This is a genomic window from Streptomyces sp. P5F9 (genome assembly GCF_057961495.1).
This window is the reverse complement of record NZ_JBXVPZ010000023.1, coordinates 1-48762: the sequence shown is the minus strand read 5'-3', so window position 1 is coordinate 48762 and position 48762 is coordinate 1. Positions and strand designations below refer to the sequence as shown.

Below are 48762 nucleotides of genomic sequence, written 5' to 3'. Positions count from 1 at the left end.
CTCCGGGGTCGAGCGGCGGCTGGGTACATTCGACGGCGTCCTGGCCGTCAGCAGTCCCGCGGGCGGTCCCACCATGGTGACCATGGAGATTCCGTGCGTGTTGTCCTAGCCGAAGACCTGTTCCTGCTGCGGGACGGGCTGGTGCGGCTGTTGGAGGCCTACGACTTCGAGATCGTCGCGGCGGTGGAGAGCGGGCCCGAACTCACCAAGGCGCTGGCCGAGTCGGCGCCCGACGTCGCCGTGGTCGACGTACGGCTGCCGCCCACGCACACCGACGAGGGGCTGCAGTGCGCGTTGCGGGCGCGACGGGAGCGGCCGGGGCTGCCGGTGCTCGTGCTGTCGCAGCACGTGGAGCAGTTGTACGCGCGGGAGTTGCTCGCCGACGGGACCGGAGGGGTGGGCTATCTGCTGAAGGACCGGGTGTTCGACGCCGAGCAGTTCGTGGATGCCGTGCGGAGGGTGGCAGGGGGTGGGACGGTGATGGATCCGCAGGTCATCCAGCAGTTGCTGGCGCGGCGGGCCGCCGACGACCGGCCGCTGGGGCGGTTGACGCCGCGGGAGGTCGAGGTGCTGGAACTGATGGCGCAGGGGCGGTCGAACGCGGCGATCGCGGGGCAACTCGTCGTCACGGAACGGGCGATCGGGAAGCACACGTCCAATATTTTCGCCAAACTGGGACTGGAAGTCTCGGACGATGACAATCGACGCGTGCTGGCGGTATTGGCCTATTTGGACCAGGGACGCTGAGCACTACCTGTGAGTCGATCACAACTGCTGGTGTTTAAAGGGCAGTTGGGAGGGGACTTACCCAAGAATCTCTCATCAGTTTCTGAGACGGCTGAACACTCCTGGGACTCCCTGCGTATCAAAGGGCGCCGCTTCACTCCTGTCGGGCGCCTCGCTGCCCCGCAAGGAAGTTCAGAGGAGTTCCATGGGACGCAATGATCGTAAACGCCGTACGCCGCTGGCCACCAAGGCCATTGCCGCATCGGCTGCCCTAGCGCTCGGTGGGGGCGGGCTGCTCTGGGCACAGATGAACGCTTCGGCGCACGAGTCCAACTCATCGGGGCAGAACCAGACCAAGGCCGCCAACGCCGCGGCGCAGGTCGCGACGATCGCCTGCCCGGACGTCGGCCAGCAGCTGACGAACGTGCCTCAGAAAGCTCGTCAGGGGGTCGCCACCGAGCTGGCGAACCTCGACAAGCAGATCACCGAGGCCTACGCCCGGCTCGCCTCGACGCGTCAGGCCCAGACGAATGACGCGAGCTTCGTGCAGAACGCGATCGTCGGCCCCCTCAAGGAGAAGCGGGCCGCGACGATCGACCGCATTCGCATCGACATCCAGCGAGTGGGCGGCACCGTCAACGCCACCGCGCTGGCGCAGCTCGCCGCCTGCACGACGCAGAACGCCACCAACACGACCACCGCGGGGGGTCAGAACAACAACGGTGGCCAGAACAACAACGGCGGCCAGAACAACAACGGCGGTCAGAACAACGGTGGCCAGAACAACGGCAACACCGCCGCGCCGAGTGCGAGCGCCAGTGCCTCCGCGCCCGCCGCCAACAATGGTGGTCAGGCCGGCAACGGCCCGACGGCCGCGGACTTCGTGGACATCACGAAGGTCGCGAACAACGTCCAGGCGAAGCCGCAGAAAAGCGGCCAGGCTTCGACCGGTTCGTTCACCACCAGGTGCGGCGTCAACGCCAACAAGAACCACAACACCGACAACGTCATCGTGGCGCCCGGCGTGACCAACGGCGCGCACCACGAGCACGACTACGTCGGCAACCAGAAGGTCAACGCGTTCTCCACGAACGACTCGCTGCTGGCCGCCCCCTCCAGCTGCCAGAACCAGAGTGACCTCTCGGCGTACTACTGGCCGGTCGTGCGTGTGCAGGACGGCTCGCAGGAGTTCGACGCGAACGCGGACGGCGGTGGCAAGGAAGGCAACGTCGGCAAGATCCTGACCCCGCAGTCGGCGCAGATCAAGTACGTCGGTTCGCCGGCCAGCAAGGTCGTCGCGATGCCGCAGTTCCTGCGCATCATCACCGGTGACGCCAAGACCCTCACCAACGGTCTGGCGAACGCCAACGCGCACTGGAGCTGCACCGGCTTCGAGAACAAGGTCCAGCTGACGGAGCAGTACCCGATCTGCCCGCAGGGCAGCAACGTGGTCCGCACCTTCGCGTTCCAGAGCTGCTGGGACGGCGTGAACATCGACAGCGCCAACCACCGTACGCACGTGGCCTTCGCGGACCCGGCGAGCGGTGTCTGCGGGAACGGCTTCAAGGCCATCCCGCAGCTGACGATGCGCCTGGTCTACAAGATCACGCCCCCCACCCTCCAGGCGGACGGCACCGTGAAGAACGCCTACGCGGTGGACGGATTCCCGGAGCAGCTGCACAAGGCGTCGACCGACCACGACGACTTCATCAGCGTCACCAAGAACAACCTGGCGGCGAAGATCGCCAACTGCGTGAACTCCGGCCAGAAGTGCCAGTGAGCGCGAGTAGCGACCGGTAGGACCCGGTAGCACGAAAGCGGGCGGTGGGATTCTCCCACCGCCCGCTTTCGTTTGTCCGTACGGGAGTTCAGCTGGTGTGCTTCGAGTGGTCGGTGCCGATCTCCTCGTCGCCGCCGAGCGTCAGTTGGAGCTTCTTGACGATCGTGTCGGTGCCCACGGCGACCCACTTGCGGCCGACGAGGTAGAAACCGCCGTAGTCCTTCGCGTCGTTGATCCACTCGCGCTGGCCGCGGTCGGTGGCGAAGGTCGCGAGGACGAACTTGCCGTAGCTCATCTTGCAGATGGCCTGGCGGAGTTCGTCGGCGTCGGTCTGGATGTCGGGCGTGCACTTCACCTTGGCGGCCAGGCTCTCCAGGCTGCCGGTGGCCTCCGTCGGCACGGTCGCGGCCTTGGTGTCGGCGCCGCAGCCCACCAGCGCCAGCGCCGCCGCGGCGCCGGCCATCGCGAGCATCGGTCGGGTCAGCCTCATCTGTCGTTCCTCCGGTCGTCCGGTCAACAAAAGCATGCCGCGGCGAACCCCGGCGAGGGGCCGTCCCATCCGATACGTCCCGGAGGGGCCCCGCGCTCAAATCCATGGTCATCGGCTGGACGCGTGTGCGAAGGTGACGCCCATGGACCGAGATGTGGATCAGGGCTGGGAAGAGCGTGTGACCGCCGCCTGGGCGACCTTCGACGACTATCCCGAGGAGAGGGCGGCCGAGTTCCGTGCCCTGATCGACGCGCTCGTCGCCGAGCTGCCGGACGGCAGTCCGCTACGGCCGTTCGAACAGGCCTGCGCCTGGGACTCCACCGGACATTCCGACAAGGCCGCTCCGCTGTACCGGGAGGCGCTCGCGCGCGGGCTGGACGGCTACAAGGGGCGCCGGGCGAAGATCCAACTCTCCAGCTCCCTGCGGAACATCGGGCAGGCGGAGGAGGGCGTCAAGCTGCTCACCCCCGAACTCGACGGCCCCTCGGACGAGTTGGACGACGCGGTCCGCGCGTGCCTCGCCCTGTGCCTGTCCAGCCTGGGCCGCGACCGCGAGGGCCTGTCCCTCGCGCTGGGCGCCCTCGCGCCCCATCTCCCGCGCTACCAGCGGTCGATGGCGAACTACGCGCGGGCCCTGGTGGAGCCCGAGGCCTGAGTCGCCCGGGCGGCGGTGACCAACTCACCATTCGCTCGTTTTGCTGAACGTGCAGTCACAGGATGTCGCCAAGCGCCCCGCAGCTTCACCCACCGACCCGGTCGTCGATGTCGAACAGGCCGAGGCCGCGCTCGTCGAGCACTATCCACGGCTCGTCCGGCTCGCCTATCTGGTGCTCCCCCCGAGCCTCGGCCGCAACCGGCGCGTCCTGACCGCGCACGCCCTCACCCAGCGCGCCCTGCCCAGACGCCGCGCGTCCGCGTCCGTGATCCCGGCCCAGTCGACCGGCCGCGACGGCGACCCCGGCTACGCCTTCGTCCGCCTCCAGGTCGTCCGTACGGCACTGGAGGCGGGCCTCCCGCTGTCGTTCCGCGCGTGGCCCAAGCGGTCCCAGCTCCCGCCGCTGCTCCCCCAGGTGCGGGGTCTACGGCTCTTCCCGCGCTCGGGCGGCGCCGACGAACTCGCCCTGGACCAGCGGCTGTCGGCGCTGTCCGGCCCGGCCCGCGCGGTGTACGTGCTGCGCGGCCTGGAGAAGCTGCCCGACGGCGACGTACGCAGGGTGCTCGCGGCGGCCGGAGTCGACGACGTGGACGCGGCGCTGAGCGAGGCGGACGAGACGCCCGCGCAGTACGAACTCCTCAACTCCCCTGAGTTCGACCCCTGTTCGCTGCACGCGCGGCCCACCGACCTGATGCGCCGCCGCCAGCACGGCAAGGCCGCGCTCGCCGCCGCGGCGGCCGTCGCCGTGTGCGGCGCGCTGCTCGCCATGCCCGGCGGCGGCTGGGGCCCGGACGGCGCCGCCGCACCCGCGTACGCGCAGAACCCGGCGTCCCAAGCCGCCCTGGATCCAGGCAAGTTGATCAGGATCGCGCCCACCGCGTGGCAGTCCTCCGCACGCGAGGACTTCTCCGTCTGGCCCGCCCGCGGCGACCTCACCGAGGACACCGCGCTGCTGCGCCGCGCCCTCGCCGTCTGGGCCCGCCCCGGCGAGTCCGTCCAGGTCTCGGCCACCCCCGGCACCCCCTCCGGCGGCCCGGCGGGCCCGCCCCAGCTCCTCTACGCCGGCACCGTCGACAACGCGCGCGTGGTGATCCTCTACGACGGTCTGCGCATCGCCCGTTACGCCGAACCGAAGGACGGCACCAAGGGGGCGGCGCTGGACTTCGCGCGGGTCGACGGCGCGACCGGGTCCGAGGCGGACGCGGTGGTCCTGGACCGCGCCGACGGCAACGTCCGCTATCTGACGGCGCCTTGGGTGAAGAAGGCGGCCGAGCGCGACCTGCAGAAGCCGAACGCCGGCGCGCTGCCCATGACCGTCACCGACGGGATCACCTCGCCGCTGGCCAGCCCCGCGCAGGCGACCGGCGCGTGCACGTCGTGGAACGTGCTCCAGCTGACCGACGACACCGGCACCACCCGCCTGATGAGCGACCTCGGCGAACTGGTCCCGGCGCACCTCACCGCCGGCCGCCCCGGCTCGGTCCACGAGGTGTCCGGCGCGGCGGCCCAGCACGCCTGGGCACCCTTCGCCTGCTCCCTCGGCGCGATGCGCTCGCTCGGCGTACGGACCGTGAACGCCTGGCAGTTCGCCCAGCAGCCGCTGCCCGACGCGAGCGGCGCGGCGGACTGGGTGTGCACCCGGGCCGAGACCTGGCAGGGCGGCGGCGAGCGGGTGCTGGCCCAGTTCCGTACACCGGGCGGGACGTACGGCGCGGTCGCCGCGAAGGCGCAGGGGGTGCCGGCGTGCGGGGCGCGTGACCCTCATGTGCTGGCCGGGGTGCTGTGGAAGTCGGCGGCGGGGCACTGGTTCCTGCTGGCGGCGGGAAGTAAGGGCACGGAGGCGGTGAGTGCGACGGGTGGGGTCAATGGCTCGGCTCGGGGTGCACTGCTCGCTGTGAAGACCAAGCAGGGGGTTCAGGCCGAGTTGAAGGGGACTCTGGACGACGGCACGACGATCGCTGGCCTGCGCTAAGCGCTCCGCGGGGGCAGGTGCGTCGTCGTCTGCGGGTCCGTTGTGGCTGGGCGCGCAGTTCCCCGCGCCCCTAGGGTGCTGACCTCAGCCGGCACTCGATCGCCAGCTCGCTGACATTCGCGTCAACAAGTCTCCGCACAAGGCTTCCCCGCGGACTTACCCGTCAGTACATTGACGCCATGTCTAACACGCCGCTCAAGGCCCGAAAGGTGTCCTTCTCCTGGGAGGGCACCCCGCTGCACTGGGTGCCCGGCGATCCGTTCACCACGCACACGATCAACGTGCTGCATCTGCTGCTGCCCGCCGGTGAGCGGTGGTTCGTGCACGTCTACAAGCAGGTGCTGCCCCTGATCCGGGACGAACAACTCCGCGCGGACGTCATCGGGTTCATCGGCCAGGAGGCGATGCACTCCCAGGCGCATGACGAAGTCCTCCCGCACCTCAAGGAGTTGGGGCTCGACCCGACGCCGTACACCGCGCAGGTCGACTGGTTCTTCGAGAAGCTGCTCGGCGACCGCACGCTGCCGCCGGGCAAGGCCCGGAGGTGGTGGCTGCTGGAGCGGGTCGCGATCATCGCGGCGATCGAGCACTACACCGCGTTCCTCGGCAACTGGGTGCTGAACGCCGAGGAGTTGGACCGGCGCGGCGCCGATCCGACCATGCTGGACCTGCTGCGCTGGCACGGCGCCGAGGAGGTCGAGCACCGGTCCGTCGCCTTCGACCTCTTCACCCACGTCGACGGTAGCTACCGGCGACGCGCCCGGACCTGGGCGACCGCGTTCGCCGCCCTGGTGTTCCTGTGGCAGCGCGGGTCCCGCTTCTTCATGGCGAACGACCCGACCCTCGTGGACGCCCACGCGAGCTTCAAGGATTTCTACGTCGCCGGGAAGCGCGGCACCCTGCCCGCCACCGGGGACATGCTCAGGTCCATACCCCGCTACCTGAGCCGCGCCTACCACCCCTCGCAGGAGGGCAGCACCGAGCAGGCCGTCGCCTACCTCGCGTCCTCGCCCGCCGCGGTGGCCGCCGAGAAGAGGGCGGAGTAGTGCCGAAGCCCCTCACCGTCGCCGTCCTGGCCGGCGCCGCGCTCCTGACCCGCCGTGCGCTACGGCGCCGGGTGCGGGCCTCGCCCCTGTGGCCGCTGCCCGCACTGGACCCGCCGATCTCCGGCCGGCCGCGCACACGGGCGCTGAGGCTGACGGTCGCCGCGCGGGAGACGGTGGCCGAGGGTGTCGTACAACTGCGCCTGGAGGGAAGGGACTTGCCGCGCTGGGAGCCCGGGGCACACATCGACCTGGTGCTGCCCTCGGGGCTGGTGCGGCAGTACTCGCTGTGCGGGGACCCGGCGGACACCTCGTCCTACACGGTCGCGACCCGGCTGGTCGAGGACGGGCGGGGCGGGTCGCGCGAGGTGCACGAACAGGTGCGGGTGGGCGCGGAGTTGGAGGTGCGGGGGCCGCGCAATCGCTTCCCGCTCGTCGAGGCGCCCGGGTACGTCTTCGTCGTCGGCGGGATCGGGATCACCCCGGTGCTGCCGATGCTGCGGGCGCTGCCGGAAGGCACCGACTGGCGTCTCCTGTATGCCGGTCGGTCACGGGAGTCGATGCCGTTCCTCGACGAGTTGGCGGCGTTCGCAGCGGACCGGGTCACCGTGGTGAGCGGGCGGCGGCCCGAACTCGACGCGCTGCTGTCGGAGTTGCCCGAGGGTGCCGCCGTCTACTGCTGCGGGCCCGAGGGGTTGATGGCGACCGTGGAGGAACGGTTTCCGGATGTGCGCCTCGAACGCTTCGCGCCCCAGGCACCGTTGGGCGGGAACGCCGCCTTCGAGGTCGAACTCCGGCGCAGCGGGCGGACGTTGACCGTGCCCGCCGACTCCACCGTGCTCGCGGCCGTCCGCGCGGAGCTGCCGAGCACCCTCTACTCCTGCGAACAGGGATTCTGCGGGACCTGCCAACAACGGGTGCTGGAAGGGGAAGTGGAGCATCGGGACGAGTTGCTGACCGACGCCGAGCGGGCCGACTCGATGTTGATCTGCGTGTCACGGGCCCGAAGTGAGCGTCTGGTGCTGGATTTGTGATGAGGTGATGTGAACAACCCTGTCGGTCCGGTCCGTTCGGGGCCGGAACGGATCGGTAAGGTGTTCGCATGACTACCGGGGTTCGCCGCAGGATGGGAGTCGAGGAACGGCGACAGCAGTTGATCGGCGTCGCTCTCGACCTGTTCAGCCATCGCTCGCCCGACGAGGTCTCCATCGACGAGATAGCCGCGGCCGCGGGCATTTCCCGGCCGCTGGTCTACCACTACTTTCCCGGCAAACTCAGCCTGTACGAGGCCGCGTTGCAGCGCGCCTCGGACGATCTCGCCGGGCGGTTCGTGGTCGCCCGGGAGGGCTCGCTGGGGGGACGGCTGCTGCGGGTGATGGGCCGGTTCTTCGACTTCGTCGACGACCACGGGCCCGGTTTCGCGGCCCTGATGCGCGGCGGTCCGGCGGTCGGCTCGTCCACCACCAACGCGCTGGTCGACGGGGTGCGGCAGGCCGCCTATCTCCAGATCCTGTCCCACATGAAGGTCGAACAGCCGCCCGCCCGGCTGGAGTTGATGATCCGCTCCTGGATCTCGCTGGTCGAGTCGACGGCCCTGATCTGGCTGGACGGCCGTCGCATCCCGCGCGCCGATCTGGAACGCCAACTCGTGCACGACTTCGGGGCGTTGGCGGCGGTGAGCGCGGCGTACGACGACGAACTGGCCGCGCTGCTGCGCGAGTCCCTCCGCAACGAGCCGGGCGACGGGCCGTTCACCGACCTCGTCGTCCGACTCGCCGCGCTGGCGTCCTAGCAGCCGTACAACAAGCCCTAGGACCTGTCCGGCGGAGCATGCCGCAGACGCGGGGCCTGGCACGCACACCGGCACTGATCAGATACCGTCGGTCTCCTGCGACCTGATCCGCCGGACAAGCCCTAGCGCTCGAACTTCCGGTAGGAAGCGTCCAGTTCGCGCACCTCGGCCGAGGCGTGCAGGACGGAGCCGTCCTCGTCGATGTACTCGCGGAGGAGGTCCAGGACCTTCTCGGTCAGCTTCGCCTTGGTCTCCTCGGTGCGGCCGGCGAGCAGGCCGAGGGTGACGTGGACGACGGTGTGTCCCAGCTCGTCGAGACCCTCGTACCCGAAGGCCGTGTACTCGCTCGGGCGGAACTGGGTCTTGCAGGCCTCCGGCTTCGCGGCCGCGATCTCGACGACCGCCTCGTGCAGCGCACGGGCGAAACCGTCCTGGTCGAAGGAGATCGTGTGGGAGTGGTCGACGGTGATCTGCGGCATCAGGCGCTCCTGTTTCTCAGCCAACAACGGGCTCACCCTAGCTCCCCACGGGCTCACCCCAGCCGTAGCGCCAGCATCGCGATGTCGTCGTCCCGGTCGACACCGAAGCAGTCGAGCAGGGTGTCGCACAGGGCGTCCAGACCCGGCAGCGCGCCGGAGGCGGCCGCGCGGAGGTGTTCCATCGACACGGAGATGTCCGTGCCCCGGGTCTCGATGAGGCCGTCGGTGATCATGAGGAGCCGGTCGGTGGGTTCGAGGAACAGTTCCGTGGGCGGCGGATGGGACAGGCCCACGCCGAGCAGCGGGCCGGCCGCCTTGGCATAGTCCGCGCTGCCGTTGTCCCGGACGATCAGCGGCGGGATGTGGCCCGCGTTGGCGATGAGGGTGCGCCCGGTGTCCGGGTCGACGAGGGCCAGGCAGACGGTGACCGTGGTCTCCGGGTGGTAGTGCTGGAGCATCCGGTCCAGCCGCTCGGCGAGGACGCTCGGGTCGCTCTCGTCGACGCAGTACGCGCGCAGGGCGTGCCGTATCTCCACCATGACGGTGGCCGCCTCCAGCGAGTGCCCGACGACGTCGCCGACGGCGAACAGCACTCCCCCGGTGACCTTGAGGACGGCGTAGAAGTCGCCGCCGATCTCGGTGTCCTGGGACGCGGGCACATACCGTACGACCGCGTCGACGCCCGGGATCTCGGGCAGCCTGTCCGGCGTGGGCAGGAAACTGCGCTGGAGCGTGAGGGCGACATGCCGCTCGACCTGGTACATGAGGAGCGGTTCGGCGGCGAGCGCGGTGGCCTGGGCGAGCTGGGCCAGCAGGGCGCCGGCCTCGGGGCCCACCCGGCGCAGGCCGCGGGTGGGGGCGGCGAGGCAGACCGGGGCCCGGCCCTCCTGGGTGAGGACCAGCGCGAGGCGGGCGTCGTGTTCCACGCCGGGCCGGAAGAACCCGGTGGGCCACAGCGGCGCGGGCACGGTGGTGATCTGCACCCCGGACTGCCCCTGGGAGAGCCGCCGCAGCAGCCGGGCCACGGTCCGGTCGGCGTCCTCGCCCGGCAGCGCCACCGCGGTGCGCTCCCGGGGCAGGCCGCGGTACAGCTGGTCGTCCCGGTCGAGGACGAACACGGCGGCGGGGGTGCCGGTGAGCCGCGCGGTGCCGTCGGCGGCGACGTCGACGAGTTCCTGGAGGGAGCGCGCCGCCTGGATGGTGACGATCATCTCCGACAGCAGCGTCAGCCGCCGTACGAGCGCCTGGTCGTCCGCGCGCAGCCGGGCGGCGCGGACCGCGGACCGGACCGCCGCCTCGATCTCCTCGGGCTCCGCGGGCACCGTCAGAAAGGCCTCGTCGCCCGCGTCGAGCGCCTGGCAGCGGTCGCTCGGGGGCGCGGCGAGGGCCGAGACGTGCACGACCGGCAGGCCCGCCATGCGCGGCCGCTCCTTGAGCAGCCGGCACAGTTCGAACCCGCTCATGTCCGGCAGGTTCACGTCGATCAGGGCTACGTCGGGCAGGTTCCCCTTGCGCAGCCGCACATCGAGTTCGTCGAGCGCCTCGGCACCGCTGCCGACCGCGAGGACCCGATGCCCCGCGCGGCTCAGCACACTTTCGACCGCGAACCGGCTCGCCGGCTCATCGTCCACGACCAGTACGGTCGCGTGCGTCAGTTTGCCGTTGACGTCCATTTCTCAGACCTGGCCCTTTGACACACCGGTGGGGCAGGCCGGTGTCCACAGCCTGCCCCACTACGGTAATGCGCTTTCAGGGTGTCCGGGTGAATACCGCCACAGTGCGCCCCGGAACGGCGAAGGTGCCCGAACCCTTCGCGTACGTGGCCGACTTCACGGTGGTGTCGGCACCCGCCGCCTGCACCGGGTGCAGCCGGTAACCGGTACCGGCCAACTCCCCGACCCGCTGGTCCTGTTCGCTCGGCGTCGCGTTGAACACCACGACGAGATCACCGAGTTCCATGGTGATCACCCCGGGTGTCTCGTCCTTCCCGGACAGCGGGAAGGCCAGCTTCGCCTGCACCTGTCCGGCCGAGCCGAGCGAGAACACGGGCTCGGTCGTACGGATCTTCAGCAGACCCTGGTACGCGGCCGAGGCCCCGTCGATCTGCCCGCAGCCCACCTTCACCGACGTCAACAGGCCTTTCGCGTACGGCCACTTGGACGCGTTGTCGGCCGCCATCGGCAGGCCCCGCCCGAAGCCGTTGCCGTCAGCGCAGTTCCAGTGGATCGCGTTGAACCAGTCACCGCTGTCGAACGAGTTGCGGTCCAGGGACTTGGAGCGCAGCAGGTCGGTACCGGCCTGGGACAGGGACGGCCCCTGCGAGAGGGTCGCCGTGGCCATCGCGAGGACCTGCATCCGGGCCCGGTCGGTGGCGCTCGTCGTGGCGGGCAGCTTGTACGTCAGCGCGTCGAACAGCGACTCGTTGTCGTGCGCGTCGACATAGGCGAGGGCGTCGCCGGGCGCGTCCGCGTATCCGGCGGCCGTGCCGTTGTAGTCGACCTCGGCGCCGGTGACCTCCTTGCCGTCCGTGTCGGTGAAACGGTACTTGGCGAGGTTGCCGCTCAAGCCGACCTTGATGAGGTCCTGGTAGTGCAGGAGGCGGGCCTTCTGCTCGGCCGAAGTGCCGTTTGCCGTAGAGGAGTTGGGGTCGGTGTAGAGCCCGGAGGCGAAGCCCTGCACCCCCGGGTCGTCGTCGAAGGGGCTGCCGCCGCGTACGGCGTCACGGGCCCGGTCGGAGAAGGTCGCGATGCCCGTGCCGGCCATGTTCTTCTGCGTGGCCTGCACGAAACGGGCGTCGTCGGCGACCTCGCCGAAGTTCCAGCCCTCGCCGTACATGATGATCTTCTTGCCGTCGACGCCGTCCTTGGCGAGGGTGAGCGCGTCCAACGCCTTGCGCACGGCGAGGATGTTGGCCTTCGGCTGGTGCCCCATGAGGTCGAAGCGGAAGCCGTCGACCTTGTACTCCTTGGCCCAGGTGACCACCGAGTCGACGACGAGCTTGCCCATCATGGCGTTCTCGGTGGCCGTGTTGGCACAGCAGGTGGAGTTCGCCACGCTGCCGTCGGCCAACAGCCGCTGGTAGTAACCCGGCACGATCTTGTCCAGCACCGAGGTGTCCGCCTGCCCGCTGGCCGCCGTGTGGTTGTAGACCACGTCCATGACGACCCGGAGCCCGTCCTCGTTCAGCGACTTGACCATCTCGCGGAACTCGACGGTACGACCGGTGCCGTCCGGGTCGGTCGCGTACGAACCCTCGGGAACCGTGAAGTGGTACGGGTCGTAGCCCCAGTTGTAGGCGTCCTTCGCGGCGACGGCCGCCACGCACGCCTGCTGCTGCTCCGAGTCGGCGGCGTAGGAGGCGAGATCGCAGTCGGTGGCCGCCTGCTCGGACTTCTTCTCGGGGATGGTGGCGATGTCGAAGGCGGGCAGCAGATGCACGTACGACGTCCCGGACTCGGCCAGCTCCCGCAGATGCTTCGAGCCGTCGCTGTTCTTGTCCGTGAAGGCGAGGTAGGTCCCCTGGTCCTTCGCGGGAACCGTCTTGTCCGCGACGGAGAAGTCGCGGATGTGCAGCTCCTGGATCTCCGCGTCCTTCAGCGCCACCGCCTTCGGCTTCTTCAGGGTCGACCAGCCGCTCGGGGCAAGGGACTTGTCGGCGAGGTCGACGACGAGGCTGCGCTTCGAGTCGGTGGTGAGGGCGACCGAGTAGGGGTCGGTGACCTCGTTGGTGACGACCTTCTGGACGGTCGGTGCCCACACCTTCACGACGTACCGGTACGGCTTGTTCTTCCAGGAGGCGGGACCGGTGACGGACCAGACGCCGGTGCCGGCGTCACGGCTCATCTTCTTCAGCGAGCCGTCGAGTTCGAGCTGGACGGACTGCGCGGTCGGCGCCCAAACGGCCAGCGTGGGACGGCCGTTGTGGAAGGCCGGGCCGAGGTCGGCCTTGGTCGCGGCGCCGTACAGGTCGTCGAGCACTCCGGCGATCTGCACGCCAGTGGCCGCCAACACCGCACCGTTCACGGCCCGTTGGGAGGCGACGAGTTGACCTCGCAATGCCTCTCGTACGCGGCCCCGATCACGCGGATCGACGGACCAGGCCGAATAGTCCTTCAGGTAGGGGAACTTGGCCTTCTGGGCGTCGGTGAGCGTGGTCTTGGACAGCCGGAGCCACCGCTCGTCGTCGCTCGTGAGCGTGCCGTCCTTCACGGCGATCGAACCGTCGTGGGAGTACACGAGTTGGGTGGAGGCGGCCGCGTCCGAGCCGTTCCAGGCGATCGTGTCCCGGTCGATCCAGACCGCCTTGGAGGTGGTCAGGTCGAGGGCGGCCGCGCTCCCGGCGGGCTGCGGCAGGAGGTACTTCTCCTGGCCGTTCAAGAGCCAGACCTCGTTGCCGTTGGTCTTGAGGTCCAGCGACTGGTCGGCCGAGAGGTCCTTCTCGTCACCCTTGTGGATGATGTAACTGAGGCTGGTGGCACCGGAGTTCAGCGGTACCTCGAAGACAGCGCCATACGCGTCGGTCTTCACCGGCTGCAGCGGGCTCGACCAGTCCGTGGGGCTCGCGGCACCCGTCCAGACGTGCAGACCCCAGCCGGTGTAGTCGCCGTCGGCGCGGTGGTAGTGGATGACGGCCTTGGTGGTGTCCTGCGCCGGGTAGTCGGGCCGCTGTGTCTGTACGGCCTCCTTGCCCTGCTCGATCCACACCTCGCCGGTCCGCGTGACGTCGATCGAACGGTCCGCGGAGACGTCCTTGCTGCCGTCCTTGTCGATCACCAGGAAGCTGACGTTCGTCGCGCCGGGCTTCAACTTGACGTACGCGAAGGCACCGTAGGCGTCCCGGCCGACGAAGGGGTGACTGGCCGGCCAGGTCGTCGCCTCGCCGTCGGCGAGGTCGCCCCAGGCGTAGAGGCCCCAGTTGTCGTAGTCGCCGTCGGTGCGCTTGTAGTGGACGATCGCGTAGTCGCGCGAGGAGGCGGTGGGGATCTCTTCGGCGGGCGGGGTGCCGGTGGTGGAGACGGCCGTCGCGCTCGCCGTGCGGCCGGTCGAGTCGACGACAACTGCCTTGTAGCGGAGGGCGGTTCCGGCCGGCACGTCCTTCCCGATGGCCTGCGTGACCTTGTACGGGGCGTGGTCGGCGGAGCCCAGCGTCTGCCACTTGCCGTTGCCGGTCTGGGCGGCGAAGACGACCCGGTCGAGCTGACCGCCGGTGACGTCGGCGCTCAACTCGACGGTGCCGGTGGCTCCGGCGTCCGGGGCCTTGAGGGTGACCGTGGGGTTGCTCACCGGGCGGGCGAGAGCGCCGGCCGCCTTGAGGACGATCGCGGCACCGGCCGGGACGGTGACGGTGACCTTGTTGTCGGCGCCGCTCGTCGCGGTGGCCGAAGTGCCGTAGATCCCCCGGTACTTCATGTCCGGCGAACCGGTCGCGAAGGTCACCGTCTTCGCCGTGTCGGCGTTGTTGAGGGCGACGACGTACTCGGCCTTCTTAGCGGTGCGGGTGAAGGCGTAGACACCGGCGCCGTCGGCAGCGTAGCGCTCGGTCTGTACGCCGTCGGTGAGGGCGGGGTTGTCCGTGCGCAGCTTGGAAAGTGCCGCAATCTGCTTGTAGAACGGGGCAGTTGAGTCGTACGAGTCACTCGCGGCCGTACGGTCGGTGCCGATCTCGTCGTCATCGAGATAGTCGGCGACCTTCGACGCGAACATCGTCTGGCGGGCGTCCTTGTCGCCGCCGGAGCCGGTGAAGCCCTGTTCGTCGCCGTAGTAGACGACGGGGTTGCCGCGGCTGAGGAACATCAGCTCGTTGGCAAGCTTGTCCTTGGCGAGGAGCTGGGCATCGGTGGCCTTCGGGTTGTCCTGGCCGAGGAAGTAGCCGATGCGGCCCATGTCGTGGTTGCCGAGGAAGGTGACCTGCTCGTACGCGTTCGCCTTGTCGGTCGTGTACTTGTAGTCGTCACCGAAGACACTCGCGAGCTTCTGCGCGCTGCCGCCCTGGGAGGCGTAGGCGCGGGCCGCGTCCTGGAAGGGGAAGTCGAGCGTGGCGTCCAGGCGGCCCTGGGTGACGTACGGCGAAGTGACCGACGTGTCGGCGGAGTAGACCTCGCCGAACATGAAGAAGTTCCTACGGCCGTGCCGCGCCGCGTAGGTGTCGAGCGCGGTGGCCCACTGGGTCCAGAAGTCCATGTCGACGTGCTTGACGGTGTCGATACGGAAGCCGTCGACGTCGAAGTCGCGGACCCACTTCTCGTAGATCTTCTCCATGCCGCTGACGACCTCGGGGCGTTCCGTCCACAGGTCGTCGAGGCCGGAGAAGTCGCCGTAGGTGGCGTTCTCGCCGACGTAGGTCGAGTCACCCCGGTTGTGGTACATCGTCGGGTCGTTGAGCCAGGACGGGACCTTGGCGTCCGTCTTGCCGCCGGGGACGGTCGGGGTCTTCGGGAAGGAGGAGGTGGAGACGGCGGGGAATGCCTTCGTGCCGTCCGCGTAGTCGGCGTCGTCGAAGGGCTGCCCGTCCTTGGTCAGGTACGGGAACGCGCCCTTGGAGAGGTAGTCGTAGGACTTGCCCTCGTAGTCGACGACGTCGGCGGTGTGGTTGGTGATGACGTCGAAGAAGACCTTCATGCCCTTGGCGTGCGCCTTGGAGATGAGGGTCGCCAGGTCCTTGTTGGTGCCGAAGTGCGGGTCGACCTGGGTGAAGTCCGTTATCCAGTAACCGTGGTAGCCGGCGGAGGCGTCGTTCCCCGTGCCCTGTACCGGCTGGTTCTTGAAGATCGGGGCCATCCAGATGGCGGTGGTGCCGAGGCCCTTGATGTAGTCGAGCTTCTTTGTCAGGCCCTTGAGGTCGCCGCCCTGGTAGAAGCCCTTGTCGGTGGGGTCGTAGCCGGTGCTGAGACGTGAACCGGTCAGCCAGCCTTGGTCGTTGGAGGTGTCGCCGTTGGCGAACCGGTCGGGCATCACGAAGTAGAACTGCTCGCGGGTGTCGTCGTGCCGGGCGGGTGTGGCGGCCAGCTTGGCGTCCGACGGGGGTGCGGGCGGGGCTGCGGCGTGGGCGGCGAGGGGTTGGACGAACGCCGCGAGGAGTGCGGCGACGATGACGCCCGTGGCCCTTCTCCGTCGCTCGGTGCGGCGCGTGCGGGGCGCCGGCCATCTCGGTATCACAGGCGTGAACTCCTTGCGATTACGGCTCAGTTCGGGTCCGACCCCGGCGAGACCGTATCGCCGACGCAAGGGTTGCAGCAAGAGTCGTGAAAGGTGGAGAAAGAACTTTCAGCTACTCACTCGTCGGCGCTTGAGTCACGCACCCGGCGAACAATGGGGTGGGCCGACATCACGAGGCGCCGCGGGGTGACGCCCGGCGCCGTCGGCAACCCGGCGGAGTCGTACGACAACCACCCGGTCAGGCCGTTCCCGCGAGCCGTAGGGCACAAGCGGGGCGCGGCGGCCGTAGCCGAGTGGTCCCTCTGGTACGACACCGAGCGGCCGGGGTACGCGGCGCGCGTACGGACGTATCCCGGAAGTCGTCGCCCGGCTGGAGTCGGCGTTGGCCGGTCCGGAGGACCTGACCACGACGAGGTTCGCCCGTGAACTGGGCGTCGCCCGCAACGCCATCGCGGATCTGCTGGAACAGTCCGGCCACCACGGGACGGCCGAGCAGCGGCGCAAGCACATCACAGTCGGCGGCACGGACAACTACACGAGGGCCGCGATCGACCGTCTTCTGTCACTGCCGCGCGACCGCTGACTCCGGAACCAGGTTTTTCCAGGATCTCCCGCGATCTCCGCGAACAAATCCGCGATGCCGCGCATCGAACCTTGTGTACGGCACCAGAACGACGGTGCGGGCCGCGGACCACGGCCCGTGAAGCAGGAGTGGGGACCATGACCGTGAACGAAGTCCAGAACACCACCGACCAGGCCGGCACCGCCAAGCACCGGCGCCGCTCGGACCGCAAGGTCGGGCGCACGGTGATCGGCCTGGGCGCCGTCGTCGGCCTGGGGCTCGCAGCCTGGGCGGGGACCGCGAACGCCGCGACCTCCAGCGGTACGGCCACGGCGAAGGCTACGCCGACCTGCTCCGCCGCCGCGCTGAAGGCGACCTACGGCCAGCAGCTCGCCGGTGGCATGAACCACGAGGGTGTCGTTATCCGGCTGCGCAACCTCAGCGGCAGGACCTGTGCGCTGCGCGGCTACCCCGGCCTGGGCCTGGAGAACTCCGCCCACAAGAAGCTCACTTCCCACACCACCTGGGGCAACACCTGGTACGCGCACGACCCCGGGAAGAAGACCCTCACTCTCAAGGACGGCGAGAGCGCCGAGGCCGTCGTCGCCTGGACCCACGCCAACACCGGCACGTCGGGCGCGGTGCACGCCGCCTACCTGGAGATCACCCCGCCCGCCTCCACCCGGCACAAGACCCTGGCCCTCCCCCAGTGGGTCGACCACGGCGACCTCTCGGTCACCGCGCTGGCGAAGCACATCACCGTCAGCTCCTGACCCCCACGGGCCGAACGGCGGCGACGTCCACCCTCACGCCGCCGCCGTCCAACACCGGGATCAGCAGCTCGACTTGCCCGAGTAGATCGCCAGCGCCGTGTTCGAACCCAGGGTCGCCGTGAACTGGCCGCTGGAGTTGACGGTCACCGACGTGTTGTTCTGGACGTTGCAGTACGTGCCCGCGGCCATCGACGTCTGGTACGTCTGGGTCACCGACGACGACTCGTGGTTGATGGCGACATAGCCCTTGCTGCCGCGGCCGAAGGCGATCGCGTCGTTGCCGTCGTCCCACCAGTTGGTGAGGGACTGGCCGCTCGTGGCGTTGCGGAAGGCGACCATGGACTTGATCTCCGGCCAGGCGTGCTGGCACTTCCAGCCGTCCTGCCAACAGGCCGTCACCGAACCGCCGTTGGGCGGGCCGGCGTCCGCGTCCGACCATTCGTAGCCGGAGTTGATGTCCGGGGCGCCGTAGGGGTAGGCGAGCATGAAGACGTTGGCCAGGGTGTAGTTGGCGCCGTCCTTGTAGTTCAACGTGCTGCCGTTGCGCTCCGTGTCGTGGTTGTCGACGAAGACCGCCGCCACCGAACTGCTCATGTAGCCCCAGCCCTCGCCGTAGTTCTTCAGGTAGGCGAGGTTCTCGTTGTTGAAGACCCGCTTGAGATCGTAGGCGTAGCGGAACTCCTGGACGTCGCCGTTGCCGGTGTACTCGGTGGGCTGGACGGCCTCGCCGGCACCGTAGATGACTTCCTGCTTCCAGTACGCGGAGGGGTTCGTCAGGCGGGACTTGATGTTCGCGAGGTCGGTCGCCGGGATGTGCTTGGCCGCGTCGATGCGGAAGCCGTCGGCGCCGTAGCCGAGGAGGGTGTTCATGTAGCCGGCGATCGTGGCGCGGACGTACTCCTCGCCGGTGTCCAGGTCGGCCAGGCCGACGAGTTCGCAGTTCTGGACGTTGGCGCGGTTGGTGTAGTCGCTGACGGTCGACGTGCAGTCGTCCATGTCGTACGAGGAGTACAGGCCAGGGTAGTTGTACTTCGTGTACGACGAACCGCCCGTGCCGGTGCCGCTGCCCGCCGACATGTGGTTGATGACCGTGTCGACGACGACCTTCACACCCGCCGCGTGACACGTGTTGATCATGTTCTGGAAGGCCGTGGCATCGCCGAGCCGGCCCGCGATCTTGTAGCTCACCGGCTGGTACGACGTCCACCACTGCGAGCCCTGTATGTGCTCGGCGGGCGGGGAGACCTGGACGTAGCCGTAACCGGCCGGGCCGAGGGTGTTGGTGCACTCCTTGGCGACCGAGGCGAAGTTCCACTCGAAGAGGACGGCGGTGACGTCCTTGGTGCCGGGCGGGGAGGCGTGTGCGGTACCGGGCACCAGGAAGGCCGTCGCGGCGGCGAGGGCGCAAGCTCCTGCAAGTGATCTGCTGTTGGCCATGTGGGGTCCCTTCTCCGTTGAAGGTTCTTGACAGTTCTTGCTGAAACACCGTGGAAACCTTGCAGTCGCCCAGATGTTAGAGGCCCGCCGCCCAAAAGGGCAGCGGGCCGTGTGAAGTTGATGCAAGAACTTCCTGTGGCGGAGGGGGAGTTGAGGGGTGGTTACGGTGTGGTTGTCCACCATGTCGTCGTATCGGCGGGCAGCTTCGCCTCGCCGTCCGCCTCCGTCACCTCACCGCTCGCGAGCAGGAGACGACCGTACGCCGACGTCGTCACCGACTCCCCGCTCGTGTTCGCGACACACACGAACTCCCCGCGCCGGAAGGCGAGTACGCCCTCGGGCGCCCGCAGCCACTCCACCGAGTCGCCCGCGCCGAGGTCCGGCTGGGTGCGACGCGCGGCGAGCGCGGCCCGGTACAGCTCCAGCGTCGAACCGGGCGTCCCGGTCTGCGCCTCGATGCTCAACTCGCCCCAGCCGTCCGGCTGCGGCAGCCAACTGCCCCCACTTCCGAAGCCGTACGACGACCCGTCACGCGTCCACGGGATCGGCACCCGGCATCCGTCCCGGAAGCCGTCCTGGCCCGCGCCCCTGAAGTACGCGGGATCCTGGCGGACTTCGTCCGGGAGGTCGACGACGTCGGGCAGGCCGAGCTCCTCGCCCTGGTAGATGTACGCCGATCCGGGCAGCGCCAGCATCAGCAGGGTCGCGGCACGCGCTCGGCGCAGGCCCAGCTCCCTGTCCCCCGCCAGCCGGATCTGGGTGCCGAGGCCGGGCGGGTTGGCGAAGCGGGTGGCATGCCGGGTGACGTCGTGGTTGGAGAGGACCCAGGTGGCGGGGGCGCCGACCGGGCGCATGGCCTCCAGCGTGCGGTCGATGACCGTACGGAGCTCCTCGGCATCCCAATCCGTCGACAGGTACTGGAAGTTGAAGGCCTGGTGGAGTTCGTCCGGGCGGACGTAGTTGGCCGTGCGCTCGACGGTCGGGGTCCATGCCTCGGCTACGAAAATGCGCTCGCCCGCGTACTCGTCGAGGACCGTGCGCCACTGTCGGTACACGTCGTGCACGCCGTCCTGGTCGAAGAACGGCATGACATCGTTGCCCAGGAGCTTGAGCTGTTCGTGGGAGCCGAGGTCGGGCAGGCCCTCCGCCTTGACGAGGCCGTGGGCCACGTCGATGCGGAAGCCGTCGACCCCGATGTCCAGCCAGAAGCGGAGGATCGAGCGGAACTCGTCCCCCACCGCCGGGTGTTCCCAGTTGAAGTCTGGCTGCTCGGGGGCGAAGAGGTGCAGGTACCACTCCCCCGCCGAACCGTCCGGCTCGGTGACCCGCGTCCACGCCGGGCCGCCGAAGATGGATTCCCAGTCGTTGGGCGGGAGTTCGCCGTTCTCCCCCTTGCCGTTGCGGAAGTGGTACCGCTCCCGCAACGGTGAACCGGGGCCCTCCCTCAACGCCCGCTTGAACCACTCGTGTTGGTCCGAGGAGTGGTTCGGGACGAGGTCGACGATGATGCGCAGGCCGAGTCCGTGGGCGTCGCGGATCAGCGCGTCGGCATCGAGCAGGTTCCCGAACATGGGGTCCACGGCACGGTAGTCGGCGACGTCGTAGCCTGCGTCTGCCTGCGGAGAGGCGTAGAACGGGCTGAGCCAGACGGCATCGATCCCGAGGTCACGCAGATACGGAAGTCGGGCGCGAACGCCCTCCAGGTCACCCATGCCGTCGCCGTTGCTGTCGGCGAAACTGCGAGGGTAGACCTGGTAGATCACCGCGTCCCGCCACCAGTCGCGGCGCTTGGCTTGAGCGGAGTTCGGTGCCGGGGCGATGACGGAGTGCTGGTGAGTCATGGCGTCCTTGGTGCGTAACTGTGGTTTGGTCATGGGGAGTTGGTGACGAGGCGGCCGTGAAGTCAGCGGGGTCGGATGGACGTCACGGCCGCCTCGAGTTTTTTGTGCGGCTGAGTGGGGGCTGGGCGCGCAGTTCCCCGCGCCCCTTTGGGGCGCCCCCGTCACCGGCGTTTTCAGCCCTTCGTGCCGCCCGCGGTAAGCCCGGTGACCAAGTTCTTCTGCACGAGATAGAAGAACGCGGCAACCGGTATCGCGATCAACACAGCCGTCGCAGCCATCAGGTTGCGCTGCGCATCGTGCTCACTCACGAACGTCTGCAACCCCACCGCGAACGTGTACTTCGTGTCGGACAGCATGAACGTCGAGGCGAACGCGACTTCGCCGAAAGCCGTGAGGAAGCTGTAGAACGCGGCGACCGCCAGGCCCGGCTTGGCGAGCGGCAGGATCAGTCGCAGGAACGTGCCGAAGGGGTTCAGCCCGTCGACGCGTCCGGCCTCGTCGATCTCGAACGGGATCGTGTCGAAGTAGCCCTTGAGCAGCCAGGCGCAGTAGGGCACGGCGGTCGAGCAGTAGACGAGGATGAGACCAAGGTAGCTGTCGATGAGCTGCAGGTCGGCCAGAATCTGGTACATCGGCACGATGAGTACCGCTATCGGGAACATCTGGGTGACCAGCAGCACCCACATGAACTTCCGGTAGCCGGGGAAGCGCATGCGCGACACCGCGTAGCCGGTGCTCGCGGCGATGGTCACGCCGATGACCGTGGTGCCGAGCGAGACGATCAGCGAGCTCTTCAACCAGTCGAAGAATCCCGTGTGCTGGAGGACGAACGAGTAGTTGTCGAACGTCATCTTCTTCCAGATGCCGCCCGGGTGGAGGTAGTCGTCCGAGTCCGGGCCGAGGGAGAGGAAGACCAGCCAGGCGATCGGGAAGAGGGCGATCAGGCTCGCGACGATCAGGACGCCGTGCGAGCCGAGGGCGCCGGCGCGGCTCAACTCGCCCCGGCGGCGGGTCCGTTGCGGTGTGGTCGTGGTGCTCATGGGGACTCCTGCCTCAGATCGCGAGCTGTTGGTCATTGCGGTTCAGCCAGCGGCGGTAGAAGGAGGTGAAGACGATCAGGATGGCCAGCAGCAGGATGCCGTAGGCGGCCGACTGGGCGAATTCGCGCGGCTGTTGGCCGAAGCCGAGGAAGTACGACCAGGTGACCAGGATCTGGGCGTCGGGTGCGGTGTTGCCGAACAGCAGGAAGATCACGGCGAATTGGTTGAAGGTCCAGATCACGCCGAGGAGGACGACGGTGGAACTGACCGACCTGAGGCCCGGGAGAGTGACGTAGCGGAAGCGCTGCCAGGGGCTCGCGCCGTCCATCTCGGCGGCCTCGTAGAGCGAGGTGTCGATGGACTGGAGGCCGCCGAGCAGCGAGACCATCATGAAGGGCACCCCGCACCAGGTGTTGACCATGATGGCGGCGAACCGCTGCCAGAACGTGCTCTCCAGCCAGTCCGGCTGGGGCAGATGCAGGCTGTGCAGCGCGGAGTTGATGATGCCGCCGTCGGCGAGCATGAAGCGCCAGCCGAAGACCGTGACGAAGGTGGGGACGGCCCACGGCAGGATCAGGATGAGGCGGTACAGGGTCCTGGCGCGCAGCTTCTGGTTGAGCAACAGAGCCAGCGCGAGGCCGACCGTGTAGTGGAGGGCGACGCAGAGCGCGGTCCAGACGATCGTCCAGATGAAGTGCGACCAGAAGCGGTCGTACGACGTCGGGCCGAACAGGATGTCCTTGTAGTTGTCGAGCCCGATGAACTTGTAGGTGGCGTCGATGTGGTTGACGCCGATCGTGCGCGCGGTGTTGAGGCTGTTGGCGTCCGTGAGCGTCAAGTAGAGGCCGTACACCAGGGGGTAGAGCACGAGGACGCCGAGCACGACGACCACGGGGATGATCATCGCGTACGCGTACCAGTGCTTCTGGTAGCCGTGCCTGAGGCGTTGGCCGGGTCCGGGTCGGGGGGCGCGGTCACCGTGGCGCTTGCCGGTCGCGCGGTCGATGGCGACTGTCATGATTCGTTCGACACCTTCTGGAAGACCTTCTGGAAGTTCAAGCGGGCACGGCAAGTTCGAGGGCTACGGCGGCGCAGGCCGATGGCCGTCGGATCCGTCCCCCCAGTACCTGTTCTGGCGGATCCGACGGCCACTCGGGGCTACTTGCTGAAGTCCGGGACCAGCTTGGCGATCGCCAGCTCGGCGTTGCTCAGGCCCTTGTCGAGGGACTCCTTGCCACCGGCGACCTTGGGCAGTTCGGTGTCCAACGGGCCCCACAGGGAGCTGTATTCGGCGAGCGCCGGGCGCGGCTGGGCGGCGCCGAGGACGCTCTGGTAGCCGGCGATGCCCGGGTCGGCCTTGACGGCGGCGGTGTAGGCGTCGTCGCGGGTCGGCAGCGTCGAGTTCTTCAGCGCGATCGTCGACTGGGAGGCGGCGGAGGTCATGAAGTTGACGAACTTCAGGGCCGCCTTCTGGTGCGCGGAGTCCGAGCCGGCGTAGACCGAGAGGTTGTGACCGCCGGTCGGGGCACCGGACTTGCCGGTGGAGCCGGCCGGGATCGTGGCGATGCCGAGGTTGGACTTGTCCTTGAAGGCCGAGCCCTTGTAGAAGTTCGTGATCTCCCACGGGCCCTGGATGATCGCGGCGACCTTGCCGTTGACGAACGCGTCCTGGATGTGGGCGTAGGCGTCCGCGGTGGTGTCGGCCTTGTGCAGGCCGGTGCCGGAGAAGAGGCTCAGCCAGGTGCCGTAGGCCTTCTTGGCGGCGGCGGAGTCCACGGTGATCTTCTTCGCGGAGGCGTCGACGGTGTCGGTGCCCTCGCCGTAGAGGAAGGTCTGCGCGTAGTACGCCTGGGTGGAGCCCCAGTAGCCGTCGACCTTGGCCTTGGCCTTGATCGTCGCCGCGTCGGTCTTCAACTCGTCCCAGGTGGTGGGCGCCTGGGTGATCCCGGCCTGCTTGAAGAGGGCCTTGTTGTAGACGAGCGCGAGGGTGTCGGTGACCAGCGGCACGCCGTACGTCTTGCCGTCGTACTGGGCCTGCGTGATCAGGTTCGACTTGAACTGGGCCTGGTCCGCGAGGGCTTCGGTGCCGTCGAGCGGCAGGAAGTAGCCCTTCTTCGCGAAGGCGGGGGTCCAGCCGACCTCCGAACGCAGCACGTCCGGGGCCCCCTTGGAGCCGGCGGCGGTGTCGAACTTGTTCTGCGCCTGATCGAAGGGCACGTTGACGTACTTGACCTTGACGTTCTTGTTGGCCGCCTCGAACTTGGCGACCAGGGCCTTGTACGTGGGTGCCTCATTGGTGGCGTTCGAGGTGTCCCACCAGGTGATGGTGACGGGCCCGTCGGACTTGCCGCTGCCACTGTCACTGCCGCCGCAGGCCGTCGCCGCGAGGGCGATGGACGCCACCAGCGCGGTGGCCGCTATGCCACGCCGCATGAGTTCTCCTTGAGGGTGAAAGCCCGTGAGGTGCAGGGAGACGGTCCCGTCCGTCACCCTGTCGACTTGCCGACTGCGCCGTTGCGTCCGCCGGGCGTCGCCGAACGTAACAGCGATGCAAGCGCGGCGAAAGTCCTTGCTGCAAAAAACTGCAAGACCGGCTGAGAGTTACCCGTCCGTGACCTCTCCTCGACCCCTGCGAAACCCAGTACTGGTGCGGCTGAGCGGGCAGGGGGACACTTGTGCAAGACTCTGCAAGCTCTTGCCGCATGCCGTACGTCGACCAGCAGCCGACCAGAACACGAGGGATCGCGATGACGCAGCAACCCGCAGCGCGCCGACGGCCGGTACAGTCCACTCCCGTGACCACACGGCTTGCCGACATCGCCGCCCAGGCGGGGGTGAGCGAAGCGACCGTCAGCCGCGTCCTCAACGGCAAGCCGGGCGTCGCCGCCACCACCCGCCAGTCCGTCCTCGCCGCGCTCGACGTGCTCGGCTACGAACGTCCGGTACGGCTGCGGCAGCGCAGCGAGGGTTTGGTGGGCCTGATAACACCGGAGTTGGAGAACCCGATATTCCCGGCCCTGGCGCAGGTCATCGGCCAGGCGCTGACGCGGCAGGGCTACACACCGGTGCTCGCCACCCAGACCCCGGGCGGTTCCACCGAGGACGAGCTGACGGAAATGCTCGTCGACCGCGGTGTCGCGGGCATCATCTTCGTCTCCGGGCTCCACGCGGACACCTCCGCGGACATGCAGCGCTACGAGCAACTCCGGGCGCAGGGCGTGCCGTTCGTGCTCGTGGACGGCTTCTCGCCGAAAGTGCAGGCGCCGTTCATCTCCCCCGACGACCGCGCGGCGATGACTCTCGCCGTCACCCACCTCGTCTCGCTCGGCCACACCCGCATCGGACTGGCCCTTGGCCCCAAGCGGTTCGTACCCGTACAACGCAAGATCGAGGGCTTCGTCCGCACGATGCAGGACCAACTGGCCCTGACCGCCGAGGACGTGGAGACCCGGCTCGTGCAGCACTCGCTGTACACGCTGGAGGGCGGGCAGGCCGCGGCCGCCGCGCTGATCGACCGCGACTGTACGGCGGTGGTGTGCGCGAGCGACATGATGGCGCTCGGTGCGATCCGGGCGGCCCGGCAGCGGGGGCTCGACGTACCCAAGGACGTCTCGGTGGTCGGTTTCGACGACTCACCGCTGATCGCGTTCACCGACCCTCCCCTGACGACGATCCGCAAGCCTGTCCCGGCGATGGGGCAGGCGGCGGTGCGGACGCTGCTGGAGGAGATCGGCGGGACGCCTGCCCCGCACAGCGAGTTCGTGTTCATGCCGGAGCTGGTGGTGCGTGGGTCGACTGCTTCGGCACCCGGGGACCGGAATCGTCCCTAAGGGGGAGGAAACGCGGCCGCATCCAGTGCGCTGGTAGTAGTCCGGGCGCTCTCCTCGTCGTAGAACATGCGAGCCGGACCCGACCAGGGGATGATCGGTCGCGGAAGCCTTTTCTGGCAGACTTCGTGTCTATGGGTGATACCACCGTGACGACGTTGGAAGGCCGTGAAGAAGCCGTTCCGAGCCCCGTCGCGGACGCCGCGGGGCGGGGTTTTCTGCGCCGGTTGCGCACTCCGCGCCGACCCCGGCTGTGGTTCGAGATCCTGCTGATCGCGGTGAGTTACTGGACGTACTCACAGATCCGCAACGCGGTCCCGGAGCAGCGGTCCGAGGCGCTGCGCAACGCCGACTGGATCTGGCGGGTGGAGCACCATCTCGGCATCGCCGTCGAGCAGTCGGTCAACCACGCCGTGAATTCGGTGACTTGGCTGATCGTCGGCATGAACTACTACTACGCCACACTGCACTTCGTGGTGACGCTGGGTGTCCTGGTGTGGCTGTTCCGCAGTCATCCGGGCCGGTACGCGGCGACCCGCCTGGTCCTCTTCGCGACCACGGCCGTGGCCCTGGTCGGCTACTACTTCTTCCCGCTGGCCCCGCCCCGCCTCATGAACGGCGGCCACTTCGTCGACACGGTCATGGTCCACCAGACCTGGGGTTCGATGGCGTCGGGCGACCTGAAGCACGTGTCGAACCAGTACGCCGCGATGCCGTCCATGCACATCGGCTGGTCCCTGTGGTGCGGCCTGACGATCTTCGCCCTGGCGAAAGTCCCCTGGGTCCGCGTCCTGGGCCTGTTGTACCCGGCGGTGACGCTCATGGTCATCGTCGCCACGGCCAACCACTTCTGGCTCGACGCGGTGGGCGGCATGCTCTGCCTCGCCTTCGGCTTCACGGTCTCCCGCCTGTGGTACGGCGCGTTCCCGTACGCCTTGCCGAGGACGGTGGCGGTACGGGGGGCGGACGGGCTCCTGCTACCCACGAAGGCCTGACCGCTGCGCCGGTTGCGTGGATATGCGGCCGGGTGGATATGCGGCTCCGCCGCGGGGCCGCACTGCCGTCGTTCCGCTGCCGTCGTTCCGCTGCCGCGCCGTCGTGGCTGGTCGCGCCCACGCGGTGGAGCCGCAGATCGACACAGCCCCGCGCCCCTTCAGGGCGCTGCCGAGCCCCAGCGGCTGACATCGCCGGGACCCCGCTCAGCCCACGTCCGCCGCGTCCCGCAGGATGCGCAGGAACGCCCGTAGGGCCGGCTGCGGCGGTGCCGTCTCCCGGACGGCCGCGTGGATGGTCCGCACGGGCTCCGGATCCCGTACGACCCGTACGACCACGTCGGGGTGGCGGCTGCCGAGGCCCAGCCGGGGGATCAGGGCGACCCCGAGGCCCGCCGCGACGAAACCCTGAGCCGTCACGTAGTCCTCGCTCTGGACCGCGAACCGCGGCCGGAACCCCGCCGCCTCGCACGCGTCGAGCTGGGCGTCGAGACACGGCCCCGGCCACTCGCTGCCGACCCACGGCTCCTCGGCCAGATCCCCCAGCTCGACGCTCCGCCGCGCGGCCAGCCGGTGCCCCTTGGGCAGGACGGCGAGATACGGATCGTCGAGCAGCTTCACCAGCCGTACGCCCTCATGGGCCTTTGACACCCCGGACGCCGCGACCACCAGCGCGACATCCGCCCGCCCCTCCTTCACCTCGGGCAGCGGATCCTCAGGGTCGGTGAGCTTCAACTCCAGCTGGACTCCGGGGTGTTCGGCACGGAGGCGGGCCACGGCAGGGGCGACCAGGGCGGCACCGGCGGTGGCGAAATAGCGGACCGTGAGCCGTCCCGTGCGCCCGGCCACCAGGTCCGCCAGCGCCGTCTCCGCCTCGGCGACCTGCCGCCCGATCGCGTCCGCGTACCCGGTGAGCAGCAGCCCGGCCGCCGTGGGCCGCACCCCGCGCCCGACCCGCTCAAGCAACGCGGTCCCGGCCTCCTTCTCCAGCGCCCCGACCTGCTGGCTGACGGCGGAGGGCGTATACCCGAGCCGGGCGGCCGCCGCGGTCACCGACCCATACCCGACCACAGCCCGTAGTACCTGCATGCGTCGCACATCAAGCATGTAGCACAGGTTAACGGTCACTGTAGAATCATTCGCTTGTCCTGTACGGTCCAGCTGCCCGACCGTGGACCCATGCAGCCCGCCTCGACAGTCCGCATGGCCGTGCTCGCCCTCCTGTGGGGGTCGGGCTTCCTCTGGATCAAACTCGCCCTGAACCACGGCCTCTCCCCCGCCCAGATCACGATCACCCGCTGCGCCCTGGGCACCCTGGTGCTCCTGGCCCTGGCCCGTTCGGCCGGCCAGCGCCTGCCCCGCGACCGCGCCACCTGGGGCCGCCTCACGGTGGCCGCCCTGTTCTGCAACGCCATCCCGTTCGCGTTGTTCAGCGTCGGCGAACAGACCGTCGACTCCGGCGTGGCGGGCGTCCTGAACGCCACAACTCCCTTGTGGTCCCTGCTGATCGGCATCGCGCTGGGCACAGACCGCGGCCTGAGCCGAGCCCGCCTGACCGGACTCCTCCTCGGTTTCGCGGGCACGATCCTGATCTTCGCCCCCTGGCACCGCTCGGGCCTGCTCACCTGGGGCGCGCCGGCCCTCCTGGGCGCCGCCGCGAGCTACGCCGGGGCCTTCGCATACATGGCCCGCAAACTCACCACGGGCCAGGCCCCGTTGGCGACGTCGGCGGCCCAACTGATGGCGGCAACAGCTTGGACCACGCTCGCCGTACCGGCCTCCGGCCCGGTACACCCCGACCTGACGGCCCTGCTCGCGGTAACCGCTCTCGGCGTCCTCGGCACAGGCGTGACCTTCTACCTCAACTACCGCCTGATAGCGGACGAGGGCGCGACAAGCGCGGCAACGGTCGGATACTTGCTGCCAGTTGTGTCGGTTTCGTTGGGCGCGGTGCTGCTCAACGAGACAGTAGGCCTACGCGTGATCGCAGGCACGGCAGTAGTCCTTACGGGCGTAGCCCTGACAAGACCCCGCCCAGTGAGGGCTTCTGCTTTTAGGGGCGCGGGGCTGTGACATTTGCGGCTCCGCCGCGCGGGCGCGACCAGCCCCCACCGGGCGGTCAGCCGAAAAGCAACCCTCTAGGCCCCGTAGAACAACACGTCCACCACACCACGCGCCCGCCGAGTAGTACGCCGATAGTCGTCCAGCATGTCCCCCACATGCCCCGGCCCATACCCCAAGTACCGCCCCACGGCAGCCAGTTCACGCGGATCAGAAGGAAACGTATCGCCAGCCCGCCCCCGCACAAGCATCACCGCGTTACGAACCCGCGTAGCCAACACCCAAGCCTCGTCCAGTATCAAAGCGTCCTCAACGGAAATCAGCTCGGCAGCGCAAGCCGCAGCAAGCGCCGCCCGAGTACGCGTCGTACGCAACCCCGGCTCCACCCACCCGTGCTGCAACTGCATCAGCTGCACAGTCCACTCGACGTCGGACAGCCCCCCACGCCCCAACTTGGTATGCAGAGTCGGGTCAGCCCCGCGGGGCAGCCGCTCGGACTCCATACGGGCCTTCAACCGTCGGATCTCCCGTACGGCATCATCGCCCAGCCCCTCCGCCGGGTACCGCAGAGGATCGATCAGCTCGATGAACCGCCGTCCCAACTCCTCGTCCCCGGCGACAGGTTCGGCCCGCAACAACGCCTGCGACTCCCAAACCAGCGACCACCGGCGGTAGTACGCCTCGTAGGACTTCAACGACCGTACGAGCGGGCCCGACTTACCCTCCGGCCGGAGATCCGCGTCGATCAGCAGCGGCGGATCCGAACTGGCCACCTGAAGCAGCCGCCGCATCTCGGAGACGACCTTGTTAGCTGCCTCGGAGGCCTCGCGCTCGGGTACGCCCTCGCGGGGTTCGTGCACGAACAGGACGTCCGCGTCGGAGCCGTAGCCCAGTTCGTGGCCGCCGAAGCGGCCCATGCCGATGACGGCGAATCGGGTGGGGAGGGTGTCGCCCCAGCCCGCGCGGACCACCGCGCGCAGGGTGCCGGCGAGGGTCGCGGCGGTGAGGTCGGAGACCGCGCTGCCGACCCGGTCGACGAGGGCGCCCTGGTCGGCCTCGACGGGCTGGGTCTCGGTGCCGTAGGAGCCGACGATGTCGAAGGCGGCCGTACGGAAGAGTTCGCGGCGGCGGACGCCCCGGGCGAAGGTGACGGCCTGGGCGGCGTCGTCGGCACGGCCGACCGCGGCCAGTATCTCCTGGTCCAGGTGGGCGCGTTCGCGGGGTTCGAGGCCGCTGCCGCCGTCGCCGTCGCCGAGGAGGGCGACCGCTTCGGGGGCGCGCATGAGGAGGTCGGGGGCGAGACGGCCGGCGGAGAGGACCCGGGCGAGGTTCTCGGCGGCGGCGCCCTCGTCCCTCAACAGCCGTAGGTACCAAGGGGTCTTGCCGAGCGCGTCGGACACCTTGCGGAAGTTGAGGAGGCCCGCGTCCGGATCGGCGGAGTCCGCGAACCAGCCCAAGAGGACGGGCAGCAGGGTGCGTTGGATGGCGGCCTTGCGGGTGACGCCGGAGGCGAGGGCCTCGATGTGGCGCAGGGCCGCCGCCGGGTCGCTGTAGCCGAGGGCGACCAGCCGTTCGCGGGCCGCCTGGGGGCTCAACCGGGTTTCGCCGGGGGCGAGTTGGGCGACCGCGTCGAGCAGCGGGCGGTAGAAGAGCTTCTCGTGCAGGCGTCGTACGACGGTGGCGTGGCGCTTCCACTCGCGGTTCAACTCGGCGACCGGGTCGGTGCGCAGGCCCATCGAGCGGCCGAGGCGGCGCAGGTCTGCCTCCTCGACGGGGACGAGGTGGGTGCGGCGCAGCCGGTAGAGCTGGATGCGGTGTTCCATGGTGCGCAGGAAGCGGTAGGCGTCGTCGAGGCGGGCGGCGTCCTCGCGGCCGACGTAGCCGCCGGCGGCGAGGGCCTCAAGGGCGACGAGCGTGGTGCCGCTGCGCAGCGAGGTGTCGGCGCGGCCGTGCACCAACTGCAGGAGCTGGACGGCGAATTCGACATCGCGGAGGCCGCCGGGGGCGAGCTTCAGTTCGCGGTCGATCTCGGCGACGGGGATGTTCTCGACGACACGGCGGCGCATCTTCTGCACGTCGGTGACGAAGTTCTCGCGCTCGGCGGCCTTCCACACGAGGGGTTCGAGCGCGTCGACGTACTCGGCGCCGAGCGCGAGGTCGCCGGCCACCGGGCGAGCCTTGAGCAGGGCCTGGAACTCCCATGTCTTGGCCCAGCGTTGGTAGTAGGCGAGGTGGCTGGCGAGAGTGCGGACCAGCGGGCCGTTGCGGCCCTCGGGGCGCAGGTTGGCGTCGACGGGCCAGATGGACCCCTCGACGGTGGTCTCGGAGCAGATCCGCATCATGTGCGCGGCGAGCTTGGTGGCCGCGCGGACCGCCTTGCCCTCGTCGGCGCCCTCGACGGCCTCGCCGACGAAGATCACGTCGACGTCGGAGATGTAATTCAGCTCGTGGCCACCGCACTTGCCCATCGCGATCACCGCGAGCCGGCACAGCGCGGCGTCGTCGGGCGCGGCGGCACCGGCGATGGCGAGGGCGGCGCGCAGGGTGGCGGTCGCGAGGTCGGCGAGTTCGGCGGCGGTCTGGGCGAGGTCGGTGGTGCCGCACACGTCACGGGCGGCGATGGACAGCAGGCAGCGGCGGTAGGCGACGCGCAGGGCGACCGGGTCGGTGGCCCCGGCCAGGCCGCGCTCGAACTCCTCCACCCCGGGGTGGAGGTCACGCGGCTCGTACATCACGAGGGCGTGCCAGTCGCGCGGGTGCCGGGCGAGATGGTCCCCCAGGGCGGCGGAGGCGCCGAGGACGCCGAGCAGCCGGTCGCGCAAGGGCTTCGCCGCGATCAGGGTGTCCACCAGCTCGCGGCGCGGAGTGTCCTCGGGCTGCGCCTCCAGGAGTCGTACGAGACCCTGAAGGGCCAGGTCGGGGTCGGCGGTGGCGCCCAGGGCCTCCAGCAGGACCGGGTCGTTCCTTATCGGCGCCAGCTCCGCGCTCTCCAGGAGCCGCTCGGCGGCCGAGGGATCGGTGAAGCCGTGCCGCAGCAGTCGCGTGAAGGTGCTGCTCCTGCGCCCCGGCGCCGTCATCCTCGGCCTCCCTCGGATCAAGGTCGTTCGGATCTAGGTCGTAACGTCCCGAGCCTAACCGCAGGTGCGGGCGGTGGCGCCGGGGCGTGCGGCGATGAGTTCCGGAGGGGGGTGGAGTCTGCAGAGGGGAGGACGTACGACTCAGGGAGTAGCCGATGACCTACGGCTCAGGGACTAGGGGTAGCCGATGACCGACAAGAAGCCGATCACCCGTCTCGACCCCCGCTACAGCGACCCGGCGGCCACCGCGACCGACTGGTCCGCGGCCGAGGCTCAGCTCGCGGCGGCCGGGCAGTTCTGGATCTCGACGGTACGGCCGGACGGGCGGCCGCATGTGACGCCCCTGCCCGCGGTGTGGGCGGACGGGGCGCTGCACTTCTGCACCGGGCCCGAGGAGCGCAAGGCGCGCAACCTCGCCGGCAACCCGCAGGTCGTGCTGACGACGGGCACGAGCACCTGGGACAAGGGGTACGACCTGGTCGTCGAGGGTGCGGCCGCGCGGGTCACGGACGAGGGCCGGCTGCGGGAGCTGGCCGCCGCGTGGGAGGCGAAGTACGGCAGCTTCTGGCGCTTCGACGTGCGGGACGGGGCGTTTCATCACGGTTCCGGGTACGCGTACGTCTTCGCTGTGGCGCCCCGCACGGTTTTCGGCTTCGGTAAGGGAGAGCCGTTCAGCCAGACGCGGTGGCGGTTCGAGTGCGTGCCTGACAAAGACGTGCCTGACAAAGGAGTCAAGCCATGGACATGACCCTCGAAGTGATCGTCCTGCCGGTCTCGGACGTGGACCGGGCCAAGGAGTTCTACCGGGACAAGGTCGGCTTCCACGTCGATCTCGACGGTGAGGTGATGGAGGGCGTACGGATCGTGCAGATGACGCCGCCGGGCTCGGGCTGTTCGATCGCGCTGGTCGCCGGGTTGCAGATCCCCACCGGGACACCGCAGCCGGGGACGTACCACGGCATGCAGCTGTGCGTGCAGGACGCCAAGGCGGCCTACGACGAACTGACCGCGCGCGGGCTCGATGTCAGCGAGCCGGTGCAGTTCGCGCCGCAGGACGGGGCGACGTTCATGTACTTCAAGGACCCGGACGGGAACGGCTGGGCGATCCAGGAGTACCGGAAGCGGGCCGCCGAGCCGCTGCACCAGGTGCTGGCCCAAGTGGCGGCGCTCCAGGAGTAGTTCACCAGCGGCAGGAGTAGCTCACCACCGGCAGCAGTTCACCACTTCTTCATCCGCCGGGTTGGGAGCGGTGAGATGCGGGCATTTTGGCGTGTGCATGCTCTGTCCGCACCGTCACCCCGTCCTCCCCCCCACCCGGAGGTAGAAGTGTCCGGCAGTGAAGAAGTGTCCGGCGGTTCCGGCCGTTCCGTGTACCGCCGCAGCCGCGCCGTCGTGGCGTCCGCGCTCGCCTTCTCGGCGGCCGCCGTCGGGGTCTGGACCGGTTTCGGCACCGTCTCGACCGCGCACGCCGCGACCGGGGTACCGACCCCGGACCACGTCGTCGTGGTGGTGATGGAGAACCACGCCTACAGCCAGGTCATCGGCTCCTCCAGTGCCCCCTACATCAACTCGCTCGCGACCGGCGGCGCCGCCCTCACCCAGTCGTACGGGATCACCCACCCGAGCCAGCCGAACTACTTCGCGCTGTTCTCCGGCTCCACCCAGGGCATCACCAGCGACAGTTGCTACACGGCGGGCTTCTCCTCGGCCGCGAACCTCGCCTCCGAGGTGACCGCCGCTGGCGGCACCTGGGCCAGCTACAACGAGACGCTGCCGAGCCAGGGTTCGACGACGTGCAGCAGCGGCAACTACGCGCGTAAGCACAACCCTTGGTTCGGATTCTCCAACGTCGCGACGTCCACGGCGAAGACGTTCACGCAGTTCCCGACGGACTACACGACCCTCCCCGACATCTCCTTCGTCACCCCCAACCTGTGCAGCGACATGCACGACTGCTCGGTGGCGACCGGTGACACCTGGGTGATGAACAACCTCGGCGCGTACGCCACTTGGGCCAAGTCCCACAACAGCCTGCTCGTCGTCACCTTCGACGAGGACAACCTGCTCAGCGGCAACCGCATCCCGACGGTCTTCTACGGCCAGCCGGTGAAGGCGGGTTCGACGTCCTCGACCACGTACAACCACTACAACCTGCTGCGGACCCTGGAGGACTCCCAGGGCCTGACCACCCATGCGGGCAACGCGGCCTCGGCCGCCGACATCACCGGCATCTGGGCGTCCTGAGATGTACGTGGCGGACAGCCGCGCCAACGCCGACCCAAGTGCCGGGAGTACTACGGGTATTGCCCGTAGGACGGCGCGAGTGTCCGCCGCCGTGACGCCCACCGTCTTCGCACTCGGCGCGGTCAGCCTGATCACCGACGTGTCGTCCGAGATGGTGACCGCGGTCCTCCCGCTGTACCTGGTGACGGGCCTCGGCCTGTCACCGCTGGGCTTCGGTCTCCTCGACGGCATCTACAACGGCTTCTCGGCGCTCGTCCGGCTGGCCGGCGGCCACCTCGCCGACCGCGGCGGCGGCCGCCACAAGTGGATCGCGGGCATCGGCTACGGCATCTCGGCGCTCTGCAAGCCGTTGCTCCTGCTCGCCCACACCCTCACCCCGATCGGCCTGATCCTCGCCGCCGACCGCACGGGCAAGGGCCTGCGCACGGCACCCCGAGACGCGCTGATCTCCCTCTCCTCCACCCCGGAGAACCGGGGTCGTGCCTTCGGCGTACACCGCGCGATGGACACCGCGGGCGCGCTGCTCGGCCCGCTGGTGGCGTTCCTGATCCTCCGGGCGACGGTGGACGGCTACGACGCGGTGTTCACGGTGAGCTTCTGCGTGGCGGTCGTCGGCGTCCTGGTGCTGGTGCTGTTCGTGCCGGGATCGTCGTCAACTGCCGCGCCCCGCACAGAGAAAGCCGCACGGGAGAGGGCCGTAGAGGAAAAGGCCGTAGGGGAAAAGGCCGTAGACGAGAAGGCCGTAGCCGAGAAGGCCGTACGCCCCACCCTCCGCGCCGCCTTCGCCCTCCTCGCCCGCCGCGACCTGCGCCGTATCACCGTCTGCGCGCTCCTCCTCGGCCTCGCGACGGTCAGCGACTCCTTCGTCTACCTGTTGCTGCAACGGCGACTCGGCGTCCCCGACCGCTGGTTCGCGCTGCTGCCGCTGGGCACGGCGGCGGCCTTCCTCCTCCTCGCCGTACCCCTCGGCCGGCTCGCGGACCGTGTCGGCCGCTGGCGGGTGTTCCTCGGCGGCCACGGCGCCCTCCTCACGGCGTACGCCTTGTTGCTGACGTCCTGGCACGGCACGGCCCTCCCCTACGCCGTCCTCCTGCTGCACGGCGCCTTCTACGCGGCGACCGACGGCGTGCTGATGGCCGCGGCCTCGGACAGCGTGCCGGAGGAACTGCGGTCGTCGGGGCTCGCGTTGGTGCAGACGGGCCAGGCGGCGGCACGGTTCGTGTGCTCGCTCGGCTTCGGTGCGGCGTGGACGCTGTGGGGCGACCGTACGGCGCTCACGGCGTCGGCGGCGGCGCTGGCGGTCTGCGCGGCGTTCGCGTTCACACTCCGCCCGGGCCGATCAGTTCTGGAGCCTGCCTCATGACCCTGCGCAACCGCCTCCTGGTCCTCCTCGCGGCCGTAGCCGCACTCGCGGCGGTCGCCACGGCCTCGGTCCTGCACGCGTCGGCCCGGGCCGAGCGACGGAACGTGACCCAGCCCGGCGGCCCGAAGATCACCGCGGGCAGGATCACTCTCACCGCACCCGGCACCATGGTGTTCCGCAACATGGCCTGGGGCCCCCACCGCGACGAACTCACCACGGTCCCGGCATCCGACCCCTCCGGCCCCCGCACCGCCGCGGGCGTCAAGTGCCTGCGTTTCTACGCCAGTTCGGGCACGGGGGTCTGTCTCCAGGCGGTCCACGGCACGGTCACGGACACGTACCGCGCGCTGATCCTCGACGCGAACCTCAAGGAGACGGCCCGCTACGACGTCCCCGGCATCCCCTCCCGTGCCCGGGTCTCCCCCACGGGCCACTTCGCCGCGTGGACGGCGTTCGTGGGCGGCGACTCGTATGCCGGGACGAACTTCTCGACGCGGGCGGCGATCGTGGACACACGGACGGGGAAACTGATCCCGACGTTGGAGTCGTTCCGGATCATCAAGGACGGCCACGTCTACCACGCGGCCGACGTCAACTTCTGGGGCGTGACCTTCGCGTCGGACGACCGCACGTTCTACGCGACGCTGGCGACGAAGGGCAGCACCTATCTGGTGCGGGGCGACCTGCGCACGCGCACGGTCACCACGCTCCACACCGACGTCGAATGCCCGTCCCTCTCCCCCGACGGCACGCGCATCGCGTACAAGAAACGCGTCAAGGGCCTCCCGAAAGACGCCCCTTGGCACCTCTACGTCCTCAACCTCCGCACGATGCGCGAGACTTCACTGGCCGAGCCGAGGAGCGTCGACGACCAGGCCGTCTGGCGCGACGACCACACGATCGTCTACGCCATGCCCGGCGACTACGGCGCGGACCTGTACAGCGTCCCCGCGGACGGCACGGGCAGGGCTCGGCGGATCAGCACGGCGGCGGTGTCTCCGGCGTTCCTGAAGTAGCGCACGACAGCTGTGCGACGGCGTTGTGACGGGCAGGTGAACTATGCCCCAGCCGCAGGTCAGCAATTGATTGGCCCCTGAGGAGCAGGTGTCCGAACAACTCCCCGGCGTCGAATCTCGGTGTCAGACGCCCGGCGCACGCTGCCGGCGCACGACGCAGAGGAGACAAGGGTGACGGTCAACGCCGGCACGCGCCGTAGTGGGGATTCCGTGGTCGCACGGAAGAGGACAAGCAAGAAGTGGATGGGGCTGGCGACGCTGGCGCTGGCACCGATGGTGCTGCTCGCGTCCCCCGGGGTCGCCTCGGCGGCGAGCCAGGAGTGCCTTCAGAACTCGGAGAACTCGTCGCACGACATGGCCGGCAACTGGTCCACCGACCACCAGACGCAGTCGGTGAGCGTGCAGCAGGCCAACAACACCTGGCAGGACTGGATATGGCGGGGCCCGACGTTCCAGTGCCCGTGGAACGTCCCGAGCTGCTCGTACGCCTGGCAGCAGTCAAAGACGACGGGCTGGCAGGCGTCGGTCGGTCTCAGCATCAAGATCCCGATCCCCAAGGTCGGCTCGTTCCTCGATGAGATCACCCCCTCCTACAGCCGCACCGGCTCCACCACGACCTCGTACACCTTCACGACCAACCTGAGCCCGGGGCAGTTCGCCCAGCCGATCCAGGTCGTGCAGCGCCGCTGGACGCAGGGCGTCTACCAGGGCATCTACCACTCCACCGGCGCGAAGTGCCTGCCGAGCCCGACCAACCCGAACGGCAAGGCGTTCGAGTACACCTGGTCCCCGAACGAGCGCTGGGGCAGCTGGACGACCAACCTCAAGGTCAGCGACTACGGGACGTACAACGTCTGGAAGTGATCAGTCGGCTTCCGCTGAGGCACCTGGCCGTTCGGCGAGGTGCCTCAGCGGCCCGACCTCTTCCCGCTCCGCCCCGACCAGACCAGACCAGGCCAGACCAGACCAAGCAAAGCCCGACCAGGCCAACCAAGCCCAGAACAACAGGACTTGATCTCCATGACGGTGCGTCGTCGTCTCTTCCGTGCTGCCACCGGTTCCCTCACGGTGCTCGCCTGCGGTCTGCTGGCCGCGTGCGACAACACCGCCCACTCCACGCCGTCGGCCGCGGCCGCCACCACCGCGCCCAGTCCGACACCCTCGATGAAGACACTGCCGCCGTCGCAGCTGTGCACCGTGCTGACCACGGGCGTCGCCCGGCGGATCGTCCCCGACGCCCGGCTCGCGGCCCGGGGCAGCCCCAACAAGGGTGCCGCCCCGGACGTCTGCGACTACACCTCCGCCGACGGCCGCTCGACGCTGTCCCTCACCCCGGCCTCCCGCGCCTACGCCGCGGAACTCTCCGCCGCCCACAACCTGGCCGCGAACCCGTCCTCCGCCGGCATGCGCGACGTACGGGTCGACACGGTGGACGCCCTGGGCCGCCAGGCGTTCCGGGAGACCGCGTACCAGACCCAGGCGAAGCAGCAGCTCACCTTCGTCGTGTGGAACGCGGGGTCCCGGGAGTGGGTCCTGACCCTCGCGACCGTCGCCGGTACCTCGACGACACCGACCACCGTGTCGCACGACACGGTGGTCCAGGTCGCCCGCTCCATCACGGCGAAACTGCCCACGGGCCGGTGAGCGGCCTCCTGCGGAACCGGCTACAGCACCGGCAAGTTCTTCCGCAGCTCGAACGCGGTCACCTCGGACCGGTACTCCTCCCACTCCTGCCGCTTGTTGCGCAGGAAGAAGTCGAAGACGTGCTCGCCCAGAGTCTCGGCGACGAGGTCGCTGCGCTCCATCAGGGTCAACGCCTCACCCAGGTTCTGCGGGAGCGGCTCGATGCCCATCGCGCGGCGTTCCGCGTCGGAGAGGGCCCAGACGTCGTCCTCGGCGCCCGGGGGGAGTTCGTAGCCCTCTTCGATGCCCTTGAGGCCGGAGGCGAGGAGGAGGGCGTAGGCCAGGTACGGGTTCGCGCCCGAGTCCAGGGAGCGGACCTCCACGCGCGCGGAGCCGGTCTTGCCGGGCTTGTACATCGGGACGCGGACCAGGGCGCTGCGGTTGTTGTGGCCCCAGCAGATGTACGAGGGGGCCTCGCCGCCGGCGCCGGCCGTGCGCTCGGAGCCGCCCCAGATGCGCTTGTAGGAGTTGACCCACTGGTTGGTGATGGCGGAGATCTCGCCCGCGTGCTTCAGCAGGCCCGCGATGAAGGAGCGGCCGACCTTGGAGAGCTGGTACTCCGAGCCGGACTCGTAGAACGCGTTCCGGTCTCCCTCGAAGAGGGAGAGGTGCGTGTGCATGCCGCTGCCCGGGTGCTCCGAGAACGGCTTCGGCATGAACGTCGCCTGCACGCCCTGCTCCAGCGCCACCTGCTTCATGACCAGGCGGAACGTCATGATGTTGTCCGCCGTGGAGAGTGCGTCGGCGTAGCGGAGGTCGATCTCCTGCTGGCCGGGGGCGCCCTCGTGGTGGGAGAACTCGACCGAGATGCCCATCGACTCCAGCATGGTGATCGCCTGGCGGCGGAAGTCCATGCCCACGTTCTGCGGGGTGTGGTCGAAGTAGCCGGAGTTGTCGGCGGGCGTCGGGCGCGAGCCGTCCAGCGGGCGGTCCTTCAGGAGGAAGAACTCGATCTCCGGGTGGGTGTAGAAGGTGAAGCCCAGGTCGGAGGTCTTGGCGAGGGCACGCTTCAGGACGTAGCGCGGGTCCGCGAAGGACGGAGAGCCGTCCGGCATGAGGATGTCGCAGAACATGCGGGCCGTGCCGGGGGCCTCCGCCCGCCACGGCAGGACCTGGAAGGTGGAGGGGTCCGGCTTGGCGATCATGTCGGACTCGTAGACCCGGGCGAAGCCCTCGATCGCGGAGCCGTCGAAGCCGATGCCCTCGTCGAAGGCCTGTTCCAGCTCGGCGGGGGCCACGGCGACGGACTTGAGGAAGCCCAGCACGTCCGTGAACCACAGCCGTACGAACCGGATGTCGCGCTCCTCCAACGTCCGGAGCACGAACTCCTGCTGCTTGTCCATCTTCCGCTTCCCCATCCTTGCTGGTCAGGCCGCCTGTCCTCGTACCGCAGGAGGCGGTCGGGCACCTGAGCATCCCACCACAACACCATTTCGTGCGCGTTGCCGACCATGATCGGCAGGCCGACCTCGGGCTGAACGGCTCGCGTACGGCAGGTGTCCTGCGCTGTTGCGCCTCTTGTGACCATCTTGCCTGCTCGGACTGACATTCGTAATGCCTGGTCCGGGGGTGACCCTGGTGTTCCCCCGACTTTGCTGTGGGCGCCCTACGAGAACGTGTTTCCGCCCACTACGATCGGCACGCCCGACCTTCCTGTCCCTTCCCCGTCCCTTCCCCCAAAAAGGACACATACCTCATGGGTTCCGCCAAGAACACCGGTACCGCGGCGCGCAAGGCCCGCATCGAGGAGATGCGGCGCGCCGAGCAGTCCCGCGAGCGACGCGCCCGGATCGTGAAGATCGCGGCGAGCGCGGTGGTCGTAGCCGGTCTCGTCGTCGGCGGGGTCGCGGTCGTGCACGCGCAGTCCGGCAAGAAGGACAGCTCGGCGAGCGACTCGAAGAACTCCGCTTCGGGTCACTTCGTCGCGGGCGCGGACGGTGTGAACACCTGGAAGGGCACGCTGGGCCGTACCCACGTCACGGGCACGGTGAACTACCCGATGCACCCGCCGGTGGGCGGCAACCACAACCCGGTCTGGCTGAACTGCAACGGCGACGTGTACACCAAGTCCGTCAAGGACGAGAACGCGGTGCACGCGCTGGAGCACGGCGCGGTCTGGGTGACGTACAACAAGAAGGCCTCGGCGGCCGACGTCAAGGCGCTCGCGGCCAAGGTGAAGTCGACGCCGTACTCGCTGATGAGCCCGTACGACAGCCAGAAGGACCCGATCATGCTGTCGGCGTGGGGGCACCAGCGGACCGTGAAGAGCGCGAGCGACCCGGACGTGAACACGTTCTTCGAGAAGTTCGTCCAGGGCAGCCAGACGCCGGAGCCGGGCGCCGCGTGCACTGGCGGGCTGTCGCAGTGAGGTCCGCGGCTCTGATCGCCGGGGCCGCGGCGACGGCGCTCGTCGCGGCCGGCGCGATCACGTACGCGGTCGCCGAGGACGGCGGCGGGTCCAGCGACCCGCCTGCTCCTACGGCCGATTCGGCCGACGGGGGCTTCGCGCGGGACATGGCGGTCCATCACCAGCAGGCCGTCGAGATGTCGTACATCGTGCGGGACCGTACGAAGAACGTGGAGGTACGGCGCCTCGCCTACGACATCGCGCAGACGCAGGCCAATCAACGGGGCATGCTGCTGGGGTGGTTGGACCTGTGGAACCTTCCGAAGGTGTCGGCCGATCCGCCGATGACCTGGATGGGCATGGGTGACATGGCGTCCGGCAAGGACGGCGCGCTGATGCCGGGGATGGCGACCAACACCGAGCTGAAGAAGCTGAACACGCTGAGCGGCAAGCCCGCCGAGGTGTTCTTTCTCCAGCTCATGACGGACCACCACAAGGGCGGTATCCACATGGCCGAGGGGTGTGTGGAGAAGTGCCGGGTGGGGGTGGAGAAGCGGCTGGCGCAGGGGATGGTGGACGCGCAGCAGTCGGAGATCCAGTTGATGGCCGACATGCTCAAGGAGCGTGGCGCAAAAGCGCGTTCGTAAAGCATCCCCGGTCGTTCGTTACACGCCTGTAAGGAAAAAAGCCCCAATTCGCCCTGGATGAAGGTTCCTTGGGGTTCTCTTGACTTTCGCGTTCCCCTGGCATGAACGGTTCATCGAAAGAGTGGCCCCACGTGTGATCCATCCCGGACCCTCCCGCCGCGGGTTCCGTACGGATCGACGACGACCAACCACTCCATGCGTCGAACCGCATAGCAGGGGGTTTTATGAGATCCAATCGCGCCACCAGGCGCGCCGGGGTGAGCATGGCAGCGACACTGCCCATGATCGCCGGTGCGCTGGCGCTCGGCATACCCGCGGCGCACGCCGCGGACAGCCCGGGCCGGGACACGCTCGCGGGCACCAAGCCCGCGTGGGCGACGGCCAAGGCGGACAAGGGAGCGACCTCCGACAGCTCCCAGGTCTCCGCCCGGGTCTATCTCGCCGGCCGGGACGCCTCCGGCCTCGCGGCGTACGCCAAGTCCGTCTCGGACCCGAGTTCGGCCCTGTACGGCAAGTACCTGAGCGCCGCTCAGGTGCAGCAGCGCTTCGGCGCCACGACGGCCCAGGTGACCGCCGTCAAGTCCTGGCTGAAGTCCGCCGGGCTGAAGGTCACCGGCACCACGCAGCACTACGTCACGGTCTCCGGTGACGTGGCCGCGGTCGAGAAGGCGTTCAGCACCTCGCTGCACAACTACTCGAAGGGCTCGAAGACCTACCGCGCCCCGTCGAAGACGGCCTCCGCGCCGGACAGCCTCAACGGTGCCGTCCTGACCGTGACCGGTCTGGACAACGCGCCGCACACGGCGAGCCACGACGACACGCTGCCGGGTCCGGACGCGGTGTTCAAGAACTCCGGGCCGTTCTCCTCGTACTACGGCTCGAACACCGCGACCACGCTGCCCTCCGCCTACGGCCAGAAGATCCCGTACGCGATCCAGGGCTACACCGGCAAGCAGCTGCGTGCCGCCTACGGCGCGGGCAAGTACACGGGCAAGGGGGTGCGGGTCGCGATCACCGACGCGTACGCCTCCCCGACGATCGCCTACGACGGGGCCACGTACGCGAAGGCCCACGGCGACGCGAAGTACACCACCAGCACGCTCAGGCAGGTGCTCCCCGCGAACTACACCAAGACGGTGGAGTGCGGGGCGGCCGGCTGGTACGGCGAGGAGACCCTCGACGTCGAGGCCGTGCACGCGGTGGCGCCGGACGCGAACATCACGTACGTGGGTGCCGCGTCCTGCTACGACGACGATCTGCTCGACTCGCTCAGCAAGGTCGTCGACAACCACCTGGCCGACATCGTCTCCAACTCGTGGGGCGACATCGAGGCCAACCAGACCCCGGACCTCGCGGCCGCGTACGACCAGGTGTTCCAGCTGGGCGCGGTCGAGGGCATCGGCTTCTACTTCTCCTCCGGTGACAACGGCGACGAGGTCGCCAACACCAAGGTGAAGCAGGTCGACACCCCGGCCAACTCGGCGTGGGTGACGGCGGTCGGCGGTACCTCGCTGGCTGTCGGCAAGGGCGACAAGTACCTGTGGGAGACCGGCTGGGGCACCGAGAAGGCCTCGCTGTCGGCCGACGGCAAGAGCTGGACCAGCTTCCCCGGCGCCTTCACCTCGGGCGCGGGCGGCGGCACCAGCAAGACGGTGGCCGAGCCCTTCTACCAGAAGGGTGTCGTCCCGAAGGCGCTCGCCACGGCCAACAGCGCCACCGGCAACCGCGTCGTCCCGGACATCTCGGCGATCGCCGACCCGAACACCGGTTTCAAGGTCGGCCAGACGCAGACCTTCCCCGACGGTTCGGAGCAGTACAGCGAGTACCGGATCGGCGGCACCTCGCTCGCCTCCCCGGTGATCGCGGCGGTCCAGGCCCTGGCCCAGGAGGCGCGCGGCGGCAAGGCGATCGGTTTCGCCAACCCGTCGATCTACTCCAAGTACGGCACGAAGGCCTACCACGACGTGACCGACAACCCGACGGGCTCCGGCCTGGCGGTGGCGCGCGTCGACTTCGCCAACAGCTTCGACGCCTCCGAAGGCCTGCTGACCTCGGTCCGCAGCCTCGGCAAGGACAGCTCGCTGTCCGCGGTGAAGGGCTATGACGACGTGACCGGCGTGGGCACGCCGGCGGACGGCTACGTCGCGTCGTACGTACCGCAGAAGTCGCACCGGAACCACTGATCCACAGAGCGGTTCAGCAGAGGGGCGTGGGGTTCTTACGGACCTCACGCCCCTTTGCGTTGCGCATTCTTCAAGCAGGCGCAACGCACGGGGAAAGGGGCGGTCTCCGTATGGTCATCACAGGTCACCGGCCCTATGCGTGAAGATCCCCTGGAGATACGGTCAGGGCGCAGCGGTTGACGGGGGAATGACAACTTGGCCTCGCGGGCCGCCGCACCAGTTCGTACGGGGGGCAGTCTTCGAGAGCCGGAGCAGGCCGAACACCTTCGAGTCGCGACGCCGAGGTCGCCGTCCGCCACGCGGATCAGCCGACCCCCCGTTCACCCTTGACCACCGAACGGGGATGTCATGTCACACAGCACTGTACGTTCGAGACCCGCGGCCCAAGTGTCGCGCGCCGTCCTGCTGTTGCTCGCCCTGCTGGTCGGCGTGCTGGTGGCTCCCGGCCGTGCCGAGGCCGTCATCTGCCCCGGGGCGACGACCGACCAGACTCCGATCGTGGTGGAGCCCGAGTCCGCGAACTCCACCACCACGACCCCGGTGCTGTCGACGGTTCTTGAGACGTACAACGGCGTCGGCAGCATCAGCGGCTCGCTGTTCGTCACCGACAGCTCGGGCAACGCGGTGGCCGGCACGCCGATGGCCACCGGCACCGTCCTCTCGGGCCAGCGCCTCACCTACCAGGTGCCCGCGGGCGCGCTGAGCATCGGGGCAACGTACAAGTGGTGGGTCACCGCGTCGATCTCGGCCTGCGTGCACGCCAGCAGCGGCGCGATCAGCTTCACCCCCACCACCTCCACGTCCTCGCCCGGGACGACGACGGGGCCCGACTCGGTGACCATCACCGGTTCGTCGCTGACCGCGGAGACGGCGAAGAGCGACTCCACCGCGTGCTCCGGCTCGCCGTGCCCGCTCTCGCAGAACCCCGCCACGCTGGAGGTCGGAGGGGACGGCACCTCGCACTGGGTGTCGGCGCTCAGACCGGACCTGTCGGCCGTCCCCGCCGGATCCACCATCGACAGCGCCACCCTCGACCTGACGTCCACCGCCTGCCTGGGCGGCTGCGCCGGCGACACCCTGAACATCGGGCTGGCACAGGACAGCGTGACCGCGCAGACCGACGGCACGTCGCTCGCCGCGGTCAGCACCACCCTGACCGCGAGCGGCACCGAGTCGGTGGGCGCCTACGACATCACGCCGCTGGTCGCGGAGTGGGCCAACGGCGATGTCGCCGACGACGGCATCCTGCTGTCGGCGTCGGACGAGGCGACCGCGACCTCCGGGGAGGGCTACGCCGGTCCGACCGCGGCCTCCGGGGCGGCGTCGATCAAGGTGACGTACACCCCGCCCGCCGTGCCGAGCGCCCCCACCTCGCTGACGACGACCGCAGGTGACGGCGGTGTCCTCGTGGCCTGGGCCGCACCGGCTTCGACGGGCTACGTCGAGGGGGAGAACGCCACGGACAACGTCGACCCCGGCGACGGCATCTCCTCGTACACCGTCAGCGCGGTCAACGCCGCCGGCAGCACCGTGGCCACGGCGAACACGTCCACCACCACCGAGGCCCTGCTCACCGGTCTGACCGACGGGACGAGCTACACCGTCAAGGTCACCGCCACCAACCCGGTGGGCACCGGACCGGCGGCCAGTGCCACAGGGGTCAGCCCCGAGGCGGTGCCCGGCGGGCCCGCCCAGTACATCCAGGCGGCCGGCCAGATGCTGAACGCCCGCGACGGACTGCAGAAGGGCACCTACACCACGTCCACCGCCGCACTGGCCTCGGACTCCTACTCGGCCTACGTGTCCACCTGGCTCGGCTACGAGTCCACCGCCGACGCCGGCGTGCACACCGCGGAGGCCGCGAACAGCGAGTCGGAGACCAGCGACACCACGGCCCTGTCGAACTCCCTCGCCGCCCTCTCGGCGGACGGCGGCACGGTGACCGTCTACACCACCGCGGACGAGACCTTCACTACCGTCGACACCAGGACCGGCACCACGGACACCGTCCCCGGCGAGGCGATCGACCAGGACGCGTACACCTTCAGCGTCACCGGCACCGTGCCGCAGATCTCCCAGGCGGCCGACGCCGACGCCCTCGTCAAACCGGTGACCGCCGCCTCCGAGATCACCGCCTACTCCGCCACCCTCGACGGAACGCCCGCGAGCACGTCGTCCGCCCTGGCCACCAGCTCCAGTACCGGATACTTCACCGCCGGCACCGAGACGGTCAGCGCGTCAAGCGGCCACTGGGCCAACCTCTCCGGCGTCGTCGCCTGGGCGAACAAATGGTACGACGGCACATACAACGGCTTCTCGGACGACTGCACCGACTTCGCCTCCCGCGCCCTCCACTACGGCGGCAAGCTGAGCGAGAACACGCCGAGTGTTCCGCCGGCGCACCACTCCGACGACCACTACTGGTTCCAGTCGCACGGCCTCCTCGGGGCGACCACCAGCTACTCGTGGGCGGGCGCCTACCACCAGGCGAACTTCCAGAACATCGAAGGCTCGTACTTCTACGGCTACGCCCTGAACGCCTCCCCGGGCGATCTGATCTTCGCGAACTGGTCGGGCGGCTCGTTCTCCGGGATCTCCCACACCGGCGTCATCGTGAAGAACGACGGTGGCAACCTCTACATCGACCAGCACTCCAACACCCGGAAGAACGAACCGCTGCTCAAGGACGGCAGCCAGAAGACCTGGGCCTCCGGCCACCCCAACCTGCACGTGTGGATCGTGTCTCCGCACACCAAGTTCTGAAGCCCGGAGAAAGAGAGGAGCGGACGTGAACGCATTCAGGCCCGCCCGCCCGCGCGCGGTGGCGGTCACGGCCGTCGCCCTGCTGGCGGCCGGCTGCTCGGTGCACTCCCCGTCGACGCAGACCCCGCACGTACTGCTGACCAGCGGCGTCTACCAGGGCAACGCCTGGTCGGTGTACGCCTGGCAGCAGGGCGGGCAGCTGTGCATGGAGGTCGACGGGCCCGGCGGGCCCACAGCTTCCGGGGGACCGGACGCCGGGGCGTGCGGGTTCGACGAGAAGAACCCGTCGTCGGGCTACTACGCCAGTGGTCCGGGGCCCGGTGACAGCGACATCAACTACGGGCCGCTGCCCTCGCGCGCCACCCAGATCCGGGTGGCGACCAAGGAGATCCTGCCGACCGAGCCGTTCCCGGCCGGCAAGCAGCTGCCCGCCGGTCGCTACTGGATCCAGATCATCCCGAAGGACTGGCCGCTCCCCGCGAACGGCAAGGAGATGTCGCCCAAGCCGCTGGACGCCTCGGGCCGACAGGTCGCGTACCAGGACTTCTGACGCGACGGGAAGGGACGACGGGGCGGCGTGGGGTGCACCACACCTCACGCCACCCCATTGCGTCGCCCTGACGATTACAGGCGATTACAGTGGACCCCGTGCCTCCACTGAACTTCTGGTCGATCTATCAGCACGGCTTCGCCCGCGTCGCCGCCTGCACGGGCCACACCGTGATCGCGGACCCGCACGCCAACGCCGAGGCCGTCCTGCGCCACGCCCGCCGGTGCGACGAGGAGGGCGTCGCCGTCGCCGTCTTCGCCGAGATGGGCCTGTGCGGCTACTCCATCGAGGACCTGCTCCTCCAGGACGTCCTCCTGGACCAGGTCGAGGAGGCGCTGCGGGACGTGGTGACGGGGTCGGCGGACCTGTTGCCGGTGCTGGTCGTCGGCGCCCCGCTGCGCCACCGCAACCGGATCTACAACTGCGCGGTGCTGGTGCACCGGGGCCGGGTCCTGGGTGTCGTACCGAAGTCGTATCCCCCGAACTACCGCGAGTTCTACGAGCGCCGCCAGATCGCCGATGGCGCGGACGAGCGCGGCGGTTCGATCCAACTCGGCGGTGAGAGCGTGCCGTTCGGGGTGGATCTGCTGTTCGCGGCGCAGGACGTACCGTCCCTCGTGCTGCACGCGGAGATCTGCGAGGACATGTGGGTGCCGGTGCCGCCGAGCGCCGAGGCCGCCCTCGCGGGCGCGACGGTCCTCGTCAACCTCTCCGGCAGCCCGATCACGGTCGGCCGCGCCGAGGACCGCAAACTGCTCTGCCGCTCGGCGTCCGCCCGCTGCCTCGCCGCGTACGTCTACGCCGCGGCCGGCCTCGGCGAGTCGACGACCGACCTGTCCTGGGACGGCCAGGCGATGATCTACGAGAACGGCGCGCTGCTGGCCGAGACGGAACGCTTCCCGCTGGGCGACGAGTACGCGGTGGCCGACGTCGACCTGGACCTGCTGCGGCAGGAGCGGCAGCGGATGGGCACGTTCGACGACAACCGCCGTACGCACAGGGCTAGGACGGCCGACTTCCGCACGGTTTCCTTCGAACTCGCCCCGCCGCTCACGGACTTGGGACTCCGCCGGCGCCTGGAGCGCTTTCCGTTCGTGCCGGCCGACGCGGAGCGCCTCGCGCAGGACTGCTACGAGGCGTACAACATCCAGGTGGAGGGCCTCCAGCAGCGGCTCGCGGCGATCGGCGGCCCGAAGGTCGTCATCGGGGTCTCCGGCGGCCTCGACTCGACGCACGCGCTGATCGTCGCCGCGCGGGCGATGGACCGCGCGGGGCGCCCGCGCAGCGACATCCTGGCGTGGACGCTGCCCGGTTTCGCGACCAGCGACCACACCAAAGACAACGCCCACGCGCTGATGCGGGCGATCGGCGTCACGGCGGCCGAGCTGGACATCACGCCGACGGCACGGCTGATGCTGAAGGAGATGGACCACCCCTTCGCCTCCGGCGAGCCGGTCTACGACGTCACCTTCGAGAACGTCCAGGCCGGCCTGCGCACGGACTACCTGTTCCGCCTCGCCAACCAGCACAACGGCATCGTGCTCGGCACCGGCGACCTCTCGGAACTGGCGCTCGGCTGGTCCACGTACGGCGTCGGCGACCAGATGAGCCACTACAACGTCAACTCCGGCGTCCCGAAGACCCTCATCCAGCACCTCATCCGCTGGGTCGTCAGCAGCGACCAGTTCGACGAGGAGACCGGCAAGATCCTCACCGCGATCCTCGACACGGAGATCAGTCCGGAGCTGGTACCGGGCGAGGAGATGCAGTCGACGGAGTCGAAGATCGGCCCGTACGCGCTGCACGACTTCACACTGTTCCACGTGCTCAGGTACGGCTTCCGCCCGTCGAAGATCGCGTTCCTGGCGTGGCATGCGTGGCACGAGGTGGGGACGGGGGCGTGGCCGCCTGGGTTCCCCGAGGCCAAGCGGGTCGCGTACGACCTTCCCGAGATCCGGCGTTGGCTTGAGGTGTTCTGCCGGCGCTTCTTCGGGTTCGCGCAGTTCAAGCGCTCGGCGATGCCCAATGGGCCGAAGGTTTCGGCGGGGGGTTCGCTGTCGCCTCGGGGGGACTGGCGGGCACCGTCGGACGGGTCGGCCACGGCTTGGCTGCGGGATCTGGCGCGGTTCGACTAGGGCCTGTCCGGCGGATCAGGTCGCAGGAAATCGGCGGTGCCTGATCAGCGCCGGTGAGCGGGGCGTGGTGCGTGCAGCTGCAAGGCGGAGGAGGGCGGCGACGCGGAGCGTCGGCAACCGACGACAACG

General features: G+C 69.2%; 37 protein-coding genes. 25 read left to right on the top strand and 12 right to left on the bottom strand.

All coding sequences use genetic code 11. The features are described from left to right. Window positions 1–93 precede the first annotated feature (93 nt). Both AC31A1_RS07005 and AC31A1_RS07000 read left to right on the top strand, forming a co-directional pair. Entirely contained in the window at window positions 94–747 is a 654-nt protein-coding gene (locus AC31A1_RS07005) for a response regulator (protein WP_318015915.1), read from the top strand. A gap of 184 nt (window positions 748–931) precedes the next feature. Then, complete coding sequence (locus tag AC31A1_RS07000) at window positions 932–2506, top strand: DUF1996 domain-containing protein (protein ID WP_489652376.1); 1575 nt, start codon at window positions 932–934, stop codon at window positions 2504–2506. Window positions 2507–2594: 88 nt separating this feature from the next. Here AC31A1_RS07000 and AC31A1_RS06995 read toward each other — a convergent pair whose 3' ends face one another. After that, complete coding sequence (locus tag AC31A1_RS06995; protein WP_489652375.1) at window positions 2595–2996, bottom strand: hypothetical protein; 402 nt, start codon at window positions 2994–2996, stop codon at window positions 2595–2597. 142 nt (window positions 2997–3138) lie between these two features. On the opposite strand from AC31A1_RS06995, the gene AC31A1_RS06990 reads away from it, so the two are divergent. The 5 genes from AC31A1_RS06990 to AC31A1_RS06970 all read left to right on the top strand — a co-directional run bounded on the left by AC31A1_RS06990 (window position 3139) and on the right by AC31A1_RS06970 (window position 8458). Continuing rightward, window positions 3139–3651 carry a tetratricopeptide repeat protein gene (locus tag AC31A1_RS06990; RefSeq protein ID WP_489652374.1) on the top strand — a complete coding sequence of 171 codons (513 nt, stop codon included), beginning with the start codon at window positions 3139–3141 and terminating at the stop codon, window positions 3649–3651. Window positions 3652–3700: 49 nt separating this feature from the next. Further along, complete coding sequence (locus AC31A1_RS06985; RefSeq protein WP_489652373.1) at window positions 3701–5623, top strand: hypothetical protein; 1923 nt, start codon at window positions 3701–3703, stop codon at window positions 5621–5623. Window positions 5624–5802: 179 nt separating this feature from the next. Next, window positions 5803–6669 (top strand): metal-dependent hydrolase, encoded by an 867-nt coding sequence (locus AC31A1_RS06980; protein WP_489652372.1) that lies wholly within the window; start codon window positions 5803–5805, stop codon window positions 6667–6669. After that, window positions 6669–7700 (top strand): PDR/VanB family oxidoreductase, encoded by a 1032-nt coding sequence (locus tag AC31A1_RS06975; protein ID WP_489652371.1) that lies wholly within the window; start codon window positions 6669–6671, stop codon window positions 7698–7700. Before AC31A1_RS06980 ends, AC31A1_RS06975 begins: the two co-directional genes overlap by 1 nt. A 68-nt stretch (window positions 7701–7768) precedes the next feature. Then, complete coding sequence (locus AC31A1_RS06970; RefSeq protein WP_489652370.1) at window positions 7769–8458, top strand: TetR/AcrR family transcriptional regulator; 690 nt, start codon at window positions 7769–7771, stop codon at window positions 8456–8458. A 122-nt stretch (window positions 8459–8580) separates the two neighbouring features. Here the strand turns inward: AC31A1_RS06970 and AC31A1_RS06965 are convergent, their stop codons facing one another. The 3 genes from AC31A1_RS06965 to pulA all read right to left on the bottom strand — a co-directional run bounded on the left by AC31A1_RS06965 (window position 8581) and on the right by pulA (window position 16092). Next, a complete protein-coding gene (locus AC31A1_RS06965; RefSeq protein ID WP_393756766.1) occupies window positions 8581–8937 on the bottom strand; it encodes a 5-carboxymethyl-2-hydroxymuconate Delta-isomerase in 357 nt (118 codons plus the stop codon). Window positions 8938–8990: 53 nt separating this feature from the next. After that, on the bottom strand, window positions 8991–10610 hold the full coding sequence (locus AC31A1_RS06960) for a SpoIIE family protein phosphatase (RefSeq protein WP_489652369.1): 1620 nt from the start codon (window positions 10608–10610) through the stop codon (window positions 8991–8993). A 76-nt stretch (window positions 10611–10686) separates the two neighbouring features. Next, window positions 10687–16092, bottom strand: coding sequence for a pullulanase-type alpha-1,6-glucosidase (gene pulA, locus AC31A1_RS06955; protein WP_489652368.1), 5406 nt, complete (start codon window positions 16090–16092; stop codon window positions 10687–10689). 382 nt (window positions 16093–16474) lie between these two features. Here pulA and AC31A1_RS06950 point away from each other — a divergent pair, with 382 nt between their 5' ends. Next, on the top strand, window positions 16475–16675 hold the full coding sequence (locus AC31A1_RS06950; RefSeq protein WP_489652367.1) for a hypothetical protein: 201 nt from the start codon (window positions 16475–16477) through the stop codon (window positions 16673–16675). A 137-nt stretch (window positions 16676–16812) separates the two neighbouring features. Next, window positions 16813–17427 carry a DUF4232 domain-containing protein gene (locus AC31A1_RS06945; protein ID WP_489652366.1) on the top strand — a complete coding sequence of 205 codons (615 nt, stop codon included), beginning with the start codon at window positions 16813–16815 and terminating at the stop codon, window positions 17425–17427. Window positions 17428–17487: 60 nt separating this feature from the next. Here AC31A1_RS06945 and AC31A1_RS06940 read toward each other — a convergent pair whose 3' ends face one another. The 5 genes from AC31A1_RS06940 to AC31A1_RS06920 all read right to left on the bottom strand — a co-directional run bounded on the left by AC31A1_RS06940 (window position 17488) and on the right by AC31A1_RS06920 (window position 24178). Continuing rightward, window positions 17488–18864, bottom strand: a complete 1377-nt coding sequence (locus tag AC31A1_RS06940; RefSeq protein WP_489652365.1) for an alpha-amylase — start codon at window positions 18862–18864, stop codon at window positions 17488–17490. A gap of 161 nt (window positions 18865–19025) precedes the next feature. Then, window positions 19026–20705 (bottom strand): glycoside hydrolase family 13 protein, encoded by a 1680-nt coding sequence (locus AC31A1_RS06935; protein WP_489652378.1) that lies wholly within the window; start codon window positions 20703–20705, stop codon window positions 19026–19028. Between the two features lie 173 nt (window positions 20706–20878). Further along, window positions 20879–21745, bottom strand: a complete 867-nt coding sequence (locus AC31A1_RS06930) for a sugar ABC transporter permease (RefSeq protein WP_489652364.1) — start codon at window positions 21743–21745, stop codon at window positions 20879–20881. 13 nt (window positions 21746–21758) lie between these two features. Continuing rightward, window positions 21759–22763 carry a carbohydrate ABC transporter permease gene (locus AC31A1_RS06925; protein WP_489652363.1) on the bottom strand — a complete coding sequence of 335 codons (1005 nt, stop codon included), beginning with the start codon at window positions 22761–22763 and terminating at the stop codon, window positions 21759–21761. Between the two features lie 140 nt (window positions 22764–22903). Next, window positions 22904–24178 (bottom strand): extracellular solute-binding protein, encoded by a 1275-nt coding sequence (locus AC31A1_RS06920; RefSeq protein WP_489652362.1) that lies wholly within the window; start codon window positions 24176–24178, stop codon window positions 22904–22906. 362 nt (window positions 24179–24540) lie between these two features. Here AC31A1_RS06920 and AC31A1_RS06915 point away from each other — a divergent pair, with 362 nt between their 5' ends. Next, a complete protein-coding gene (locus AC31A1_RS06915; protein WP_318015932.1) occupies window positions 24541–25575 on the top strand; it encodes a LacI family DNA-binding transcriptional regulator in 1035 nt (344 codons plus the stop codon). Window positions 25576–25706: 131 nt separating this feature from the next. Then, a complete protein-coding gene (locus AC31A1_RS06910; protein ID WP_489652361.1) occupies window positions 25707–26567 on the top strand; it encodes a phosphatase PAP2 family protein in 861 nt (286 codons plus the stop codon). Between the two features lie 204 nt (window positions 26568–26771). On the opposite strand, the gene AC31A1_RS06905 is transcribed toward AC31A1_RS06910, so the two are convergent. Then, a complete protein-coding gene (locus AC31A1_RS06905) occupies window positions 26772–27671 on the bottom strand; it encodes a LysR family transcriptional regulator (RefSeq protein ID WP_489652360.1) in 900 nt (299 codons plus the stop codon). 72 nt (window positions 27672–27743) lie between these two features. Here AC31A1_RS06905 and AC31A1_RS06900 point away from each other — a divergent pair, with 72 nt between their 5' ends. Beyond that, window positions 27744–28637 carry a DMT family transporter gene (locus AC31A1_RS06900; RefSeq protein WP_489652359.1) on the top strand — a complete coding sequence of 298 codons (894 nt, stop codon included), beginning with the start codon at window positions 27744–27746 and terminating at the stop codon, window positions 28635–28637. Window positions 28638–28702: 65 nt separating this feature from the next. On the opposite strand, the gene AC31A1_RS06895 is transcribed toward AC31A1_RS06900, so the two are convergent. Continuing rightward, on the bottom strand, window positions 28703–31702 hold the full coding sequence (locus AC31A1_RS06895; protein ID WP_489652358.1) for a bifunctional [glutamine synthetase] adenylyltransferase/[glutamine synthetase]-adenylyl-L-tyrosine phosphorylase: 3000 nt from the start codon (window positions 31700–31702) through the stop codon (window positions 28703–28705). A 187-nt stretch (window positions 31703–31889) separates the two neighbouring features. Here AC31A1_RS06895 and AC31A1_RS06890 point away from each other — a divergent pair, with 187 nt between their 5' ends. The 7 genes from AC31A1_RS06890 (at window position 31890) to AC31A1_RS06860 (ending at window position 37969) form a co-directional block, all read left to right on the top strand. Next, window positions 31890–32450 carry a pyridoxamine 5'-phosphate oxidase family protein gene (locus AC31A1_RS06890; RefSeq protein WP_489652357.1) on the top strand — a complete coding sequence of 187 codons (561 nt, stop codon included), beginning with the start codon at window positions 31890–31892 and terminating at the stop codon, window positions 32448–32450. Beyond that, entirely contained in the window at window positions 32441–32881 is a 441-nt protein-coding gene (locus AC31A1_RS06885; RefSeq protein ID WP_489652356.1) for a VOC family protein, read from the top strand. The genes AC31A1_RS06890 and AC31A1_RS06885 overlap by 10 nt, the downstream gene beginning before the upstream one ends. Before the next feature lie 189 nt (window positions 32882–33070). Then, window positions 33071–33946 carry an alkaline phosphatase family protein gene (locus AC31A1_RS06880; protein WP_489652377.1) on the top strand — a complete coding sequence of 292 codons (876 nt, stop codon included), beginning with the start codon at window positions 33071–33073 and terminating at the stop codon, window positions 33944–33946. Between the two features lies 1 nt (window position 33947). Continuing rightward, window positions 33948–35309, top strand: coding sequence for an MFS transporter (locus AC31A1_RS06875; protein ID WP_489652355.1), 1362 nt, complete (start codon window positions 33948–33950; stop codon window positions 35307–35309). Continuing rightward, window positions 35306–36325 (top strand): TolB family protein, encoded by a 1020-nt coding sequence (locus AC31A1_RS06870; protein WP_489652354.1) that lies wholly within the window; start codon window positions 35306–35308, stop codon window positions 36323–36325. Before AC31A1_RS06875 ends, AC31A1_RS06870 begins: the two co-directional genes overlap by 4 nt. A 171-nt stretch (window positions 36326–36496) precedes the next feature. Further along, window positions 36497–37189, top strand: a complete 693-nt coding sequence (locus AC31A1_RS06865) for a hypothetical protein (protein ID WP_489652353.1) — start codon at window positions 36497–36499, stop codon at window positions 37187–37189. Window positions 37190–37345: 156 nt separating this feature from the next. Continuing rightward, window positions 37346–37969, top strand: coding sequence for a hypothetical protein (locus AC31A1_RS06860; RefSeq protein WP_489652352.1), 624 nt, complete (start codon window positions 37346–37348; stop codon window positions 37967–37969). A gap of 20 nt (window positions 37970–37989) precedes the next feature. On the opposite strand, the gene glnA is transcribed toward AC31A1_RS06860, so the two are convergent. After that, complete coding sequence (glnA, locus tag AC31A1_RS06855; protein ID WP_019064820.1) at window positions 37990–39351, bottom strand: type I glutamate--ammonia ligase; 1362 nt, start codon at window positions 39349–39351, stop codon at window positions 37990–37992. A 353-nt stretch (window positions 39352–39704) separates the two neighbouring features. Here glnA and AC31A1_RS06850 point away from each other — a divergent pair, with 353 nt between their 5' ends. The 6 genes from AC31A1_RS06850 to AC31A1_RS06825 all read left to right on the top strand — a co-directional run bounded on the left by AC31A1_RS06850 (window position 39705) and on the right by AC31A1_RS06825 (window position 48633). Continuing rightward, window positions 39705–40376, top strand: a complete 672-nt coding sequence (locus tag AC31A1_RS06850; protein ID WP_489652351.1) for a thioredoxin-like domain-containing protein — start codon at window positions 39705–39707, stop codon at window positions 40374–40376. After that, a complete protein-coding gene (locus tag AC31A1_RS06845) occupies window positions 40373–41002 on the top strand; it encodes a DUF305 domain-containing protein (RefSeq protein ID WP_489652350.1) in 630 nt (209 codons plus the stop codon). Before AC31A1_RS06850 ends, AC31A1_RS06845 begins: the two co-directional genes overlap by 4 nt. A 263-nt stretch (window positions 41003–41265) precedes the next feature. Further along, a complete protein-coding gene (locus AC31A1_RS06840) occupies window positions 41266–43185 on the top strand; it encodes a S53 family peptidase (protein WP_489652349.1) in 1920 nt (639 codons plus the stop codon). 348 nt (window positions 43186–43533) lie between these two features. Further along, the gene (locus tag AC31A1_RS06835) at window positions 43534–45948 is read left to right on the top strand and encodes a DNRLRE domain-containing protein (RefSeq protein WP_489652348.1); all 2415 of its coding nucleotides are present in this window, start codon (window positions 43534–43536) and stop codon (window positions 45946–45948) included. Between the two features lie 25 nt (window positions 45949–45973). Further along, window positions 45974–46498, top strand: coding sequence for a hypothetical protein (locus AC31A1_RS06830; protein ID WP_489652347.1), 525 nt, complete (start codon window positions 45974–45976; stop codon window positions 46496–46498). Between the two features lie 98 nt (window positions 46499–46596). Next, entirely contained in the window at window positions 46597–48633 is a 2037-nt protein-coding gene (locus AC31A1_RS06825; RefSeq protein WP_489652346.1) for an NAD(+) synthase, read from the top strand. Window positions 48634–48762: the final 129 nt, after the last annotated feature.

Bases quoted from the DNA above. Each gene is read 5' to 3' on its own strand.
- AC31A1_RS06995 (WP_489652375.1), bottom strand. From the start codon at position 2,996: ATGAGGCTGACCCGACCGATGCTCGCGATGGCCGGCGCCGCGGCGGCG.
- AC31A1_RS06850 (WP_489652351.1), top strand. From the start codon at position 39,705: ATGGGTTCCGCCAAGAACACCGGTACCGCGGCGCGCAAGGCCCGCATC.
- AC31A1_RS06920 (WP_489652362.1), bottom strand. From the start codon at position 24,178: ATGCGGCGTGGCATAGCGGCCACCGCGCTGGTGGCGTCCATCGCCCTC.
- AC31A1_RS06980 (WP_489652372.1), top strand. From the start codon at position 5,803: ATGTCTAACACGCCGCTCAAGGCCCGAAAGGTGTCCTTCTCCTGGGAG.
- AC31A1_RS06860 (WP_489652352.1), top strand. From the start codon at position 37,346: ATGACGGTGCGTCGTCGTCTCTTCCGTGCTGCCACCGGTTCCCTCACG.
- AC31A1_RS06870 (WP_489652354.1), top strand. From the start codon at position 35,306: ATGACCCTGCGCAACCGCCTCCTGGTCCTCCTCGCGGCCGTAGCCGCA.
- AC31A1_RS06925 (WP_489652363.1), bottom strand. From the start codon at position 22,763: ATGACAGTCGCCATCGACCGCGCGACCGGCAAGCGCCACGGTGACCGC.
- AC31A1_RS06990 (WP_489652374.1), top strand. From the start codon at position 3,139: ATGGACCGAGATGTGGATCAGGGCTGGGAAGAGCGTGTGACCGCCGCC.
- AC31A1_RS06960 (WP_489652369.1), bottom strand. From the start codon at position 10,610: ATGGACGTCAACGGCAAACTGACGCACGCGACCGTACTGGTCGTGGAC.
- AC31A1_RS06840 (WP_489652349.1), top strand. From the start codon at position 41,266: ATGGCAGCGACACTGCCCATGATCGCCGGTGCGCTGGCGCTCGGCATA.
- AC31A1_RS06885 (WP_489652356.1), top strand. From the start codon at position 32,441: ATGGACATGACCCTCGAAGTGATCGTCCTGCCGGTCTCGGACGTGGAC.
- AC31A1_RS06965 (WP_393756766.1), bottom strand. From the start codon at position 8,937: ATGCCGCAGATCACCGTCGACCACTCCCACACGATCTCCTTCGACCAG.
- AC31A1_RS06835 (WP_489652348.1), top strand. From the start codon at position 43,534: ATGTCACACAGCACTGTACGTTCGAGACCCGCGGCCCAAGTGTCGCGC.
- AC31A1_RS06970 (WP_489652370.1), top strand. From the start codon at position 7,769: ATGACTACCGGGGTTCGCCGCAGGATGGGAGTCGAGGAACGGCGACAG.
- AC31A1_RS06890 (WP_489652357.1), top strand. From the start codon at position 31,890: ATGACCGACAAGAAGCCGATCACCCGTCTCGACCCCCGCTACAGCGAC.
- AC31A1_RS06875 (WP_489652355.1), top strand. From the start codon at position 33,948: ATGTACGTGGCGGACAGCCGCGCCAACGCCGACCCAAGTGCCGGGAGT.
- AC31A1_RS06930 (WP_489652364.1), bottom strand. From the start codon at position 21,745: ATGAGCACCACGACCACACCGCAACGGACCCGCCGCCGGGGCGAGTTG.
- AC31A1_RS06940 (WP_489652365.1), bottom strand. From the start codon at position 18,864: ATGGCCAACAGCAGATCACTTGCAGGAGCTTGCGCCCTCGCCGCCGCG.
- AC31A1_RS06905 (WP_489652360.1), bottom strand. From the start codon at position 27,671: ATGCTTGATGTGCGACGCATGCAGGTACTACGGGCTGTGGTCGGGTAT.
- AC31A1_RS06910 (WP_489652361.1), top strand. From the start codon at position 25,707: ATGGGTGATACCACCGTGACGACGTTGGAAGGCCGTGAAGAAGCCGTT.
- AC31A1_RS07000 (WP_489652376.1), top strand. From the start codon at position 932: ATGGGACGCAATGATCGTAAACGCCGTACGCCGCTGGCCACCAAGGCC.
- AC31A1_RS06900 (WP_489652359.1), top strand. From the start codon at position 27,744: ATGCAGCCCGCCTCGACAGTCCGCATGGCCGTGCTCGCCCTCCTGTGG.
- glnA (WP_019064820.1), bottom strand. From the start codon at position 39,351: ATGGACAAGCAGCAGGAGTTCGTGCTCCGGACGTTGGAGGAGCGCGAC.
- AC31A1_RS06895 (WP_489652358.1), bottom strand. From the start codon at position 31,702: ATGACGGCGCCGGGGCGCAGGAGCAGCACCTTCACGCGACTGCTGCGG.
- AC31A1_RS06935 (WP_489652378.1), bottom strand. From the start codon at position 20,705: ATGACTCACCAGCACTCCGTCATCGCCCCGGCACCGAACTCCGCTCAA.
- AC31A1_RS06945 (WP_489652366.1), top strand. From the start codon at position 16,813: ATGACCGTGAACGAAGTCCAGAACACCACCGACCAGGCCGGCACCGCC.